The sequence below is a fragment of the Paraburkholderia sp. GAS32 genome (assembly GCF_050434225.1).
Classification (GTDB): Bacteria; Pseudomonadota; Gammaproteobacteria; order Burkholderiales; family Burkholderiaceae; genus Paraburkholderia; species Paraburkholderia madseniana.
Genome location: NZ_JBNPVS010000002.1, coordinates 346,030 through 403,700 on the forward strand (window position 1 = coordinate 346,030; position 57,671 = coordinate 403,700).

49 protein-coding genes (2 of these 49 only partly in view) are annotated in these 57,671 nt (G+C 61.8%); 40 read left to right on the top strand and 9 right to left on the bottom strand.

Translation table 11 applies throughout. From position 1 onward, the window contains the following. The 6 genes from P3T25_RS03545 to P3T25_RS03570 form a co-directional block, all read left to right on the top strand. Positions 1 to 696, top strand: the 3' portion of a protein-coding gene (locus P3T25_RS03545; RefSeq protein WP_266236770.1) for a thiamine pyrophosphate-dependent enzyme. Its footprint begins 1,014 nt before the window's first position; the window shows 696 of its 1,710 coding nt (coding positions 1,015–1,710); its start codon lies off the left edge, out of view; the stop codon is at positions 694 to 696. A 238-nt stretch (positions 697 to 934) separates the two neighbouring features. Then, positions 935 to 1,834, top strand: coding sequence for a LysR family transcriptional regulator (locus tag P3T25_RS03550; RefSeq protein WP_154559784.1), 900 nt, complete (start codon positions 935 to 937; stop codon positions 1,832 to 1,834). Between the two features lie 140 nt (positions 1,835 to 1,974). Next, positions 1,975 to 2,649 carry a histidine phosphatase family protein gene (locus P3T25_RS03555; RefSeq protein WP_429357499.1) on the top strand — a complete coding sequence of 225 codons (675 nt, stop codon included), beginning with the start codon at positions 1,975 to 1,977 and terminating at the stop codon, positions 2,647 to 2,649. Between the two features lie 22 nt (positions 2,650 to 2,671). Beyond that, positions 2,672 to 3,691 (top strand): phosphotransferase, encoded by a 1,020-nt coding sequence (locus P3T25_RS03560; RefSeq protein ID WP_429357500.1) that lies wholly within the window; start codon positions 2,672 to 2,674, stop codon positions 3,689 to 3,691. Between the two features lie 42 nt (positions 3,692 to 3,733). Continuing rightward, positions 3,734 to 4,498 (top strand): SDR family oxidoreductase, encoded by a 765-nt coding sequence (locus P3T25_RS03565; protein ID WP_266236764.1) that lies wholly within the window; start codon positions 3,734 to 3,736, stop codon positions 4,496 to 4,498. Positions 4,499 to 4,577: 79 nt separating this feature from the next. Further along, the gene (locus P3T25_RS03570; protein WP_429357501.1) at positions 4,578 to 5,822 is read left to right on the top strand and encodes an acyl-CoA dehydrogenase family protein; all 1,245 of its coding nucleotides are present in this window, start codon (positions 4,578 to 4,580) and stop codon (positions 5,820 to 5,822) included. Between the two features lie 51 nt (positions 5,823 to 5,873). Here P3T25_RS03570 and P3T25_RS03575 read toward each other — a convergent pair whose 3' ends face one another. Both P3T25_RS03575 and poxB read right to left on the bottom strand, forming a co-directional pair. Next, on the bottom strand, positions 5,874 to 7,148 hold the full coding sequence (locus P3T25_RS03575; RefSeq protein ID WP_429357502.1) for an MFS transporter: 1,275 nt from the start codon (positions 7,146 to 7,148) through the stop codon (positions 5,874 to 5,876). Positions 7,149 to 7,199: 51 nt separating this feature from the next. Beyond that, positions 7,200 to 8,921: a ubiquinone-dependent pyruvate dehydrogenase gene (gene poxB, locus P3T25_RS03580; RefSeq protein ID WP_429357503.1), complete on the bottom strand. Its 1,722-nt coding sequence runs from the start codon at positions 8,919 to 8,921 to the stop codon at positions 7,200 to 7,202. Positions 8,922 to 9,395: 474 nt separating this feature from the next. On the opposite strand from poxB, the gene P3T25_RS03585 reads away from it, so the two are divergent. The 6 genes from P3T25_RS03585 (at position 9,396) to P3T25_RS03610 (ending at position 15,253) form a co-directional block, all read left to right on the top strand. Beyond that, positions 9,396 to 10,022, top strand: coding sequence for a hydrolase (locus P3T25_RS03585; RefSeq protein WP_266236756.1), 627 nt, complete (start codon positions 9,396 to 9,398; stop codon positions 10,020 to 10,022). 91 nt (positions 10,023 to 10,113) lie between these two features. Next, a complete protein-coding gene (locus P3T25_RS03590) occupies positions 10,114 to 11,991 on the top strand; it encodes an amidohydrolase (RefSeq protein WP_266236754.1) in 1,878 nt (625 codons plus the stop codon). Between the two features lie 13 nt (positions 11,992 to 12,004). Next, on the top strand, positions 12,005 to 12,403 hold the full coding sequence (locus P3T25_RS03595; RefSeq protein WP_154559793.1) for a DoxX family protein: 399 nt from the start codon (positions 12,005 to 12,007) through the stop codon (positions 12,401 to 12,403). Between the two features lie 45 nt (positions 12,404 to 12,448). Next, positions 12,449 to 12,685 carry a DUF1427 family protein gene (locus P3T25_RS03600; protein ID WP_154559794.1) on the top strand — a complete coding sequence of 79 codons (237 nt, stop codon included), beginning with the start codon at positions 12,449 to 12,451 and terminating at the stop codon, positions 12,683 to 12,685. Positions 12,686 to 12,842: 157 nt separating this feature from the next. After that, positions 12,843 to 13,787 carry a VOC family protein gene (locus P3T25_RS03605; protein ID WP_154559795.1) on the top strand — a complete coding sequence of 315 codons (945 nt, stop codon included), beginning with the start codon at positions 12,843 to 12,845 and terminating at the stop codon, positions 13,785 to 13,787. After that, entirely contained in the window at positions 13,784 to 15,253 is a 1,470-nt protein-coding gene (locus P3T25_RS03610; protein ID WP_429357504.1) for an alginate export family protein, read from the top strand. Before P3T25_RS03605 ends, P3T25_RS03610 begins: the two co-directional genes overlap by 4 nt. Positions 15,254 to 15,301: 48 nt before the next feature. Here P3T25_RS03610 and P3T25_RS03615 read toward each other — a convergent pair whose 3' ends face one another. Beyond that, complete coding sequence (locus tag P3T25_RS03615) at positions 15,302 to 15,694, bottom strand: DUF3331 domain-containing protein (protein WP_429357505.1); 393 nt, start codon at positions 15,692 to 15,694, stop codon at positions 15,302 to 15,304. Between the two features lie 129 nt (positions 15,695 to 15,823). After that, positions 15,824 to 17,920 (bottom strand): PAS domain-containing sensor histidine kinase, encoded by a 2,097-nt coding sequence (locus P3T25_RS03620; protein WP_429357506.1) that lies wholly within the window; start codon positions 17,918 to 17,920, stop codon positions 15,824 to 15,826. Between P3T25_RS03620 and P3T25_RS03625 the strand changes: the two genes are divergently transcribed. Beyond that, positions 17,903 to 18,040, top strand: coding sequence for a hypothetical protein (locus P3T25_RS03625; RefSeq protein WP_429357507.1), 138 nt, complete (start codon positions 17,903 to 17,905; stop codon positions 18,038 to 18,040). The two genes, P3T25_RS03620 and P3T25_RS03625, sit on opposite strands and share 18 nt — an antisense overlap. A 427-nt stretch (positions 18,041 to 18,467) precedes the next feature. Here P3T25_RS03625 and P3T25_RS03630 read toward each other — a convergent pair whose 3' ends face one another. Beyond that, positions 18,468 to 21,206: a LuxR C-terminal-related transcriptional regulator gene (locus P3T25_RS03630; RefSeq protein ID WP_266236739.1), complete on the bottom strand. Its 2,739-nt coding sequence runs from the start codon at positions 21,204 to 21,206 to the stop codon at positions 18,468 to 18,470. Between the two features lie 447 nt (positions 21,207 to 21,653). Between P3T25_RS03630 and P3T25_RS03635 the strand changes: the two genes are divergently transcribed. The 3 genes from P3T25_RS03635 (at position 21,654) to P3T25_RS03645 (ending at position 24,402) form a co-directional block, all read left to right on the top strand. After that, on the top strand, positions 21,654 to 23,036 hold the full coding sequence (locus tag P3T25_RS03635; RefSeq protein WP_266236737.1) for a sensor histidine kinase: 1,383 nt from the start codon (positions 21,654 to 21,656) through the stop codon (positions 23,034 to 23,036). A 347-nt stretch (positions 23,037 to 23,383) separates the two neighbouring features. Then, complete coding sequence (locus P3T25_RS03640) at positions 23,384 to 23,992, top strand: response regulator transcription factor (protein ID WP_429357508.1); 609 nt, start codon at positions 23,384 to 23,386, stop codon at positions 23,990 to 23,992. 44 nt (positions 23,993 to 24,036) lie between these two features. Next, the gene (locus P3T25_RS03645; protein ID WP_154566806.1) at positions 24,037 to 24,402 is read left to right on the top strand and encodes a response regulator; all 366 of its coding nucleotides are present in this window, start codon (positions 24,037 to 24,039) and stop codon (positions 24,400 to 24,402) included. A gap of 21 nt (positions 24,403 to 24,423) precedes the next feature. Here P3T25_RS03645 and P3T25_RS03650 read toward each other — a convergent pair whose 3' ends face one another. Then, the gene (locus P3T25_RS03650) at positions 24,424 to 25,101 is read right to left on the bottom strand and encodes a TetR/AcrR family transcriptional regulator (protein WP_154566805.1); all 678 of its coding nucleotides are present in this window, start codon (positions 25,099 to 25,101) and stop codon (positions 24,424 to 24,426) included. A gap of 63 nt (positions 25,102 to 25,164) precedes the next feature. Here P3T25_RS03650 and P3T25_RS03655 point away from each other — a divergent pair, with 63 nt between their 5' ends. After that, positions 25,165 to 27,297 carry an alpha/beta hydrolase fold domain-containing protein gene (locus P3T25_RS03655; protein WP_154566804.1) on the top strand — a complete coding sequence of 711 codons (2,133 nt, stop codon included), beginning with the start codon at positions 25,165 to 25,167 and terminating at the stop codon, positions 27,295 to 27,297. Positions 27,298 to 27,362: 65 nt separating this feature from the next. Further along, positions 27,363 to 29,063: a long-chain-fatty-acid--CoA ligase gene (locus P3T25_RS03660; protein ID WP_429357509.1), complete on the top strand. Its 1,701-nt coding sequence runs from the start codon at positions 27,363 to 27,365 to the stop codon at positions 29,061 to 29,063. Between the two features lie 188 nt (positions 29,064 to 29,251). On the opposite strand, the gene P3T25_RS03665 is transcribed toward P3T25_RS03660, so the two are convergent. Beyond that, complete coding sequence (locus P3T25_RS03665) at positions 29,252 to 30,016, bottom strand: ParA family protein (protein ID WP_429357510.1); 765 nt, start codon at positions 30,014 to 30,016, stop codon at positions 29,252 to 29,254. 265 nt (positions 30,017 to 30,281) lie between these two features. On the opposite strand from P3T25_RS03665, the gene P3T25_RS03670 reads away from it, so the two are divergent. The 6 genes from P3T25_RS03670 (at position 30,282) to P3T25_RS03695 (ending at position 36,906) form a co-directional block, all read left to right on the top strand. Further along, a complete protein-coding gene (locus P3T25_RS03670) occupies positions 30,282 to 31,925 on the top strand; it encodes a fatty acid--CoA ligase (RefSeq protein ID WP_429357511.1) in 1,644 nt (547 codons plus the stop codon). Between the two features lie 22 nt (positions 31,926 to 31,947). After that, positions 31,948 to 32,418, top strand: coding sequence for a MaoC family dehydratase (locus P3T25_RS03675; protein WP_154566798.1), 471 nt, complete (start codon positions 31,948 to 31,950; stop codon positions 32,416 to 32,418). 46 nt (positions 32,419 to 32,464) lie between these two features. After that, complete coding sequence (locus tag P3T25_RS03680; protein ID WP_266236721.1) at positions 32,465 to 34,171, top strand: alpha/beta fold hydrolase; 1,707 nt, start codon at positions 32,465 to 32,467, stop codon at positions 34,169 to 34,171. 105 nt (positions 34,172 to 34,276) lie between these two features. Continuing rightward, the gene (locus tag P3T25_RS03685; protein WP_154566811.1) at positions 34,277 to 34,699 is read left to right on the top strand and encodes a phasin family protein; all 423 of its coding nucleotides are present in this window, start codon (positions 34,277 to 34,279) and stop codon (positions 34,697 to 34,699) included. An 87-nt stretch (positions 34,700 to 34,786) separates the two neighbouring features. Continuing rightward, positions 34,787 to 35,620 carry a poly(3-hydroxyalkanoate) depolymerase gene (gene phaZ / locus P3T25_RS03690; RefSeq protein ID WP_266236719.1) on the top strand — a complete coding sequence of 278 codons (834 nt, stop codon included), beginning with the start codon at positions 34,787 to 34,789 and terminating at the stop codon, positions 35,618 to 35,620. Next, positions 35,617 to 36,906, top strand: coding sequence for a DUF445 domain-containing protein (locus tag P3T25_RS03695; protein WP_429357512.1), 1,290 nt, complete (start codon positions 35,617 to 35,619; stop codon positions 36,904 to 36,906). The genes phaZ and P3T25_RS03695 overlap by 4 nt, the downstream gene beginning before the upstream one ends. Positions 36,907 to 36,914: 8 nt before the next feature. Here P3T25_RS03695 and P3T25_RS03700 read toward each other — a convergent pair whose 3' ends face one another. Then, positions 36,915 to 39,644: a LuxR C-terminal-related transcriptional regulator gene (locus tag P3T25_RS03700; protein WP_429357513.1), complete on the bottom strand. Its 2,730-nt coding sequence runs from the start codon at positions 39,642 to 39,644 to the stop codon at positions 36,915 to 36,917. Between the two features lie 149 nt (positions 39,645 to 39,793). Between P3T25_RS03700 and P3T25_RS03705 the strand changes: the two genes are divergently transcribed. The 12 genes from P3T25_RS03705 to ldcA all read left to right on the top strand — a co-directional run bounded on the left by P3T25_RS03705 (position 39,794) and on the right by ldcA (position 53,510). After that, complete coding sequence (locus P3T25_RS03705; RefSeq protein ID WP_200654255.1) at positions 39,794 to 41,050, top strand: acyl-CoA dehydrogenase family protein; 1,257 nt, start codon at positions 39,794 to 39,796, stop codon at positions 41,048 to 41,050. 51 nt (positions 41,051 to 41,101) lie between these two features. Continuing rightward, on the top strand, positions 41,102 to 42,217 hold the full coding sequence (locus P3T25_RS03710; protein WP_266236713.1) for a saccharopine dehydrogenase family protein: 1,116 nt from the start codon (positions 41,102 to 41,104) through the stop codon (positions 42,215 to 42,217). 78 nt (positions 42,218 to 42,295) lie between these two features. Next, entirely contained in the window at positions 42,296 to 43,537 is a 1,242-nt protein-coding gene (locus tag P3T25_RS03715) for a thiolase family protein (RefSeq protein WP_154566788.1), read from the top strand. Between the two features lie 98 nt (positions 43,538 to 43,635). After that, positions 43,636 to 45,240: an AMP-binding protein gene (locus tag P3T25_RS03720; RefSeq protein WP_429357514.1), complete on the top strand. Its 1,605-nt coding sequence runs from the start codon at positions 43,636 to 43,638 to the stop codon at positions 45,238 to 45,240. A 42-nt stretch (positions 45,241 to 45,282) separates the two neighbouring features. Beyond that, positions 45,283 to 46,032: an electron transfer flavoprotein subunit beta/FixA family protein gene (locus P3T25_RS03725; protein WP_429357515.1), complete on the top strand. Its 750-nt coding sequence runs from the start codon at positions 45,283 to 45,285 to the stop codon at positions 46,030 to 46,032. A 15-nt stretch (positions 46,033 to 46,047) separates the two neighbouring features. Further along, positions 46,048 to 46,995: an electron transfer flavoprotein subunit alpha/FixB family protein gene (locus P3T25_RS03730; protein ID WP_266257797.1), complete on the top strand. Its 948-nt coding sequence runs from the start codon at positions 46,048 to 46,050 to the stop codon at positions 46,993 to 46,995. Positions 46,996 to 47,009: 14 nt separating this feature from the next. Then, entirely contained in the window at positions 47,010 to 48,800 is a 1,791-nt protein-coding gene (locus tag P3T25_RS03735; protein ID WP_429357516.1) for an acyl-CoA dehydrogenase C-terminal domain-containing protein, read from the top strand. A 218-nt stretch (positions 48,801 to 49,018) separates the two neighbouring features. Continuing rightward, positions 49,019 to 49,642, top strand: a complete 624-nt coding sequence (locus tag P3T25_RS03740) for an OmpW/AlkL family protein (RefSeq protein WP_429357517.1) — start codon at positions 49,019 to 49,021, stop codon at positions 49,640 to 49,642. A gap of 438 nt (positions 49,643 to 50,080) precedes the next feature. Next, positions 50,081 to 50,680 carry a 2'-5' RNA ligase family protein gene (locus P3T25_RS03745; protein ID WP_154566188.1) on the top strand — a complete coding sequence of 200 codons (600 nt, stop codon included), beginning with the start codon at positions 50,081 to 50,083 and terminating at the stop codon, positions 50,678 to 50,680. A gap of 584 nt (positions 50,681 to 51,264) precedes the next feature. Next, the gene (locus P3T25_RS03750; RefSeq protein WP_154566189.1) at positions 51,265 to 51,666 is read left to right on the top strand and encodes a DnaJ family domain-containing protein; all 402 of its coding nucleotides are present in this window, start codon (positions 51,265 to 51,267) and stop codon (positions 51,664 to 51,666) included. Positions 51,667 to 51,824: 158 nt separating this feature from the next. Next, positions 51,825 to 52,556 (top strand): tRNA adenosine(34) deaminase TadA, encoded by a 732-nt coding sequence (tadA, locus tag P3T25_RS03755; RefSeq protein WP_429357518.1) that lies wholly within the window; start codon positions 51,825 to 51,827, stop codon positions 52,554 to 52,556. A 27-nt stretch (positions 52,557 to 52,583) separates the two neighbouring features. Continuing rightward, positions 52,584 to 53,510, top strand: a complete 927-nt coding sequence (gene ldcA, locus P3T25_RS03760; RefSeq protein WP_429357519.1) for a muramoyltetrapeptide carboxypeptidase — start codon at positions 52,584 to 52,586, stop codon at positions 53,508 to 53,510. Between the two features lie 66 nt (positions 53,511 to 53,576). Here ldcA and P3T25_RS03765 read toward each other — a convergent pair whose 3' ends face one another. Further along, positions 53,577 to 53,780, bottom strand: coding sequence for a hypothetical protein (locus P3T25_RS03765; protein WP_154566191.1), 204 nt, complete (start codon positions 53,778 to 53,780; stop codon positions 53,577 to 53,579). Between the two features lie 45 nt (positions 53,781 to 53,825). Between P3T25_RS03765 and P3T25_RS03770 the strand changes: the two genes are divergently transcribed. The 4 genes from P3T25_RS03770 to puuE all read left to right on the top strand — a co-directional run. Further along, positions 53,826 to 54,566 carry a GntR family transcriptional regulator gene (locus P3T25_RS03770; RefSeq protein ID WP_054035315.1) on the top strand — a complete coding sequence of 247 codons (741 nt, stop codon included), beginning with the start codon at positions 53,826 to 53,828 and terminating at the stop codon, positions 54,564 to 54,566. A 336-nt stretch (positions 54,567 to 54,902) separates the two neighbouring features. Continuing rightward, entirely contained in the window at positions 54,903 to 56,384 is a 1,482-nt protein-coding gene (locus P3T25_RS03775) for an NCS1 family nucleobase:cation symporter-1 (RefSeq protein WP_429357520.1), read from the top strand. A 24-nt stretch (positions 56,385 to 56,408) separates the two neighbouring features. Further along, positions 56,409 to 57,275: an aspartate/glutamate racemase family protein gene (locus P3T25_RS03780; RefSeq protein ID WP_154566194.1), complete on the top strand. Its 867-nt coding sequence runs from the start codon at positions 56,409 to 56,411 to the stop codon at positions 57,273 to 57,275. A gap of 253 nt (positions 57,276 to 57,528) precedes the next feature. Beyond that, positions 57,529 to 57,671, top strand: the 5' end (the start) of a protein-coding gene (gene puuE, locus P3T25_RS03785; protein WP_429357521.1) for an allantoinase PuuE. The gene runs 808 nt beyond the window's last position; only the first 143 of its 951 coding nucleotides appear in the window; the start codon lies at positions 57,529 to 57,531; its stop codon lies beyond the right edge, outside the window.

Genomic DNA, 57,671 nt, shown 5'->3' on the forward strand with positions numbered 1-57,671 from the left:
CGCGCAGTGGAAACTCACCGGTCGAAGGCCGTTGCGTCCAACCGCGGAACGATTCCGCCCATCTACCTGACCGAGTTGATCAACCGGTACGCAGCGAGCGATGCACTCTTCTGCGCCGACGATGGGACGCCCACGGTCTGGCTTTACCGGCATATCGACACGAACGGAAAACGCCGGGTGTTTTCGAGTCTGCTCCACGGCACGATGGCGGCGGCCCTGCCGATGTCGATGGGCCTGCAGAAGTGCCAGCCTGGACGCCAGGTGATCTCCATGTCCGGCGACGGCGGTCTCGCCATGCTGTTCGGTGAACTCATGACGCTCGTGCAGGAGAAGCTGCCCGTCAAGGTGGTGGTGTTCGACAACGGCAAGCTGGGATTTATCGACATCGAGCAGAAGTCCGAAGGCATGCTCCCGCTCTATACGGGCCTGCAAAACCCGGACTTCGGCAAGGTCGCCGAGGCGATCGGCTTGTGGGGGCGCACGGTGTCGAAAGCCGATGAACTCGAAGAGGCCGTCATCGCATGGTTGAACGAGCCCGGCCCGGCGCTTCTGAACGTCAAGGTCGACACGATGACACTCGTGATGCCGCCGAAGATCGAGTGGGGCGCTGCGTACGGCATGGTTTTGTATTCAGCGAAAGCCATGCTGCAGGGGCAGTCCGCAGATGTGTTCGCCATGATCCGCGAAAATTTATAGGACTTGCTGGAGCAGAGGGGCGGTGGGCGAGTTGATCACCGCCTTTGCGATCGCGCTGAACCGAAGGATCAGCGTGCGCGAAGCGTCCTCATGCCCCTGTTTGGCTGTCTCGCCATGGCAGGAGTAGACTCGCCGGGGTTGCTCCGTGATACCACGCCGATCGTCGCCTTGCGCCGACAAGTGCGCGTGAACAGGAGGAGTCGAAAATACAGTTCGAGTGGCGTCGGGGAATTTGAAAATGCGTCTGTCAAAGGTTGATCTGAATCTCTTCGTTGTCTTCGAAGCCGTCTACAGAACACGAAACCTGACGCGCGCAGCGGAGATGCTGTTCATCACCCAGCCTGCTGTCAGCAATGCGTTGGCGCGGATGCGCAAAACATTCGACGATCAGCTGTTTGTGAGTACGTCGGCCGGCATGATGCCGACTCCCGTTTCGGAAAACATCATCGGCCAGGTTCGCGAGGCACTGCAACTGCTCGACTCGAGTACTCACGTCGGAGGACGCTTTGACCCCGCCTCGTCCGAGCGTACGTTCCGGCTCAGCATGACCGACCTCACGGAGGCGCTCCTTCTGCCCGCGCTGGAGGAGGTGCTGCAGCGACTGGCGCCCGGCATTCGTATCGAGAGCTACTTCACGACGCGTAAGGACGTTCCGGAAGCGCTAGCCAGCGGTGCGGTCAATCTCGCAATCGACGCCCCGCTGATTGACGATCCCTACCTCGAACAGGAGCCGCTGGGCCGCGACCGGTATGCATGCATGCTGCGTCACGACCATCCGTTTACGAAGAAGAAGCTGACGATCGACGACTACCTCAGCTTCGGCCATATCCACGTATCCAGCCGCCCCCAGGGATCGGGTCTCGTCGATGCGGAACTGACCAAGCTAGGCGTCAGGCGATCGATTCAGACGCGGGTTCAACACTATCTGGTCGCCCCGTTGATCGCGATGCGAACCGATCTCGTCCTCACGGCCCCCCTCGTGCTCCTCAAGCGCTATGACGCGCGAATCCTGGCGCTGCCGTTCGATCTTCCGGATCTCCAGTCTCATGGCTACTGGCATCGAAGCGTGACCGGGGACCCGGCTCATCGTTGGCTGCGCGAGCAGGTTGGCCGGCTCATGCTGGAAATGAACCAGTAGCTCGGACCCACGGGGCATGTGGCACATTCGGGGCATACATGCCCGGTGTCACGAGAATTTATAGCCGACTATCACAACAATCAATTTCCTGAATGATACGGCGCTGGGTATTCTGCTAGCCATGTTGAAGCGAGGCTGGCATGGCAGAACTCTATCTTGTACGGCATGGTCAGGCGTCTTTCGGCGCTGAAAACTATGACGAGCTATCCCCCTCCGGTCGTACCCAATCAAGTTGGCTCGGCGAGTACTTCGCGCAGGCGGATTTGCGGTTCGATCGCGTTGTCATTGGCACGATGCAGCGACATCGGCAAACCGCCGACGCCATTCTCGCCGCCATGGGCGGCCCGCAAATCGAGCTCGCGCAAGACGCTGGTCTGAACGAATACGATTTCGAGGCATTGTTCGCGGCCGTCGGCGATGAGGGCTTGCCGTCAGGTTTGTCGGCCACCACTTCAAAAAAGGACTTCTACAAAGGGCTTCGACACGTGCTGCAGCTCTGGGCCGATGACCGCTTGCCGGGCCGAGTTCCAGAGACATGGCAGCAATTCCAGACGCGTGTCCAGCGTGCGCGCAGCGATATCCAGCGGGCTGGCGGCAGGCGCGTTCTGGTGGTGAGTTCGGGTGGTCCGATCGCAGTCACTGCCCAGCAGGTTCTGCAGACACCCGCCGCGACCGCGATTGCACTGAACCTGCAGATTCGAAACAGCAGCGTTTGCCAATATGTCTTTAACGACAACGCGATGTCGCTGGTCAGTTTCAATTCAGTGCCGCATCTCGAACATGCCGAGAGGCGTGAATTTGTCACCTACGGCTGACCTCAATCCGGATTCCTGCTAGATGAACTACCCCAGCCTCCAATTCGACATCGAAAATCTCACACGTTATCTGACGGCGCACGTGCCCGGGTTTCAAGGGCCGTTGTCCGTCGAGAAATTTTCCGGCGGACAATCCAATCCGACGTTTCTCCTGAAGGCCCAAAGTGGAAGCTACGTGCTGAGGCGTCAACCTCCCGGCGACCTGCTCAAGGCGGCTCATGCGGTTGATCGTGAATTTCGCGTGATATCGGCGCTTGGCCAGACACCGGTCCCTGTCGCCCGTGCTTATCACCTCTGCGAGGACCGTGACGTCGTCGGTAGCCTGTTTTACGTCATGAGCTACGAAGACGGGCGAATCTTCTGGAACCCGGCGCTGCCCGACGTACCCGTCGAAGAGCGCGGCGCTATCTACGACGCACTGCTCGGCACAATGGCCGCTCTCCACGACGTGGATATCGACGAAGCCGGATTGTCCGACTACGGCCGCCCGGGCAACTATTTCGAGCGTCAGATCGACGTCTGGACCAGGCAATATCGCGCTGCGCAGACCGATACATTGGAGGCAATGGAGTCGCTGATCGAATGGCTGCCTGCGCACTGTCCGGCGGAAACGGGAAAGCCTTCGCTCGTGCACGGCGATTTCCGTATCGACAACATCATCTTCATGCGCGATGCGCCTCAAGTCCGTGCCGTTCTCGATTGGGAACTCTCCACGCTTGGCAATCCGCTGGCTGACATCGCGTACTTCTGCATGTGTTTGCGGCTTCCGCCCGGCAGCCATATCGCCGGACTCGCAGGCCTGAATCGAGGCGCGTTGGGCGTGCCGGACGAGGCGTCGATTGTTGAGCGATATTGCGCGCTCCGGGGAATTTCGTCGATTGAGAACTGGAATTTTTACCTGGCGTTCAGCTTCTTCCGGCTCGCCGCTATCGCACAGGGCGTGAAGAAGCGGGCCTTGAGCGGCAACGCATCGAATGAAAAAGCGCGGCAGGTGGGGGAGATGGCCGGGGCGCTTGCGAAGATGGGCATTGACCTGATCTGAAGACAGGCAGGAAATCGGAACGTAGAAATAGGGAGACTGATTGTGGCTACGAATTTGTTTGACCTGAAAGGAAAGATTGCTCTGGTGACGGGCGCGAGCCGGGGCATCGGTGAGGAGATCGCGAAACTGCTCGCCGAGCAGGGCGCCCACGTGATTGTGTCGAGCCGCAAGCTGGAAGATTGTGAATCCGTTGCAAGCGAGATCAAAGAAGCGGGCGGGAGCGCCGAAGCGTACCCGTGCCACGTCGGGCGTATCGAGGACATTCTCGCGATCTTCCAGCATATTCGGGCACGGCATGGCCGTCTGGACATTCTCGTCAACAACGCGGCGACCAATCCGTATTTTGGCCACATTCTCGATACCGATCTGTCGTCCTTCGAAAAGACAGTGGAAGTCAATCTGCGCGGTTACTTCTTCATGTCCGTCGAGGCGGGCAAGTTGATGCGGGAGAACGGCGGTGGTGCGATCGTCAACACGGCTTCGGTCAATGCCTTGCAGCCTGGCGACAGGCAGGGCATCTACTCGATCACCAAGGCCGCCGTTGTCAACATGACGCGGGCCTTCGCGAAGGAGTGCGGGCCGTTGGGGATTCGGGTGAATGCGCTGCTCCCCGGACTGACCAAAACCCGCTTTGCAGGGGCGCTGTTCGCAGATCAGGCCACGTACGAGAGCTGGGTGTCGCAGATTCCGCTGCGACGCCATGCGGAACCTCGAGAGATGGCGGGTACCGTGCTGTACCTGGTGTCCGACGCTGCGAGCTATACCAATGGAGAGTGTGTCGTCGTCGACGGTGGACTGACGATCTAGTCACGTGGTCGAGGCACGGTATTGACCGCGCGGTTTGCCGATGCATCGACTCCAGTAATCAGATTATGGAAGAGTAAAAATGGACTTTGCATACAGCCCGAAAGTCGAAGCGCTGCGCACCCAGGTGCGTGCGTTCATGGACACGCACATCGTTCCGCGCATCCGGCAATGGCACGATGAAGTGAGTGCCGGTCAATATCCGGTTTCCTTTATGGAGACCTTGAAGGACAAGGCGCGTGAAGAGGGTCTCTGGAACCTGTTCCTGCCGCATCTGCGCGATGACGAGCCCGGTACCTGCCTGTCCAATCTCGAGTACGCGCCTCTCGCTGAGATCATGGGGCGGGTGTCGTGGGCGTCCGAGGTGTTCAACTGCAATGCGCCGGACACGGGCAATATGGAACTGCTCCATATGTTTGCCACGCCCGCTCAGCGCGAGAAGTGGCTCAAGCCCCTTCTCGACGGCAAGATCCGTTCGGCGTTCGCGATGACGGAACCGGCGGTGGCCTCTTCGGACGCGACCAATATCACCACGTCGATTCGTCGTGACGGGGACGACTATGTCATCGACGGCCGCAAGTGGTTCATCACGAATGCAGCCCATCCGAATTGCCAGATCTTCATCGTGATGGGCAAAACGGATCCGGACGCGCCGAGCCACAGTCAGCAGAGCATGATTCTCGTGCCTCGCGATACACCCGGCGTCAAGGTGATCCGCAATATCCCGGTGGTCAATCACGTGGCGCCGGAAGGCCACTGCGAGATCGAGTTCAAAGGCGTGCGCGTGCCGCGATCGAATCTCCTCGGTGAAGAGGGCAGCGGCTTTGCATTGGCGCAGGCGCGTCTTGGGCCGGGACGGATTCACCACTGCATGCGCTCGATCGGCGCCGCGGAACTGGCGCTCGAGTTGATGGTGGAGCGGGCCCAGGCGCGCACGGCATTCGGCAAGACGCTGTTCGAACACGGGACAGTCGCCGAGTGGATCGCGAAGTCCAGAATCGAAATCGATCAGGCGAGGCTGTTCGTTCTCAAGGCCGCGTGGATGATCGACAACGTGGGTGCGAAGGATGCGCGCAAGGAGATCTCGATGATCAAGGCGCTCGTGCCGAGTGTTCACACCGCCGTTTGCGAGCGGGCGATGCAGGTGTTCGGCGCGATGGGGTTGAGCCCCGACACGCCATTGGCCGATAGCTGGACGTGGGGCCGCGCATTGCGCTTCGCGGATGGCCCAGACGAGGTTCACCTGCAGAGCATTGCACGGATGGAACTTAAGGCGCAGCCCTATGCGCCGGGGAAGGATAATCCTTACCTGACGCCGTCGGTGTAACGGATAGCGCCAGGTTCAAGGCTCGATCTTGCTGAAGAACCTGGCCCGTCCTCATGCGTTCGCGCGTCCGCGCGGTCCGGTCTCGCGCATGAATATAGCGAGCAGCATGGCCAGCACGATGCCACCGAGCAGCCACGAACCGGCTGCCCGGAACGTAGACAGGTTCATTGTGCCGCCGTTCGCATGATGGGCGAGCAGCTTGCCGTACACCGGCGTGAGCAACGCGCTGAACGTGAACACCAGGAAATTGATCGCGCCGCTGGCGCTGCCTTTCACGTTGTCGGGATTGACTTCCTTGATCACCGTGTAGGGCAGCATCGCCGCACCGGAGCCGATGCCGAGCAGCAGGCCGAGCACGTAAGGCGGCGCCACGCCGGCCGGCAGATAGAAAATGCCAGTGGCCGACACAAGCATCAGCAGCGCGCCGCCGATCAACACCGGCTTGCGGCGGCCCAGACGGTCGGACAGGTAGCCTAGCAGCGGGCAGCCGATTACCCAGCCTAGCGGCACCATGCTCGCGCGATTGACGGCCTCTCCATAGCTGACGTCGAGACCGTTGTGCAGGAATGGAATGCCCCAGATCATGTCGCCAATCGTAGTCGGCAGGAACAGCAGGCCGGCGCAGAAACCGCAAAGGTAGGACTGCGGATTCGTGAGCACCTGCTTGTACGGCGCGAACATCTTCATCCACGAGCCCTGGCTGGCCGGGCTGTCGTCATGGCCTGCCGGCGTCACGAATAGCACCAGTACCGCGATCACAAAGATCACGAGGCCGGACAGCCACCAGAACTGCTGCCATGTGATGAGGCCGTGAATGAGCGGCGCAACGGCGAACTGACCCGCGGATCCGCCCAGCATGCCGAAGCATTGAGTGAACCCTACCGCCGTCGCAAGAGAGCGGGGAGGAAAGCCGTGCGTGGCGAGATACACCGCGCCGATAAAGCCACACGCCGAACCCGCGCCTTGCAGCAGGCGGCCGACCTGCGCGGCCTCCACGCTGCCCAGGCCGAACAGGACCGCCCCCACAGCAACGAGAACGATGCCGGCCGGAATGACCGCCTTGCCGCCGAGCCGATCGAGTAGTGCACCGCAAAGGATCGAGAACAGCGCATAGGTGTAGTAGTACAGGCCGACGAGCGCGCCCACGCCCAGTGCATCGCGCGCGAATGCCGCGCTCAACTCGGGCACCATCACGCCCGGCGCGGAACGCAGCATGTACTGCATGAAGTAGAACGCGGCACAGAAAAGCCAGGCGATGACGAAACCCATGTGGATGGGTTCGCGCTCGGATGGAGCTTCTACAGTGCCGATGATTTTGCTGGACATGGTTCGATTCCCATTGCGTGGATAACGGTCCCTATACGCTTGCGGACTGCACTACCGGAACAGATTGACCTTTGCGAGGTCGATGAGCTGCTGGCCTCGACCGTCCATGACGGCGCGAAGCATGAACAGCCCGAAGTGGTAAGCATGGTCGGCGGTGGTCGTGGGAGGCATCACGAGCTCCTGACGTGCGCTTACTACGTCGACGAGCGCCGGACCCGGATGGGCGAACGCTTCGCTTAGCGCGCCTTCCAGCTCTGCAGGGTGCTCGACGCGTATGCCTTTGATTCCGATCGCGTTGGCCATCGCAGCGAAGTTCGGATTTTTCAGGTCGCAGCCCGTATCGACGAAGCCACTGGCCTTCATCTCCATTTCCACGAAGCCCAGCGTTCCGTTGTTGAGCACGACGACTTTGACCGGCAAGCCTGCCTGAATCAGCGTGAGAAATTCACCCATCATCATGGTGAAGCCGCCGTCGCCCGACATTGAGATCACCTGCCGGTCCCTGAAAGCGGCCTGCGCGCCGATCGAGTGCAGGAGCGAGTTGGCCATCGAGCCATGATTGAACGAACCGACCAGTCGCCGTTTGCCGTTCATCTTCAGATATCGGGCTGTCCATGCGATGGGGGTGCCGACGTCGCAGGAGAAGATGGCATCCTCGTTGGCGAGTTCGCTGACGAGCCGGGTCACGTATTGCGGATGAATGATGCTGCTGCCCGGTTCCTGCTCAGCCAGCGAATCCAGATTCGCGCGCGCCTTGCGATAGTCGTCGAGCGCACGATTCAGGAAGCTGCTGTCCGTATTCTCCCGAATCATTGGAAGAAGTTCGCTGAGCGTATCCTTGACCGTTCCCAATACGCCAAGCTTGATCGGGCATCGATTGCCGAGGGCTTCTGCCCTTGTATCGACTTGCGCGATCGTCACCCCCTCCGGATAGAACTGTCGATAAGGAAAGTCGGTGCCTAACATCAGGAGCATGTCGCAGCTCTTCATCGCGGAGTACCCGGAGGAGAACCCGACAAGACCTGTCATTCCCACATCGAACGGGTTGTCGTATTCGATGTACTCCTTTCCTCGCAGCGAGTGCACGATCGGCGCTTGCAACTTGCGGGCGAGCTCTACGACTTCCGCGTGCGAATCCTTGCAACCCGCTCCACACAGCAACGTCACGCGCGACGACTGGTTCAACAGAAGGGCGAGTTCCGCGATGTCGGCGTCCGCCGGGCGAATCATTGGAGCGGACGGTGCGCTCCAGTTCGGCACAGGTTTTGTGAGCGGCCCAAGTGCCACGTTGCCAGGTATGACGACAACAGCGACGCCTTTACGCGCAACGGCCGTCCGGATCGCACGGCCCAGAATTTGCGGCAGCTGGTCGGGGTGGGTGACGAGTTCGACGTAGTGACTACATTCCTTGAACAGCACTTCGGGATGGGTCGACTGAAAATAGTCGATGCCGATTTCCGAACTTGGAATGTGCGCGGCGATAGCGAGAACAGGAACGCCGCTGCGTTGGCAGTCGAACAAGCCGTTGATCAGGTGCAGGTTCCCCGGGCCGCAGCTCCCGCAACAGACTGCGAGTTGCCCCGTGAGATGCGCTTCGGCGCCGGCGGCGAAAGCCGCGCTTTCCTCATGCCGCATGTGAACCCATTCAATGGAACCTTCCCGGCGCAGGGAATCCGTGAAGCCATTCAGCGAATCTCCCACCACGCCGAACACACGCTTCACACCCGCATTGACCAGTGCACCAACCATGTAGTCGGCAGCTATCGTTGCCATTTCACATCTCCATAGATTAAGAATTTGCGGCCCATCGGATGCTTATCGGGGAGGCAAAAGAAGCGCATTCCGCGTGAGTGCGTCGTCCTTTGGCGCAGGACGAATGAAGACCTGTTCGCCATGCGATGTGTCCGATAGTAGTTGGCCGGTCTTAAGGCGACCATTACATAAATCTGGAACATCGTGGCGAGGCAATTCGTGCTCCGCGTCGGTCGAGCAATGAGGTCAGGCATCCGAACTTGTCGTGGACCACCGCGCTACATAAATATGTAATGTCCCGGCAAGGTGCGAAGTTATACCTTGTCGTCGTGCCATTGCGGCATCGTGAAACTCACGCTCAAGCTTCGCCGGGAAGCCGCTCGCATCCGCCTTGCCGATGCAACATCGACTCGACCCATCCACTAACCGGACGCTGACACGGTGGCCTTCGTGCAACCGTGCGGGTCCTCGCATTCTCGTAAATTGGAGCTACTCATGGCCCATGAATTGTTGACGCCCGACACGTGCGCGCTCGCGCTTATCGACCATCAGCCGCAGATGTTCTTCGGCACGCACTCGCACGAGCGCACCACCATCCTTCACAACATTCAGATCCTCGCGAAGACCGCGAAGCTCTTCAAGGTGCCGACTGTTCTGACGACGGTCGCCGCCGATACCTTCAGTGGCCAACTGCTGCCGGAAGTGCAGTCGGTGTTTCCGCAGATCAAACCGATCGACCGCACGTCTATGAATTCGTGGGAAGACAAGGGCTTTCGCGACGCGATCAAGGCGACGGGCCGCAAGAAGATCGTGATCGCGGGCCTGTGGACGGAAGTGTGCGTCGCTTTCCCGACCGTGCAGATGCTCGCCGAGGGCTTCGAAATCTACGTGCCGACGGACGCCTGCGGCGACATCACCGGGGAAGCCCATGAGCGTGCCGTGCAGCGCGTCATCCAGGCGGGCGCGGTGCCGCTAACCTCGGTGCAGTTCATGTGCGAACTGCAACGTGACTGGGCGCGCGGCGAAACGTACGAAGGCTGCATGGAGATTTTCAAGGCGCATACCTCGTATGGCATCGGCGTGCGCTACGCGAAGCAAATTCTTGGCGGGCACGCGAGCTAGGCGGACTGATTGCCTCTCGCCATTTTTTCACGCGCGACGCGTTTGTCGTCGCGCGTGAAACGCGTCTGACCAAACATCACGGAGAGCGACGATGACCGCATCGATTCAGCCCAGCCGCATTGCGGACCTGGTGATCTATAACGGCAAGATTGCGACGCAGGACGACAAGCGTTCGTTCGTGACGGCGCTCGCCATCGCGAAGGGCGAGATCGTTGCGAGCGGCAGCGACCACGACATGATGCAATGGGCGAACGAGTCCACGCGCCGCATCGATCTGAAGGGACGCGCGGTCGTTCCCGGTCTCAACGATTCGCATCTTCACATCATTCGCGGCGGTTTGAATTTCAATCTCGAACTGCGCTGGGATGGTGTGCCCTCGCTGCGCGACGCGCTCGAGATGCTGCGCGCGCAGGTTGCGCGCACGCCCGCGCCGCAATGGGTGCGTGTTATCGGCGGATGGAACGAATTCCAGTTCGCGGAGAAGCGGGGCCCGACGCTTGAAGAGATCAACGCGATCGCGCCAGATACGCCCGTCTTCATCCTGCATCTCTACGACAACGCGCTACTGAACGCTGCCGCGCTGCGTGCGGTCGGCTATGACCGTGATACGCCGAATCCGCCGGGCGGCGAGATCCAGCACGACCGCCGCGGCAATCCGACCGGCATGCTGATTGCGCGTCCGAACGCGGGCTTGCTGTACGCGACGCTCGCAAAAGGGCCGAAGCTGCCGTTCGACGACCAGTTGAATTCGTCGCGTCAGTTCATGCGCGAACTCAACCGCCTTGGCGTGACGAGCGCGATCGACGCAGGTGGTGGCTACCAGTCTTATCCCGACGACTACGCCGTCATCATGGAACTCGCGAAGCGTAACGAGCTGACCGTGCGAATCGCGTACAACCTGTTCACGCAGAACGCGAAAAAGGAAATCGAAGATTTCGCGAGGTGGGTCAAGGTCACCAAACCGGGTGACGGCGACGATTTCCTGAAGATGAACGGCGCAGGCGAGATGCTCGTGTTCTCCGGCGCGGACTTCGAAGATTTTCTGGAGCCGCGTCCGGACCTGCCGGACGTGATGGAAAGCGAACTCGAAGCCGTCGTGCGGCTGCTCGTGCAAAATCGCTGGCCGTTCCGGCTGCACGCAACTTACGACGAATCGATCGAACGTTTCCTCAACGTCTTCGAGCGTGTCAACCAGGATACGCCGTTCGGCGGCCTGCGCTGGTTTTTCGACCACTGCGAAACGATTTCGGCGCGCAACATCGACCGCATTGCCGCACTGGGCGGCGGCATCGCCGTCCAGCACCGGATGGCGTATCAGGGCGAATACTTCATTTCCCGCTATGGCGCCGAAGCCGCCGCGCATACGCCGCCTGTGCGCAAGATGCTCGCGGCCGGGCTGCCGGTCGGCGCGGGGACGGACGCGACGCGCGTCGCGAGCTTCAATCCGTTCGTTTCGCTGTACTGGCTTGTTTCGGGGCGCACGGTGGGCGGCACGCTGATGTACGCCGCGCAGGACCGGCTGGATCGCATGGAGGCACTGCGCCGCTATACGGTGGGTAGCGCATGGTTCTCGAATGAAGAGACGAAGAAGGGCGCGCTCGTGCCTGGCCAGCTTGCCGATTTCGTGGTGCTGAGCGACGACTATTTCACGATGGAAGAAGACGGCATCAGGCATCTGAGCTCGGTGCTGACGGCGGTCAATGGGCGGATTGTCTACGCGGCCGAAGAGTTCGAAACGTTCGACCCGCCGGCGCTGCCCGTTAGCCCCACGTGGTCGCCCGTCGCGGAGTACGGCGGCTATGCGCGCTATCGTCCCGCGGCGCCGCTCGTGCAGTCGTGCAACGACGCGTGCGTGAACCTGTGCGGCGTGCATCGTCACGCGCATGCGTGGGCATGGCGCAGCAATGTGCCCGCTGGCGACGCGAACGCGTTCTGGGGCGCGCTCGGCTGCAGTTGTTTCGCGTTCTAGGAGCAGGCAGGCGATGAAGCGTTTTCTCACTCCCGATGTGGCGCTGCTGTTTCTGCGCGTCACCGCGAGCGTGCTCGTGCTGCTCGTGCATGGACTGCCGAAGGCAATCCACTACGCGAGTCAGTTCGAGGCGATCGAAGACCCGTTGCATCTCGGCAAGACGCTGACGCTAGGCTGCGCGATCTTCGCGGAGGTCGTGTGCCCGCTGCTGATGATCGCGGGCATCGCGACGCGGCTTGCCGCGCTGCCGATCATGCTCGTCTGCGTGGTCGCGCTGAGCCTCGTGCATCGCGAATGGACGCTGGCCCAGGCGCAATTCGCGTGGATGCTGCTGATCATGTTCGGAACCATCGCGATCGGCGGTGCGGGACGCTACCGGATTGCGCTGCGGCCCCAGTCCGGGCAGCGGTAAGCCTGAGCGCACGGCGCGTTTGCCGCGGCGCGTGAGGAGTGAACCATGTCATATCTGATTGCATTGGGTGCGGGCCTCGTGGTCGGCCTGCTGTATTTCCTTGTGCGCGTGCAATCGCCCGCGCCTCCGCTGATTGCGCTTGCGGGGTTGCTTGGCATTGTGATTGGCGAGCATGCGATTCCGTTCGTGCAGGCGCGCATACGCACGCCCGATGCGCAAACGCAAGGTGCACCGCCTGTCGCCAGCACCAAGCCGACTCCGCTATGCAACGAGGATCGATAGGCGCGGCAGGCGGCGCACAACCGGATGTTGCGCACGCTGCCGCTCGTCGCGTTGTGCGTGCTCGCTGTGCTGGTGCGCAGGACGGGCACGCCAAAGGTCGGAATCTGATTGTGCCGCACAACGCTGCGGCATCCCTTACCAGCCAGGAGTGTTTTTTATGAGTACCGTCAAGACGGTTCGAGTGTTGCGGGCCGCTGTCGTTTCGATTGTGTCTGTCACGGCGCTCGGCATGGCGCTGAGCGGCTCGCCGGCTTTCGCCGAGGCCGATCATCAGAACATAGGCAAGAGCCTGCCGGTCGTGTCGGTCGGTCCGCAATACGATACGACGCATGTTTATGTGGCGAGCCAGGACATCGACGCGTTCGTCGACAGTTTTATCGCGACGTTCGGCGGCACCGCTTCGCCGCGCGCCGTGTTCACGGTCACGCCGACGCCGAGCAAGACCGCTTCGCAATACGTGCGCACGCCTGTCGGCATGCTGTCGGTGTTTGCATTCCAGACGCCGATACCGTATCCGTTCGGCAGCGAGCGCACGGGCTATCTCGTCACCGACATGGACAAGGCCGTTCGTGCCGCGCACGCTGCGGGCGCGGACGTGATCGTGGATACGTTCGACGATCCGATCGGCAAGGACGCGGTAATCCAGTGGCCGGGCGGCCTGAACATGCAACTGTATTGGCATACGAAGGCGCCTTCGTATGATCCGCTGGAGACGGTCCCCGACAATCGCGTCTATGCGTCCGCGCAATCCGCGGATAACTTCATCAAGCGCTTTGTACGCTTTTCGCACGGCAAGGTCGTGTCCGACAACCGTCACGCGGACGGTGGCGAAATCGGCCGGCCCGGCGAGACGATCCGGCGCGTACGCATCACGTCCGGCTTCGGCACCATGCTCGTGTTCGTGACCGACGGCAAGCTGCCTTATCCGTTCGGCCGCGAAGTCACCGGCTATCTGGTCGCCGATCTCGACGCGACGCTCGCGAAGGCGCAGGGCGTCGGCGTGAAGGTGTTGTCGCCGGCGAACAGGACAGTTGAAGGGCGTACGGCGATGGTCGAGTTTCCCGGCGGCTACGTCGCCGAGATTCACGAGCTGGCGAAATGATGCAGCGTCGCTCACTGAGGCACGCGGCGTCGAAGGCGGCTGCCTGCGCCGTGCTCGCGGTGTGCGGATGGGCAGAGGGCGTGAACGCGTTCGCCGCCGATAACGCAGCGGATGCGGTTGCAGGCGTGGCCGCTGCGCCTCAATGCACCGCGAAGCGGCCGTCGGCGCTATCGTTCAACCGCTGGCAGGAAGACTGGTCGGCGCTGGCCAATCCGTGCGTGCCGCGCGAGCCGTTCGATGCGCTCAAGTACATCTCGCCCGGCAGCGATCCGTCGACCTATCTGTCGCTCGGCGCGACTCTGCGTGAACGCTTCGAACTGAACAACGCGCCACTCTTCGGGCTCGGCGCCGCGCGGCCCGACAGCTACGTCATCCAGCGCGCCGAAGTGCATGCCGATGCGCGCATCGGCATGCATGTGCAGGCGTTTTTCCAACTCGAGGATGCCCGGCCCTTCGGCAAGGATGCTGTTTCGCCCGTCGACAAGAATCCGCTCGACATCGAGCAGGCGTTCGTCGCGCTCGTCTATGGCGTAGGCAGCGGCACGTTCAAGGCGCGCGTCGGCCGGCAGGAGATGGCGTTCGACTTGCAGCGGTTCGTCTCGGTGCGCGACGGGCCGAACGTGCGTCAGGCGTTCGATGCGCTGTGGGCCGACTATGAAATCGACAAGTGGCGCTTCATCGGCTATATGACGCAGCCCGTGCAGAATCGCGACGTCACGGCCTTCGACGACGTGTCGAACCGGCATCTCACGTTCAGTGGTGTGCGCGTGGAACGTGCGAACACGGGGCCAGGCGATCTGTCAGCGTACTGGTCGCGCTACAACCGCGACAACGCACGCTTTCTCGATGCGGCAGGCACCGAGCATCGCGATGTATTCGACGTGCGTTATGCGGGCAAGGTCACGCCGTTCGATTGGGATGTCGAATCGATGGTGCAGACGGGGCACGTCGGCAAGGACACCATCGGCGCGTGGGCATTCGGGTTGCTGGGCGGCTATACGCTCGCAACGGTGGCGGGCTCGCCGCGGTTCGGTTTGCAGATCGACGGCGCATCGGGCGACCGGCATCCGGGCGATGGACGCGTCGAAACCTTCAATCCGTTGTTTCCGAACGGCTACTATTTCACGCTGGCGGGCTACACCGGCTACAGCAACCTGATTCACGTGAAGCCGTCGATCACCCTCAAGGTATCGCCGAAGCTCACGTTACTGACGGCACTCGGTTTCCAGTGGCGCGCGACGACGGGCGATGCGATCTACGGTCAGGGGATGGCCGTGGTGCCCGGCACGGCGGGAAAGGGAACCCGCTGGACGGGCATGTATGCGCAGATTCGCGCCGACTGGCTCGTCAGCCCGAACGTCGCGCTCGCGCTGGAAGCGGTGCATTTCGAAGTCGGCGATTCGATCCGTGCGCTAGGGGCGCGCAACGCGGACTATGTGGGCGTCGAAGCGAAGTTCGGATGGTGACCGATGACAGGAGCGGGCCCGCTCAACGCTTCGACTGGATCTGAACCGTCAGAAGCCTTCTTCCAGAGAGACGGCTTCGAGGACCGTGGCCAGAATCATCGCTTCGATGTTTCGGGGTGCGGGTTGAACCCGCTTGGGTCGATAGACTGCGTTGCCTCTTGTAATGGCCAGGCCACTCAGGGCGCAAACCCCGGCTTTCTTCGCAACACAGCGCCGCCAATGCTGTTCGCCGTAGCAGCAGGACGTCGCGTCGCTCCACGCGAGCGTTGCCGAGGTCCGCCCGCTGCGCTCCAGCACCCGGATGACGCATTTGCGGAAGTCGCTTTCGCTGCCGTGCGGGCGGAAGCAACTGGACACAACAGGCGCCTGTGTTTCGCTTTCGTTCGATAGGAGCGCCATTGTTGACTGCCACGTTCTGTCCGTTTCAAAGGGAGCTTGCATGATGCGGTTCCTCGATTCTCGTTAGAGCTAACCCTCGACCTTGACTGGATGATAGGTAGCAGACTGGCGGGCCGCTATTACATGATTGTGGGGGGCGTTCCTCATTCGCCCTCCAGCACCATGCCCCGCTCAGTGACTGGCCGCTCCACTGATCTCGACGTCCGGATACGCGGCGTCGTCGCTCAGGGCTGGCAGAACGACGCTAAAGGTTGACCCGTAGCCTTGATTATTGGCGGCAGTAAGACGACCCTCATGCGCTTCGATAATGGAGCGCGACACTGCAAGCCCGATACCCATTCCCGTGCTCTTGGTCGTGACGAATGCGTCGAATATGCTGTCGCCACCCACGATGCCCACACCGTTATCGGCCACCTCGAGTAGCACGGACCCGTCGCGAAGCGCCTTTGCGGTAATGAGAATCTTCGGTGTGCGCCCCGAGTTTTCCGTGGCCTCTATTCCGTTCGTGATCAGATTGATCAGGACCTGCTGAATCTGTATCTGGTCGACGAACACCGGCGGCAGGCCATCGGGCAAATCGAGGTCGATGTCGGCGGTTTGCCGGGTTTCGTCTTCCCGTAGCAGCCGCACGGATTCGAGGACCATGTCTTTCACGTTACGCTTGCGCTTCTGGAATGATTGGCTCTTGAACAGCGCACGGATGCTTTTCATCGTCTCGTCGGCGGAATGGGCATCTCGAACGACGCTTTCCGCGGAAGTCCTGGCTTCGCTCAAATTGGGCGGGGACGCTGCGAGCCACCGATTGCAAGCCTGCGCATTGGCGATAACGGACGTGAGGGGTTGATTGAGCTCGTGCGCGATGGAGGCGGAGAGTTCGGCGACCGTGGCAATCTGGGTTGCCCGCGCAAGTTCAGCCTGAGTGTGCCTGAGCCGGTCTTCTGCACGCTTGCGTTCGTCAATATCAAGACTGAGTCCATACCATTGAACAATGTTGCCGTCGGCGTCCCTCATTGCTTCACCCGTGTGCTGGTACCACCGGTAAATCCCGTCTTTTCGGCGAAGCCGGGCGGTGTGGCAGTACGGTTCGCCAGTCTCGACCGAGTGTGTCCACGCTTGAATCATGGTGTTCAGGTCGTCAGGATGGCAGGTCTTCTGATAGCCGGCGCCCGCGAGCTGCGAAAGATCCAGACCAACGAATTCGACGATTTTCCGATTGATGTAAGTGAGCCCCCCTTGTGGGTCATTGCTCCAGAGCATGGCGGGAATGGTCTCGATCAGTTCGTGTAGCTGGTGCTCCCGCTGTTCGAGCGCGGCTTCCGTTTGTTTGAGATCGTCGATGTCCGTACATACGCCGAACCAGTGCAGGATCTGTCCGCTTTCGTCGCGAAACGGTTCGCCGCGAGCGAGATACCAGCGCAGTGTCCCATCGGCGCCTGCAACCTGGTACGTGTCCTGATACGACACACCTTCGTAGACAGCTTGCCGCCAGCGCGAGCGGACACGAAGACGGTCTGCTTCCGGGATGAGACGAAGCAACATTTCTCCGTCGAATTCTTGCTCGGTCTTTCCCATGAAGGCGAGCATTTGCCGACTCCATCTGTCGACTTTTCCTTCCGGCGTGGCTCGCCAGATCATCGCGGGCAATACGTCGACGAGTCTTCGCAAATTAAGCTCTTCCGTGCGAAGAACCTCCTGAGCCAGCTGCCGCTCGTGGATATCCGTCGAAAGTCCATACCAACTCACGATATCGCCGTTGGCATCGCGCATGGGCGTGCCTTTGCATTGAAACCAGCGATATGTGTTGTCGGCCGCGCGCAACCGATGGACCGAGTCGTAGGGCCTCCCGCTAGCGAGGGAATCTTCCCAGACCTCAAGGGTTGATGGAGCGTCGTCCGGGTGCACCAGGTCAAGCCAGCCGCGCGCTCTCAGCTCTTCGAACCGTAGGCCGGTGTAATCCTCAGTGCGCCTGTTCATATATTCCAGGCGGCCATGAGCGTCCGTCCGCCAGAGCAGGCTGGGAACATTCTCGGTCAGCCAGTTCAGTTGCGCTTCCCGTTCACGGATCAACTCTCTCGACTCGCTTGCCGTCAGCGCCTGTCGAACCTTGTGATCGAAATCATCATCCTTCGAGTGGGCCGTTGAGTCTGGCCGTTGGATGTGCCGGGGGCGTCGGGAGACCAGTTCGGCACAAAGCCATACCGCGCCGATTGCGACGGCGCAACGGCCGATCGAGCCGGAGGATAGAGAAGGGTGACCGGCAGTCAACATCGTTCCGGCGATCCCAAGCGAGACGAAACCCGCGGCGAGACGCCCAAAGCTGCGGTCGAAAAAGTGCGCGACCAGAACAACCAGTACGAGGCCGAGGCAGCCCGTGACCGGTTCGAGTAACCCTGCCACGCCTGACGCGCCGGCTATGGCAACGCTGAGGGCGGCAACCCGGGACGAGCGTGGAATCAACACGGTAAGCATGTCAACCTCGGAGTTCGTCGACGTATTGGATAGTGGTACTCCACATTTTCACATCAATGCCGGGATTTTCCAGCGAAAAGCTCACTAGCTTGCAAAGTGAGCGGAGAGGGTTGATGGTTATTTCGTGTCGTACCGCGAGGTCTGATCGTGCGCACCGTTGTGGCACGAATCGAGTACGAGGCAATGGAGATAGGTCATACCATTGCGGACGGGTGCCTTTTCAGGAACTGCCAGTCAGGCAGATCAGGAAAAAGAGAAGGGAAAAAAGTTTAATTTAAGACTTCGCATCGGATGGCGCCATTACATATTCATGTCGCTAACTCATGTTGCTAACTTCAGCATGCGGCTAGTCTGAACCCACAAGACCGAGGTCCCGCGCACGCGCAACAGCTTGAGCGCGCTTATCGACACCGAGTTTCACGAAGACGCTTTTCAGATGAGATTTGACGGTTTCAGCGCCAATTCCGAGCACATTCGCGATTTCCTTGTTCGACTGTCCGCGCGCAATCAGGTCGACGATTTCGCGCTCCCTTGAACTCAGCGACCCGCGCTCGGTATCGCGTCGACGGTGGCCGCCTGGCTGATAGAGAATCCGCGCGCCGTCGAGCAGATGATCGACGTAGACGATCAGTTCGTTCGAGTGCTCCGTCTGCTCCACGTCTTCACGAACGGCGTCCAGCAGCGATCCGATGTCCGGCCCCACGTCGAGAATGGACTGGTACACGCCCGCGGGCGCGGCGACCTTTAGGACTTCGCGAAAGATCCCGATCGCACGGGCACATTCGTTTGCTGCCAGCCAGACCAGTGCAAGCACGGTTCGCAGGCGTATCGCCTGGAAATCTGCATGTTGTCGTTCGGCGCTCTGCAGCGCGGCGCCCAGCACCGCGGCGGCTTCTTCGGTCCGCTGTTGGGCCGCGGCAACAGCGGCCGCTCCGAATGCACGATAGTTCTCGATCTCGAGCGAGATGGAACGCGAAGGATGGGCGTTGGATCCCGCCATCTGATCGAGTTGCGCGACGCACGCAGCCGCTTCGACCATCCTGCCTTCCGCAAGATATAGCCGTGTGCGTTCAACGAGGGCAGCGGCGGTCATGCGGTCCCATTGACGTTCGCAACTCAACGCCTGAGCCCGGTCGAGCAATGCGTACGCCTGCGTCACGTCCGAACGCGCGGCGGCGATCCGGATAAGGAGGCGGTAGGCAATCAACACGCTATCGAGCAGGACCGCAATGTCAATGACCGGCATCAACCCGGCAACCAGTGTTTCAGCTTTGTCCAGCCGGCCTTGTTCGTACCAGATCTGGCCGATCATCGGTGCGCATAGCGCCACCGAGATCGAATCGGGACCGGCATGGCGTTCGGCCAGTTGCATCGATTCCGTGAAATACCGTTCGGCAAGCCCGAAGTGCAACTGTTGCATTTCCGCATGTCCCAGCAGGCACAGCCGGTAGACCGAAGAGTACAGATTGCGCTGATTTTCTTCGGCGGAGTAGGACATCCACGGCGTTGCATAAAGCGCTTCGAGATTGCCGGCCTTCCAATGGGCGAAGCGCACGACGTTGGATGCCACATTGGTGGTCCAGATATCGGTGGTCGGCCCCTCGATGCATGGTTCAGCGATAACGAGCGCGCGCTCGGGATCGTCCTGCAGGCCCGCGACGACCGAGCGGATCGCCTGGCATTCCCGCCGGATTTCTTTGGCTTCGGCGCCAGTGTCGGACGCGAGATCATGTTCGACTACATCCAGCATCGCGAGCGCCTCTTCGAAATGCATGGCGAGCGCCATGCCCCAGGCGATGGCCAGTGTGACCTTCACCTGCGCCCCGGCCAGACCGGCGGGAAAGCGGCGCTGCAAGTCGAGTAGCGTGAGCAGGTCGCCTTTCTTGACCAGCGCCATCGCGCACCGCTCCATCAGACGAATCGCGTTATCCGTGCTGCCCGCGGCGATCGCGTGTTTGACTGCCTCCGTCCACAGTTCCTGATCGGCATACCACGCGCACGCGCGGCAATGCAGTTCCGCCACCTCGTCGGCGTGCTGTGTCTCGAGCTGGGCACGCAAGTATTCGCCCATCAGAGGGTGATAGCGGAACCATTGCCCGTTGTCGTCGAGCGCCTGCAACAGCAACTGCGCCCCGGCGGTTTCGTCCAGCATAGGCTGGCTCGCGCGCAGGCCCGTTACAGCCTCGCAGAGCGGCGCGCTCAACCGGTCGAGTATCGACGTGCGCAGCATGAACCTGACCATGTCGGGGGACAGGCGCTCGAACATGTACTCGATATAGGCGGCGAACGGCCGCGACGTACCGGATGGCGCATCACGCTCCCGAACCGCCTCGCCATCCTTGCGCGATAGCATGGACATCTGGATGCGCAGCGCCGCAGCCCAGCCCTCCGTGCCCGCAAAGAGCGTCTGGATGTACGAAGCGTTCAGCGTGCCGGGCAATGTGCGTTCGACAAAGCGCCTCGTTTCGTCGAAGTCGAAACGCAACACCGACCCGTCGATTTCCAGCAGTTCGTCGCCTGCTCTCAGCCTCGCGAGCGGCAGCGGCGGATCGGTGCGACTGCAGAGGACCACGTGCACATGAGGCGGCGCCTTTTCGATCAGGAACGACATCGCGTCGTGTATGGCTGGCAGGCTCACCTGGTGATAGTCGTCCAGAAACAGGACGACATCATCATCGACTTCGACAAGCTCATTGACCAGTGTGGAAACGACGGCGTGTAACGGGACGAACGCGGCGTCGGCAGTCAGACTGATCGCCGCGGCGCCGACCTTGTCGCAGGCATGCCGCAACGCGTGCGCCAGATAGTTGAGGAAGCGCGCGGGTTCATCGTCTTCTGTGTCGAGCGACAGCCACGCCACTAATGCACCGTTCGCGCGCAACCGGTCGAGCCAGCTGAGCGCCAGCGAAGTTTTGCCGAATCCGGCGGGCGCCTTGATCACGGTGAGACGTTTGTTCGCGGCGCGCTCGGCGAGGCCAGCGAGCCGAGGACGCGCGATGAGATCCACCGGCACGCGTGGCGGAACGATCTTCGTTGCCAGGAAAAGGTGCAGTCCGCTCGCGGATGTCTCTCCAGTCACACGCATGTTTCAGTCACCCATTGTATTGAGCCAGCCAATTGTTGGGAGGCGTGCTTGCCGCCACCCCCCGTTTATAGAAGCGCATCCCCCGGGTCGGGGGAGGGGGAACTCTCCCCAATCTGGGGGATGGTAGGTCGCGTCGCGCCAGGCGACCATACGTGTACCGGATTGAGATTGAAGCGTGCCCCAGGCCAGGGGCAACGCGCCTGCCGATCACTGCCAGGCGGCTCATTGGCGCCTCGCCAGGATCGACTCATTTTTCGCCCCATGATACGCCGCGTCGAATCCCGTTGCAGGTGTCCGGCAGGCACCGGTCGGCGCGCAGCCGTATAGGTCACATAAGCCGCTGCCCCGGCGCTCCTTGTCTTTCGAAATCGTGCGTCCGTTATTGATGGGTGTCTATCCGTGTTAGCCAATGTTCCAAGAATCAGCGATTACTTGCGGGAAAAAACCGTGTCGATCGCAGCCGATCTGACGCATGTCGTCGAACGCACGCTGGCGATACTGACGCAGATGGACGGATACAGGTTGCTCGCACCGGTGGCGCAACGGGACGTTCGCGAATCGGTCGCGCTGTCGACCAAAGTCTGGTTCGAGACGCTGTTGTCGGGTGAGTTCCCTTCTGCGCAGGACATGGACTTGTTTCGGGAAATCAGTCAGCGACGTGAGCATCAACGTGTGCCGCTGCAGAGCCATTTGCAGGCATTGCGTCTGGGGTTGCGGGAAATCTGGAGCGCCTATATCGCGCTCGGCGAGTTGGACGAGCGTATTGCCAAAGAACTTCTGGCCGACGTCTCGCTGTATCTGCTGGACCACTTCGATTTCATTGCGCAGACCATTGTGCGGGCCTATCTGGGCGAGCAATACCGGCAGCCACGGTGGGCGGAACTCGCCGTTGCCATCGAGGAAGGCGCGCGCCGCTCCGAAAGCGTGCGGCATCATCTCGTTGCACTCATCGAGCAGCTATTGGCCGAGCCAGACCTGCTCTCGAGGCTCGACGTCGAGCAGGTTCGGGAGCACCGCGGTACCGAAGGAGCCGGCGCGCAGGTGATGAAGTTCTTCGGCCTCGATGTCGACATCGACGACGGCGCGGAATTGTCGAAGGCCTTGCGCGACGCGCAGGAGAGGCTGGCGCAGGCATCGCGGCTCGCGGCCGTGGCTGAACTCTCTGCCTCCATTGCCCACGAACTCAACCAGCCGCTCCAGGCCATCGTGGCGCATGGGCACGCCTGCGTGCGATGGCTCGCTGCAACGCCGCCCAGGCTCGACAAAGCCAGATACTCGGCCGAGCAGGTTGTGCACGACGCGAATGCCGCGGCAGACGTGGTAAGCCGCATTCGCGCTCTTTTCAGGCACACGGCTCCGCAAAAGGTCGATCTCGATGTCAACAAGCTGATTCTTCAGGTATGCACGCTGATGGCCGACGACATCCAGCACAACGCGGTTTCGCTCGAGACAATCCTCGGCGAAGACGTGTCGAAGATCAGCGCGGACGCGGTTCAGATTCAGCAGGTGATCGTCAACCTCGTGCGCAACGCAATTGAAGCGTTAGCGGCAACGGAGGAGCGACCGAGGCTGCTGGTGATCCGCTCACGTCGCGATGCCGGCAATGTGGTGGTCGATGTGGAAGATCACGGTGCAGGGCAGGTGAACTTCGAGAAGATTTTCGAGCCGTTCTTTACCACGAAAAAAACAGGCATGGGTATGGGTTTGGCAATCTGCAAGTCGATCGTGGAAGCACATGCGGGCCGGATTGGGGCCGTGCGCAATGTGTCCCGCGGCGTGACCTTCAGCTTCAGCCTTCCGATAGAGAGATCGAACGCAACCTCACGTTGACGATAGCCGAGGGTATCCTCAGCCGCCTCCGCCAATCAGCGTGATCGGCTTTGGCCTCGCTTTGGTCTTGCTTCGGCCTCGCTTCGGTCTGAAAGCAACGCGCTGTAGCCAGACATCTTCCCAGCCTACTGCTTCATATCGGGCCGTGATATTACATATTTATGTAATGCAGAACACGGCTTCCTATCCTTCCGGGCGACGATTCCGGCGGCTATAATTTTTTGTCGGCAGGACCACGTAAGAACAACATTCAACGAGATTGTCGTGGACCGTCCGTGCCGACGTCAGGCTGGGTTTTCACCCGGCAACGGAGAAGGCGCATGAAATCCGCAAGTGAGGTGGTGTATGTGGTCGACGACGACAAGCGGGTGCGAGAAGCACTCACCTCGCTGCTGCGCGCAAACGGAAGAGATGCCCGCGCATTCGATTCCGGCACGGAGTTTCTGGAAACACCGCGTCAAAATAGTGTTTCATGTCTGATTCTGGATTTGCGAATGCCTGACATGAGTGGGCTGGAAGTTCAGAAGCTCGTCAGTGACTCGCAGATTCCCGTCATTTTCATTACCGGCAAGGGCGATGTGCCTTCCACGGTCCTCGCCATGAAGGGTGGGGCGGTTGACTTCCTCACTAAGCCTCTCGATGAAGACGAGTTGATGCGCGTGGTTGCTGCGGCGCTCGCAAGGGCGCACGTTCTTCGCAAGGAGGCGGACGATGCGGCGATGCTACATGCGCTTTATCAAACGCTCACGCCTCGTGAGCAGGAACTCCTGCCGCTGCTTGCCAGTGGCCTGCTCAACAAGCAGGCGGCGGCAGTACTTGGGATTACCGAATACACGGTGCAGGTCCATCGCGGCCACATCATGAGAAAGATGCGAGCGGATTCGTTTGCCACGCTGGTCAGGCAGGCGGGCAAACTGCAGCTCGAAACGTCGCCCATAACCACTTTCTGCGCCTGACGCCAACGCCAATTCGGTGTTGGACTCGATGACCGGAGAAAAAAATGTCCACGCCTCCGGTTCGAACCGTGGCCGTGATTGATGATGACCGACGCGTTCTGACGTCTCTGGCGAACCTGCTGGCCTCCGGCGGGTACGGAACACGGGCCTACGAATCCGCTCTGGATTTTTTTGCCGACGGCTACGCGGGTCTGGTATGCGTCATTACCGATCTGGGCATGCGGCCCGTTGACGGCATTCAGGTGCTCGATAGAACGGTTCATTCAGGCGCAGCCACGCCGGTCATCATTATCACGGGCAAGCCGAGCGAGCAAACGGAAGACTACTATCTGCGCAGAGGCGCACTAGGTTTCTTCCGCAAACCTGTTGATGGAAATGCGTTGCTGGACATGCTGGATAGCATTGCTTAATAACGGCGCTGGCACTCGCCGTCAAATCCCCCCCAACAGGGACCGCGTTTCTTCCGACGGCTCTGCGGTGAGTATGTTTTCAAAGCTGTCCATCAAGTTGGCCACGGCGTATTGCGGCGACCAAAGCCCTCCCGAATCGCCACTGTCCCGGCTCGCTTCCCACGCTGCCAGCGAGGCATTGCCGTAGATGCCCACGAGCGACAGTCTGTGATCGACGATTGCCGGCGGAATATCGGCAAGCAGGTTCCGGAGCAGGGCGTTGCAACGCTGATAACCCAGATTCCACTTGTTTTCCAGCGCTTCCCGCAAGAACGCGCGGTCGTTCAACTGCAAGTTGGCGATCATGCGGATATACGTCGCCTGACCCGTACGATCCGCCAGCTCAAGCATCGGAAAGAGCAGCGCACCTAATACCGCACGTACGTTTATCCCTTCCTCCGCCTCCAGTCTGTCGAGCCGCGCCTGACGGTCTTCGTCTATCAGGCGCGCACCGTCGACGACCAGCTCACGCGCCAGTTCAAGTTTGTTGCCGAAGTAGTAGCGCAACGAGGCGCTGTTGCGCTGCCCTGCGGCGGAGATGATGTCCTGCACGGACACCCCATCCAATCCGCGCAGCGCGAACAGGCGTTGGGCTTCCTCTTTTAAGCGAGTTCGTGTCTCCGCCCCATCCGAGCGAAGGGTTTTCCCTGGCGTCGTCATTACTTTACCGTGTCGGGTTAATTAACTACACTGCAATAACTAACTCGGTAGGAGAAACTTAGCATGAAAGTCATAGTTGTTGGAGGAGGCATTGGTGGACTCACGACCGCTCTGGCGTTGCTGCGCCACGGTATCGAGCCGATTGTACTGGAGCGCGCCCCGCAATTGACGGAGGTCGGCGCGGGCGTCCAGATCGCTGCGAACGGCACGATTGTGCTGCGGGAACTGGGGCTTGAGCCGGCGCTGGCGAGCATCGCGACCGTGCCGGCGCGTTTTGACTACCTCGAACTGTCGACAGGGCGTCTCCTGTACGTGGCTCCTTTGGGCAAAGAGGCCGAGGCACGCTACGGCGCGCTGCTCTACAACGTTCACCGCGCCGACCTGATCGACCTGCTCGCGAAGGCCGTGCCGCCCAATGTGATCCGGCTGGGCGCAGAGGTTGCGTCGGTGTCCCAGGACGACGAAGGCGCCTACGTCACGCTGCAAAATGGCGAAGTGATTCGTGGCGACGCCGTGATCGGCGCGGATGGCATTCACTCTGCCGTTCGGACGGCCCTCCGGGGATCCGAGGAGAAGCAGTTCGCCAACATCCTGATGTGGCGCTCGCTCATTCCCGCTGACCGGCTCGCGGGCCTGAGGTTGCCGGTGGCGGGGAACAACTGGTTCGGCGTGGGCAGGAATATCGTTTCGTACTGGGTGCGCAAGGACCTCTACAGCATTCTTGCGTCGGTGCCGGCAACCGAAGTGAGCCGCGAATCGTGGACGCAGTCGGGGGACGTAGCGCAACTGCGGCGCTCGTTCGAGGGTTCTGAGCCGACCGTCCAGAAGATGCTGGAAGCGGTGGATTCAACGTTCATCACGGGGATGTACCACCGGGACCCGATCGAACACTGGAGTACCGGACGCATCGCACTGCTCGGCGACGCTGCGCATGCAATGGTGCCGTACCTGGCGCAAGGCGCCTGCCAGGCGATCGAAGACGCATGGGTCCTCGCCACCTGTCTCAAGAACCATGGCCCGGACGGCATTCAGGACGCGCTGCTGGAATACGAACGGCGCCGCCAGCCGCGTACGACGCGGATTCAGGCGGGCGCGCGCTTTGTCGTCGACTGGGCACACGAGCCCGACGAGGCGCGTGTGCGCCAGCGTAACGGACGCCTGAAGGGACTCTCGCGTATCGATCCGCTGGCAGAGGCGTCGTGGTCGTTCGCCTGGGGGCACAACATCCTCGAGGCCGTCAAGTTGCCGCCGGGCGAGGTCGTAGGTTTGAGCGCGGCACGCGAAGGAAAGCGGATGGCGCGCCCCGAGAGTCAGCGTGCTTTCGATCTCTGGAAGGGCGTGTTCAAGCCGGATGACATTGCGCGTGGCGACCGGGGGCAGCGTGCAGCCTACGAACGGTTCCTGCTGGAGCAGTTCCCTGCGCAGGCAAGCACCGAAGTGACGGACGTCGATCTTCACGGGGTGAGCGCGTTGCGCGTGGTTGCAGCGGGAGCAGGGCACAAGGCGACCGTCTTGCACTTCCACGGCGGCGGGTACGTGCTGGGTTCGGGGAAGAGCTCGGTTGAATACGCAAGCCGTCTCTCACGCGCGCTGAACGGTCCGTGCTACACGGTCGACTATCGCCTCGCGCCCGAGCATCCGTATCCGGCGGCATTCGATGACGCATTCAGCGCCTATCGCGGTTTGCTCGCTGCGGGTGTCGATCCGTCGACGGTGTTCCTGAGCGGCGAATCGTCCGGGGGCGGCCTCGCCCTGGCGCTGGCTGCTGCGCTGCGTCGTGCGGGGCTGCCATTGCCGGGCGGCGTCATTGCAATCTGCCCGCTCACTGACCTCACGCTTGGCGGCCCCTCCGTCATGGCGAATTCCGGAGACGACCCGGCCGCGAATCGCGAGACGCTTTCCAATCTTGTCGCGTCTTACTTCCAGGGTCACGAGCCGACCGATCCGATGGTGTCGCCGTTGTTCGCGGATCTCGCAGACCTTCCGCCGGTGTTTCTTTCGGCGGTGGAGGGCGAGGTACTGGAAAGCGACACGACTCGTTTCGCAGAGCGGGCAAAGGCAGCCGGCGCGAACGTGACCTTGAAGATGGTGAGCGATTCGGTTCACGTCTTCACGCTCTTCCCATTCTTGCCCGAAACCGCCGAGACGCTCGAAGAAATTGGCCAGTGGAGTCGCGAGCTCGCGATTTGCGCGTGACGCCAGCACCCGGTTTCAAGTCGCTTTGCCCTATCACCGCATTTGGTTTCATGCCCGGAGTAGACATGACGGCAACATCAACGCGTCGGCGGGTCGACGTGCCGCGGCAACTATCCGCGCCGCAGACATCGCTGTACACGAATCTCGAAGTTTCCGCGGACCGCCATCCGGAAAAGGCCGCAATCCTTTACTACGACAGCACCGTCAGCTACCGGCAGTTGCGGCACGAAGTCGATGCGATGGCCGGATTCCTGCAGCAGCACTGCGGCATCGCCCGGGGCGAGCGCGTCGTCCTGTACATGCAGAACAGTCCGCAGTTCGTCATCGCCTTCTATGCGGTGCTGCGCGCGGATGCGGTAGTCGTGCCCGTCAATCCGATGAACCGGACGTCGGAACTGCAACACATACTTGAAGATAGCGGGGCTAGGGTCGCCTTTGTGGGCGTTGAACTCATGGAGCACGTGCGGCCGCTGTCGGGCCGTCACGTGGACCATGTGATCTCTGCACGTTATGCCGACTATCTTCGCGACCAGACCGATCTGCCGCTGCCCGACGTTCTGACATCGTCCGTAGCGCAGCCTCATGCAGATTCTGTGAACGGACATGCCGCTCTAATCGGCTGGAACGACGCGCTTGCTCGTGCGTGCGTTCCGCGCGGCCACGAATCCAGGCCCGAAGATCTGGCGGTCATTCCGTACACGTCCGGCACGACCGGTCGCCCCAAGGGGTGCATCCATACTCATCGTAGCGTGATGCATTCAACGGTCTCGTGCGCTGAATGGCCGAGCCTCGCGAACGAGAGCGTAATGCTGTGCTCCGTGCCCTTGTTTCACGTCACCGGCATGCAGAACTGCATGAACATGCCGATATACATCGGCGCCACGATGGCGATCATGACCCGCTGGGACGCGAAATGTGCCGCGCACGTGATCGAACGCCACCGCGTAAGCACATGGGTCACGGTTCCCACGATGCTCATCGACCTGCTGAACCTGCCGGACGTCGGCAGGTTCGATCTGAGCTCCATTGCGTACCTGAGCGGCGGCGGTGCCGCGATGCCGCAGGCTATCGCGCAGGAGATAGAGAAGCGTTGGGGCATCCCGTACGTGGAAGGGTACGGCCTCACCGAGACCATGGCAGCGACTCACATCAATCCGCCGAAGCACAGCAAGCAACAGTGCATGGGCGTGCCGGTCTTCAATACCGATTCACTCGTCGTCGATCCCGAGACGCTCGAGCCTCTCGGTGAAGGAGAAACAGGCGAGATTCTCGTCAGCGGGCCTCAAGTGTTCGACGGGTATTGGAAGTCGCCGGAAGCCACGCAAGAGGCATTTGTTCTGATCGATGGGAAGCGCTACTTGCGCACGGGAGATCTCGGCTATGTAGATCGGGACGGATACTTCTTCATCGTCGACCGGCTCAAACGCATGATCAACGCCTCCGGCTACAAAGTCTGGCCGGCCGAGGTCGAGGCAATGTTGTTCGAGCATCCGGCCGTACAGGAAGCGTGTGTCATCGCGACTCACGATCCGCGTCGAGGCGAGTCGGTCAAGGCGGTCATCGTGCTTCGAAACGGCGAGCACGTGACGGAAGAAGAAATGGTGCCGTGGGCCCGTGAGCGCATGGCGTCCTACAAGGTTCCGCGTGTCATTCAGTTTGCCGCCAGCTTGCCCCGTACGGCGAGCGGAAAGATCCAGTGGAGACTGCTGCAGGAAGAGGAAACGCGGAGTCGAAACGCTCAATCCGAAGGCCGCCGGTTGGATTGATATGTTGCCTGCCGAAGCGAGCGATGAGTAGTCGCAGCAGGGCAGGTTAGGCCTACCGGTGACACCAAAGGATGAAGTGTTGGTTGAGCTGGCAGGTTGATCAGATCATCTCGGCCCATTGAGTCACGCAAGGGCCTGTCATCAGCATGAACAGGCCCTAAGCTTCCTGCGGGACGAAGAGTTCCTTTTTACCCAACCAGCTCGCGATGCAACGCCATGAACTCCAGAGCAAGCTTATGCCGGGGATCGAGGTGAACCATCGGTTTGGCGTGCTGATGCGATTCGCGAATCCTCACGGAAGAAGACAGCCGGGACTCCAACACCGGCAAACCCTCGCTTACCAGTTCCTCAACCAGTTGGAGAGGCAGGCTCGCGCGAGGCTGAAACTGGTTGATCACAATCCCTTCGACTTCCAGATCGGAATTATGGTCCTGCTGAATTTCCTTAACGTTGTCGAGCAGCGTATAGAGGGCGCGACGAGAAAAATCGTCGCAGTCGAACGGAATCAGGCAGCGCTCGACCGCAATCAGTGCGGAGCGGGTGTAAAAATTCAGGGCCGGCGGCGTGTCGATATAAATCGCGTCGTACTCATCCAGTTCATTCAGGGCATCGCGTAGCTTGTAGATTTTGTAGCGAGATTCGAGCTTGCCGTGCAAAGCGTCAAGCTCCGGGTGAGAGGGCATCACATCGAGGTTCTCGAACGGCGTGGGATGGATGAAGGTCGAGACCGGTGTCGGCTTGAAGCTGAAACTCAGGGCCGTTTCGAAGAAGTCCGCCACGCTCGGCTTGAGCCCGCTCGCCTGCTCGCCGAGAAGGTATTGGCTGGAATTGCCCTGAGGATCGAGATCGATGACCAGGGTGCGCATGCCCTCGCTGGCGCTGATCGCCGCCAGGTTGCATACGATGGTCGATTTACCCACGCCACCCTTCTGATTGAAGACGACACGCCGCATCTGGTTTGCCCCTTTTTGCGAGAACTGGCGAAAACTTGCGAAAGACACAGCTTACCCTGGCGGAACGCCCCTTAGCCCGGCCTCAACGGCCGTCCCCGCGCCGCGGCCCTTGCTCCGCGGCCACTTCCTGACAGTTCCCCTGTTCGGGGGATGGCTCCCCCTTGCCAAAAACTCGATGATGGCTTCACTCGGGATGCCACCGTGCGCGACAAGCACCGACTGACCTGTGTCAGCCCGATCCATTTCTCGACTTGAGGAGACGTAGATGCAGGACGCCGTGCAGGGATCGACGCCATCCCCTTATGCCTATCCGCTGCTGATCAAGCAACTGCTGCATACGCCGTTCGTTCAGGCGCCGGATCAGGAAATCGTGTACCGCGGCCAGTTGCGGATGACCTATACCACGCTGAGAGAACGCATTGCGCGGCTCGCCAATGGCCTTCACGAGCTCGGCGTACGGCACGGCAGCACCGTGGCCGTGATGGACTGGGACAGTCACCGCTATCTGGAATCGTATTTTGCGGTTCCGATGATGGGCGCCGTGCTTCAGACGGTCAACGTGAGGTTGTCGGAGGCGGAAATCGCCTACACGATCAACCACGCTGGCGCAGAGGTGCTGTTCGTTCACACCGATTTCCTGCCCGTGGTCGAAGCGATCAAGGATCAGCTTGAAACGGTCCGCACCTTCGTGTGGATCGACGAGCCGGGCAGTGAAGCGAGCGCGCACACCATTGCATTCGCCACGGAATACGAGGCGATGCTCGCCGCGAGCGCGACGAGCTACGATTTCCCCGACTTCGACGAGAACACCCGGGCCACCACCTTCTACACGACGGGAACCACCGGCCTGCCCAAGGGCGTGTACTTCTCGCACCGCCAGCTGGTTCTGCACACCATCACCTTGATGGGGGCGCTGTCGAGCCCGGTATCGGGACAGCGCTTTCATCGCGGCGACGTCTATATGCCGCTCACGCCGATGTTCCATGTGCACGCATGGGGCATGCCCTACATCGCGACGGTGATGGGCGTGAAGCAGGTCTATCCGGGTCGCTATGTGCCCGATCGTCTCGTGCAACTGATCCGCGAAGAAGGCGTCACGTTTTCGCACTGCGTCAGCACGATCCTGCACATGCTGCTTTCGTGCGATGACGCGAAGCACGCGGACTTCAGCAAGTGGAAGGTGATCATCGGTGGCGGCGCGTTGCCGCACGGTCTCGCGCGCGCCGCGCTGGACCGGGGCATCGACGTCTTTACCGGCTATGGCATGTCCGAGACCGGTCCCGTGTTGAGCCTCGCGCAACTTCCGCCTAACACCGGGCCGCTCGATCTTGAAGAAGAAGTACGCCTGCGTTGCAAGACTGGTTTCCCCGTTCCGCTCGTCGACTTGCGCATCGTCAACGAGGACATGGAAGACATCGTGCACGACGGCCGGGCCTACGGCGAGATCGTTGTGCGTGCGCCGTGGCTGACGCAGGGTTACCTGAACAATCCGGATGCGTCCGTGCAGCTCTGGACCGGCGGCTACCTGCATACGCAGGACATCGCGAACATCGACTCAACCGGCAACATCCAGATCACCGACCGTATCAAGGACGTCATCAAATCGGGCGGCGAGTGGATCTCTTCGCTCGAAGTCGAAAGCCTGATTTCGCTGCACCCGGATGTCTCGGAAGTCGCGGTGATCGGGATCAAGGACGAGAAATGGGGCGAACGGCCGGTTGCGCTAGTAGTGCGCAAGCCGGGTGCCGCGGTCACCGAAGAGGACGTCAAGGCACACGTCATGGGCTTCACCAAAACCGGACGGATCTCGAAGTACGCGGTGCCGCAGATCGTCAAGTTCGTCGACGCGCTGCAGAAGACGAGCGTCGGCAAGATGAACAAGAAGTGGTTGCGCGAGCAATTCGCCTGACCCGTCGCAAGGAGCAAACACGATGAGCATCAAAGGATATAGCGTCGCCACGATCGACGACTTCGTTGGCCGCGAATTGGGCGTGTCAGACTGGGTTGTCGTCGATCAGGCGCGTATCGACGCCTTCGCGGCATGCACGGGCGACAGGCAGTGGATTCACGTGGATCCCGAGCGCGCGAAACGCGAAAGCCCGTTCGGCGGCACGATCGCGCACGGCTATCTGACGCTGTCGCTGCTGGCGTCGCTCGCGATCGAGATCGGACTCATTCCTGAGGACGCATCGGCTGGGCTGAACTACGGGCTGGACAAGGTGCGCTTCATGACACCGGTGAAAGCGGGAGCGCGGGTGCGAAACCGCGTGACGCTGATTTCGGTGGAAAAGAAGGGCGGCGGCCGGATCATCGTGAAGACGATGAACGAACTGCAGATCGAGGGCGAGGAGAAGCCGGCGCTCATCGCCGAGACATTGGCGATGCTGGTCTCGCAAGCGTAAGCAGCACTGTTGACGAAACGGATAGAGATGTTTGAGGAGCAGCAAGATGGCGGCAAATGACGAAAGCAAGGCACGCAGCGAGCAGACGAACGACCTTGCGGCGTCTGCCGCGGAAGGCATGCTCGGACCGAATCCGTTCGTGGGACTGCGGCCGCGAGACATTATGGCAACGGCGCAGCAGATCGGCGCCCAGGCGCTGCGGCAACCCGCGTTGCTCATGGAGCAGGAGGCGGCGCTGGTCCGCGACCTGATCGCGGTGCTTGGCGGCAGCGCGGACAGTACGCCGCCGCAGGGCGACAAGCGCTTCACCGACCCGGCGTGGCAGACGAATTCGCTTTACCGCATGACGCTGCAAACTTACGTGGCGTGGCGCAACGCGTTGACAGGCTTTGTCGACCGCTCCGCGCTCGACCCGAAGAGCAAGGAACGCGCGCAGTTCGTGCTGTCGCTCTTCACCGACGCGCTGTCGCCGACGAACACGCTGCTCGGCAATCCCGCCGCACTCAAGAAAATCATCGATTCGGGCGGCGCCAGCCTGCTTGGCGGCATGCGCAATCTCGTGACGGATATGCTGCAGAACCAGGGGATGCCCGCGCAAGTCGACAGGTCGGCGTTCAAGGTGGGTGAAAACCTCGGCACGTCGCAGGGCGCGGTGGTCTTTCGCAACGAGGTGCTCGAGCTGATCCAGTACGCACCGGCGACGGAGCAGGTGTACGCCCGCCCGCAACTGATCGTGCCGCCCCAGATCAACAAGTTCTACGTGTTCGACCTGTCCGAAGGCAAGAGCATCGTCGACTATCTGGTGAAGAGCGAGTTCCAGGTGTTCATGGTGAGCTGGCGCAATCCCACCGCTGCGCAGAGTCACTGGGACCTCGATACCTATGTGACGGCGCTCCTCGAAGCGATCACGGCCGTGCGCGACATTACCGGCAGCGACGACGTCAACCTGCACGGCGCCTGCTCGGGTGCGATGACGATTTCGGCGCTCCTTGGCCACCTCGCAAGCCGCGGCGACACGAGCGTCAATGCCGCCACGCTGATGGTCGCGGTGCTGGACAACACGGCTGATTCGCAGCTCGGTCTCTTTGCAACGCCGGAAGCCATTGCGGCCGCAAAGCAGAACAGTACATCGAAGGGCGTGCTCGCCGGCGAAGAAATGGGGCGCGTGTTCGCGTGGATGCGACCCAACGATCTCGTCTGGAACTACTGGGTCAATAACTATCTGCTCGGCAAAGCGCCGCCCGCTTTCGACATCCTGTATTGGAACAACGATGCGACCCGGCTGCCTGCGGCGATGCATGGGCAACTGCTCGATATCTTCACGGGCAATCTGTTCAGCAAGCCTCGCGCGTTGACGGTTCTGGGTACGCCGATCGATCTGTCCGAAGTGACGTGCGACAAATACGTCGTTGCCGGCATGACCGATCACATCACGCCGTGGAAGGGCGTGTACAACACGGCGCGCACGTTCGGCGGCAAGACGCGTTTCGTGCTGAGTTCGAGCGGTCATATCCAGAGCCTGATCAACCCGCCGGGCAATCCGAAAGCGAAGTTCTTTCTCAATACCGATTTGCCCGCCAATGCCGACGCATGGCTTGCCAGTGCTCAGGCTGAAAAGGACTCGTGGTGGGCCGACTGGCGCACGTGGCTCGCCGATCATTCCGGCGAGCGGCGTGCCACCCCGACGACAGTAGGCAACAAGCAGCATCCCGCGGGCGTGAAGGCGCCGGGAACGTATGTCATGGAAGCCTAAGGCACTTAAGGCACCAAGGCACACGCACCGGCGCACTCATTGAGCGCACTTTTGAGCGCACCGCAGTCAACATTTTCTTAACGTAGTTTCAATGGAGTATCGATGATGGATTCAACCAATTTCAACAGCATTTTCGCCGAGTATAAAAAGGTCGTTGGACAGTTCAAGCTGCCCGGCATCGACGTAGGCGCACTCCTCGAGTCGCGCCGCAAGGACGTCGAGGCGATCGTCGAAGCCAACACGACCGCGCTGGCAGGCGTGCAGTCGCTCGCTCAGAAGCAGTCGGAGATCCTCCGCACGACGCTGACCGAAGTGCAGTCGCTCGTCAGCCGCGTTGCCCAGTCGGGCAGCCAGCCGGCGGCCAACACGGGTGAAGTGGTGCAGCAGGCCTTGAACAAGGCGCTGGTGGACATGCAGGAACTCGCTGACACCGCATACCGTGCGCAGGCGGACAGCGTCGCCGTGGTTACCAAGCGCGTCGCCGAGCACGTCGAGGAACTGAAAACGCTCCTTCAGCCGAAGAAGTAATGCCGAAGAAGTCATACGACAGCGCCCATGCGGCATGCCGACGCGTCGAATGAAGCGTCCTTTCAGAAGATGATCCGGAAACAAAAAATGCACACGAACCCCGAGTCTCTTTGCAGCATGGAAATCCAGATGATCGATCTGGACGGTCAGACACTGCGTGTCGCAACCTGGCGCGGCAGCGATGCTTCGCCGCCGCTCCTTATCTTCAACGGCATCGGCGCCAACCTCGAACTGGTGGAGCCGTTTGTCACGGCGCTCGAAGACGTGAGCGTCATCATCTTCGACGTGCCCGGCGTCGGCGGCTCGCCTGCGCCAGTCGTGCCGTATCGCTTTTCGACGTTGTCCGTGTTGGCGGACAAGCTGCTGACGCGGCTCGGTTACGAGGGGGCCGTCGATGTGCTCGGTGTATCGTGGGGCGGCGCGCTGGCGCAGCAGTTCGCGCATCTGTACCCGGGGCGCTGCCGCAGGTTGATTCTCGCGGCAACCTCGCCCGGCGTCATCATGGTGCCGGGCAAACTGTCGGTATTGTCGAAGCTGATCGGGCCGCGCCGCTATACGGATCCCACCTACCTGCAACAAGTAGGCGCGGAGATCTACGGGGGCGCTTACCGGCGCGATCCGTCGTTGCTGAAGGCGCATAGCCGGCACATTCAGCCACCGCGTGGCCGCGGCTACCTCTATCAACTACTGGCGGCTACGGGCTGGAGCAGTTTGCCGTGGCTCGGTGCGTTGCGCCAGACGACACTGGTCATGCACGGCAACGACGACCCGATTGTGCCGCTCACCAACGCGAAGATTCTCGCAGCCCGTATCCCCGATGCGACGCTCTATGTGATCGACGACGGCCACCTGTTTCTCATCTCGCGCGCGCCTGAAGTCGCGCCGGTGGTGCGCAGGTTTCTCCGGCAGGGGGCGAGTTGAGTTTCTTTGCGCGCGATAGCGATAGCGCGCGGCCGGTCATTGCGAATGCACACGAAGACCGCAAGGCAAGTGGCCTGACGCGCATGCGGCGAACGGCGACCTGCCTGCTCGTCTGCATGATTGCGTTGCTGTTCGCGTGTGTTGCCTGGCAGGCTGACCATGCATGGCTTGCGTGGCCGCGTGCGTTTGCGGAGGCCGGCACGGTCGGCGCGATCGCGGACTGGTACGCAGTCGTTGCGCTGTTCCGTCGTCCTTTGGGTCTGCGGATCCCGCATACAGCGATCATTCCGCAAAATCAGCAGCGCATCGCCGAGAGCCTTGGCAAGTTCGTCGAGGAAAATTTTCTGACGCCGGAACTCATCGTCGACAGGCTGAGCGGCCACGATACCGCCCAGGCGCTTGCCCGGTGGCTCGCGCAGCCGGCGAACAGCCGCGGGGTGGCCGATATCGTTGCGGATGCCGTGGCAGGATTGCTCGAAGGTATTGACGAAGCGGATGCGCAGTGGTTTTTCGACCGTCTGGTGATACCGCAGTTGCGCACGCTCGATGTATCCCGCGTAGCCGGCGACGTCATCAAAGTACTGACTGAAAGCGAGCGGCATCAGCCGTGGCTGGTTCGCGGACTCGAAGTGCTGGAGAAATGGCTCACTGCGAACGTCGGCATGATCAAGGCCAAATTCAGCGAGGCCTCGAGATACACGCCCGCGCAGCTTGACACGTATATCGTCAGTAAATTTGTCGAAGGCATCGTTGCGCTCCTCCGTGAGGTGGCGGCGAATCCGGATCATGAACTGCGCCACCAGTTCGATGAGGCCCTGCAGGGGCTGAGCGTGCAATTGCAAACATCGGCTGTGCACCGTCGTTTCGGCAAGTCGTTGATGCGCGACTGCATCCGTTATTTCAGGCATGCAGACCACTATCGCGTGCTGCTGGAGCGTTTGCGCATGCGTGTGATCGCCGATCTCAGTCGCGAGCAATCGGCCGTGCGCGACGCCATGACGAGCATGCTGGCTTCGCTCGGCAAGCGGATCGGCCGTGAACCCGCGGTTCAACACAAACTGAACGCATGGTGGCTCGCGCTCGCTCGCGAACTCGTCGTGCGTTATGGGCGCCAGCTCTCCGCGCTGATCACCGAGGTTGTAAAAGGCTGGAACGCAGATGAAGTGAGCCGGAAGATCGAGGCGGAAATCGGCCGCGACCTTCAGTATGTCCGGATCAACGGCACATTCGTGGGCGGCATGGTCGGCGTGCTGATTCACGCCGCCACGCTTGTCGTCATGAGGTAAGACGTGCGCTAGCCGGCCGCAACCAGACCCAGTGCCTGCGCGCGCGCAACGGCGTGTGCGCGCTTGTCGACATCCAGTTTCACGAAGACGTTCTTGACATGAGTCTTGACGGTTTCCGGCGCAATCCCCAAGGTGCGCGCGATCTCCTTGTTCGACTGTCCCTGGGCAATCAGCTCGACGATGCTGCGCTCCCGCGCGCTCAACGGCTCGCGCTCCATGTCGCGCCTCGGCGTGACAGGCTCGTACAGCGCGCGCCAGCCGTCTAGCAGGCGATCGATGTAAGCGACGATCTCCTTCGTCTGCGGGGTGGAACGCGTGTCGTCGCGAACCGCCTGCAGAAGCGGCCCGATTTCGGGCCCTTGATCGAGAATCGAGCGGTAGATGCCGCTATTGGCGCTCAGCACCTCGCGAAAGATTTCGACAGCGCGAGGCTGGTTGTTCGCACGCAACCAGACGAGCGCGATCACGGTGCGCAAGCGCAGCGCGAGATAGTCGCCGTGCCGGCTTTCGACGCTTTGCAAAGCGGATGTCAACGACTCAAGGGCTTCTTCTGTCCGGTTCTGGGCCATTGCCACCCAGGCCACCGCGATCGCGCGGTAGGTTTCGATCTCCGGCGAGACTGCATGCTCCGCGGCGCAATGGGAGTCTGCTAGCTGATCCAGTTGCACGACACATGCTGACGCTTCCGTTACCCTGCCTTCAGCAAGATAGAGCCGCCCGCGCTCGACGAGAACGCCGGCAATCATCCGGTCCCAGCGGCGTGCGTAACCCAGAGTCTGCGCCTGATCGAGCAGCGCATAGGCCCGCTCGGCGTCGGAACGCGCGATAGCGATCCGGACCAGCACGCGGTAGGCGATCAAGGTGCTATCGAGCAGGACCGCCAGGTCGATCACCGGCATGAGATCGACCAGTAACGCTTCCGCCTCGTCGAGCCGTCCCTGCTCGTACCAGATCTGCGCAATCATGGGCGCACACAACGCGGCCGAGATGGATTTCGGACCGGCATGGCGCTCGGCGAGCTGGATCGACTCGGTGAAATAGCGCTCAGCCAGCGCGAAGTGCATCTGCTGCATTTCCGAGTGGCCGAGCAGGCATAGCCGGTAGACCGAGGCGAACACGTTGCGCTGATCTTCCTCGAGGGAATAGGGGATCCACGGTGTCGCGTACAGCGCTTTCAGGTTGCCCGCTTTCCAGTGCCCAAAGCGCACAACGTTGGAGACGACGTTGGTGGTCCAACTGTCTGTCGACGGCCGTTCGAGACACGCCTGTGCGATCACAAGCGCGCGCGGCGAGTCGTCCTGAAGCGCTGCCACCACCGAGCGGATCGCCTGGCACTCCCAGCGGATGTTGTCGGCGGCGTCGCTCGAACCGGTACCCGTGTCGCGCTCGATCTCATCGAGTATCGCGAGCGCTTCGTCGAAACGCATCGCCAGCGCCATCCCCCACGCGATCGCGAGCGTGATCGTGACCTGCCCGCGCATCAGATGCGCCGGGAACTGCCGTTGCCAGCCGAGCAGCGTGAGCAGGTCGCCCTTCGTGACGAGTGCCATCGCGCAGTGAGCCATCAGGGAGACGGCGTCTTCCGTATCGCCCGCGGCGATCGCGTGCTTGACCGCGTCTGTCCAGCGCGCCTCTTTGGCGTACCACTGACACGCACGACGATGCAAGTGCACCACCTGATCGGGATGCTGGGTTTCGAGCCGCCGATGCAGGTACTCGCCCATGAGATGGTGATAGCGGAACCAGCGTCCGTCGATATCGAGCGGTTCGAGCAGCAACTGGCGTGCGGAGATCGTATCCAGCATTCCTTGTGCCGCCGCCATGCCGGTCACCGCTTCGCATAGCGATGCCGTCAGGCGGTCGAGTATCGACGTGCGCTGCATGAACTCGACCATCTCGGCCGGCAAACGCTTGAGCATGTCTTCAAGGTAAGCGGCGAACGGCCGGGAGGCGCCCGACGGCGCGCTCATGTCCCAATCCGGTTTGCCTTCGTCACGCGATAGCACCGAGGTAGAAATGCGCAGCGCCGCAGCCCAGCCTTCCGTGCTCGCGAACAGCGACTTGACGCGGGCAGCGCGCAACTCGCCTGGGCATTCGTGTTCGACAAAGCTGCGCGTTTCGTCGAAGTTGAAACGCAGTGTCGACGCGTCGATTTCCAGCAGGTCGTTGCCCGCTCTCAGGTTGGCGAGCGGCAGCGGCGGATCGGTACGCGTACAGATCACAACATGCACGTTCGACGGTGCATTCACGATGAAGTACGACATGGCCTCGTGAATGGCGGGCAGGCTAATCAGGTGATAGTCGTCGACGAACAGATAGACCTCGTCGTCGACGTCGACGAGTTCGTTGATCAGCGTCGACACGACTGAGTGCGCCGGCACGAGTGACGCCTCGGTTGTCAGGCTGACCGCGGACACGCCGACGCTTGTGCACGCGTTGCGCAATGCCTGCGCCAGATGATGGAAGAAGCACGCGGGCTCGTCGTCCTCCGTATCGAGCGAGAGCCATGCGACATAGGCGCCGCTTGCATTCAGCCCGTTGAGCCACGTGAGCGCAAGCGACGTCTTGCCAAAACCGGCGGGCGCCTTGATGACCGTGAGCCGTTTGTATTCCGCCTTGCCGGCGAGAGAGACGAGGCGCGGCCGGTCTATCAATCCGCTGGGCAGGCGCGGCGGAAACACCTTGGTTGCGAGAAAGAGAGGCGGCCTGATCGGGGACGGCGCTTCTATCACGTGCATTAATTGCTCCGGGCGTTCGGGTTGACCCTGGCTGCCATTCCCCCTCCATGCAATCGCGTTCCCCTGTAAGGGGGATGTTGCATAGCGTCGCGCCGGGACACCATGGATTCCATAGAAATCATACGCCCAACCACCTCGAAGGAGGAGACATGTCAACCGCAACGAATCACATTGCAGCGCACAAACTCGGTCCGCTCGGCGCGCAGCCCGAACTCTCCGAGATGAACCAGATGGTCCAGCAGAGCGTGCATCGCTACGCAGAAGAAGTCATGCGTCCGATCGGCGTCAAGCTCGATCGCATGACGCCCGAGGAGGTGATCGCCAAGGGCTCGCCCTATTGGGAAGCGCGCGAGAAGTTTGTCGGGCTGGGCTTCGGTGTCGACGGACTGCTCGAGCTCGAACCCGCCGAACGGGCGACGACGATGAGCATCCTGTTCGAAGAACTCGGCTGGGGCGATTCGGGACTCGCGATCACCTACGGCGCAGGCTTGCTGCCCGCACTGATGAGCGCGGTGTCCGGCAACCCGTTCTGCCGCGCGCTCGCACCGGACGAGAAGCTTGGTTGCTGGGCCATCACGGAACCCGATCACGGCTCCGACATGCTCGATGCGAACGGCATGATCTTTCATCCGCAGGGCTCGTACGGCCGCCCTAACTGCGTGGCGACGCTGCGCGGCGACGAGGTGATCATCAACGGGCAGAAGTCGGCGTGGGTGTCGAACGGTATCGCCGCCGACGTCTGCATTCTCTATTGCGCGGCGGACAGCGGCAACGGCGCCGACACGAAACGCGGCGCGGTAGTGATCGTGCCGCTCGACGCCAAAGGTGTCTCGCGCGGCAAGCCGCTCGACAAGATCGGCCAGCGCGCGCTCAACCAGGGCGAACTGTTCTTCGAGAACGTCACGTTGTCGAAGGAGCACCTTCTCGCCGGCCCCGACCAGTACGTCGACGCGGTCTACGCGATCCACACGTTCGCCAACGCGATCATGGCCAACGTGTTTGCCGGCACTGCGCGCGCCGCGTTCGAACTCGCGCTCGCTTATGCGCATGAACGCAAGCAGGGTGGTTTGCCGATCATCCGCCATCAGTCGGTCGCGTCGCGGCTCTTTCATATGTTCCGCAAGGTCGAGGCCGCCCGCGCGCTCGCGCAGCGTGTCGTGCACTACAACTTCACCGCGGCGCAACCTTCGCTGCACGCGGCAATGACGGCGAAGGTCACCGCGACGCAGACCGCGTTCGAAGTCGCCAACGACGCGCTGCAGATCTTCTGCGGCAACGGGCTCACCCGCGAGTATCCGATCGAAAAGATCTGGCGCGACGCACGCGCTTCGATGATCGAAGACGGCTGCAACGAAGTGCTGGCGATCAAGGGTGGCTACTACCTGATCGACCCCGAGCTGCTTTGAACGGCACGGCGCGTCCACGCAATCCGATGACAACCTGAAGGAGACGACGACATGGCAACGACATACGAAGTGGTCCTCTATGGAGCGAGTGGCTACACGGGCAAGCTCACGGCATGGAAGCTCGCGGAGCGCGGCATTCCGTTCATTGCCGCCGGGCGCAGCAAGGAACGGCTGGAAGAAGAACTTGCGAAGGTGCCCGAACTCGCCGGACACGACTATCAGTGCGTGGCGGTTCAGCACGAAACAGACGCGCTCACCGAATTCTTCAAGGGCAAGAAGGTGGTGATCAATATCGTCGGGCCGTTCATGCAGCTCGGGCGCCCGGTTGTCGAAGCGAGTCTCGCGGCCGGTTGCAACTACTTCGACACCACCGGCGAAACCGACTGGATGTCGCTGTTGAAGCGCACGTATGGCGAGTCCTTCGCGGCCCGCGGTCTGGCGCTGTGTCCCGGCAATTCGTACATGTGGGCCGAAGGCAATCTCGCGGCGGAGATCGCGCTGGAAACCCCGGGCATCGACACGCTCGACGTGCTCTATCTCGGCGACTCGGAAGTGAGCGTCGCGTCGACGATGTCGTTTCTGCGGATGTGCACGCAGCCGCAGTTCTACCTGCGCAACAAGCAACTGGTGCAGTGGCCATGGGCAACGCCGTATCAGGTTCATGTGCCGGGTGAGCACATGTTGCTGAATGCGTTGCCATGGAGCGGTGGCGGCGAGCCGGTCTGGTACCAGGACGACCCGCGCGTGCGCAACTGCCAGACGCTCGTGTCGTTCAGAAATCAGGAACGCTTTCTTGCGGTGGTCGGCCTGCTGAAGAAATTCGAGGAAGAGTGCCGCCACCTCGATCCCGCCAAACAGGAAGAGGTCACCAATGAATGGGGCAAGGCCGTGACGCAGGTCGAACCCCCGCGTGAAAACCCGGACGTGAATCGCTGCACGTTGTCGTGCCAGGGGCGCGGCAATACGAATTCCGTCAGCGTGATTCTGCGTGGCAATTCGCCCTATGCGCAAACCGGCGTGCTCGGTGCGGAGGCGGCGCGACGCGTACTGCGCGGGCAATTGCACGCAGTGGGTTTCGTTTCGCCGGCGAAGGCGTTCGGCGCGCGCAACCTGATCGCCGCGCAGGCCGAGGAAGGTTACCTCGCCTATGAGGTCAAGAGCGTTTGACGACGAATCGGACGGCTCGCGCGCGCGGCTGGTGGCTTATGACGCGCGGCGTGCGCCTCCTCGCGGTGGAGAATTGATATGGGTAACGAAGTGTATATCGCGGGCGTCGGCATGACGCCCTTCGGCAAGCATCTGGAAACCAGCGTGAAGCAGCTCACGCGCGCGGCAGTGGAAGACGCGCTCGCGGACGCAGGCTGTGACAAGGCGCAGTTGCAGGGCGCGTTTTTCGGCAACTCCACGCAGGGGCACATGGAAGGCCAGCACATGATTCGCGGCCAGCTTGCGCTGCGGGCGATGGGCATCGACAAGGTCGCGGTGATCAACGTCGAGAACGCCTGCGCGAGCGCCAGCACCGCGTTTCACCTTGCGGTGAACTACGTGAAAGCCGGTGCTGCCGACATCGTGCTCGCGGTGGGCGCCGAGAAGATGTTCTCCACGGACAAGGCGCGCACCTTCAGCGCCTTCGACGGTGCGTGGGACGTGCATGACACCGAGAACGGCAAGCGTCGGCTGCTCGAGATGGGCGAGGGCATCGAGCCACCGGCGGGCAGCGTCTCGACAAAACCGTACAGCGTGTTCATGGATATCTACGCGTCGATGGGCCGGATGCACATGCGCGAATACGGCACGACCCAGCGGCAGTTCGCCGCCGTGTCGGCCAAGAACCACGGGCATTCGGTTCACAACCCGCTCGCGCAGTACCGGCAGGCTTATTCGATCGACGAGATTCTCGGCGCACCGCCGATCACCTATCCGCTCACCCTCCCGATGTGTTCGCCCGTCAGCGATGGCGCGGCCGCGGCGATCGTGTGCAGCGAGGCCGGCCTCGCGCTGTTAGGTGGGCGGCGCTCGCGCGCCATTCGTGTGCTGGCGTCCGTGCTGCAAACGGGCAGTGACCGGCCGGCCACGGCACTCGACCGGCATCTGGTCCGGCAGGGCTCGTTGCTCGCGTATGAGCAGGCGGGCGTCGCGCCGCAGGATGTCTCGGTCGCCGAGGTCCACGACGCGACGGCGATCGGCGAAATCATCCAGTCCGAAGTGCTCGGATTGTGCGAGCCGGGCATGGGCGGGGTGGCCGCGGAACGAGGCGAGACGACGATAGGCGGGCGGATTCCGATCAATCCGTCGGGCGGGCTCGAATCGAAGGGGCATCCGATCGGTGCGACAGGACTCGGCCAGATTTATGAACTGGTGACCCAGTTACGCGGTGAGACGGGCGCCCGCCAGGTCGAGGGCGCGCGCATCGCGATCGCGGAGAACGGCGGCGGACTGTGCGGCGTGGAAGAGGCCGTTGCCAGCATCACGATTCTTGGACGCTGAGGCTGCATCGTGAAAACGCGCGTGAAGCCGCACGTGAAGCCGCGACAGATTTCGTGCACGCGCAAGACCGAACCGCATCTGCAAGGAGAGAGGGCGTCATGAGCACCACACCCGAAACCACGTTGGCCGCGTTGCTCGCCAACCGCGTCGAGACCATGCCGGATCTCGACGTGCTGACCATCGAAGGCGCCGGCGTGCGGCGCGACGAGGTGCGCACATACCGGCAACTGTGGGAGAACGGCCAGCGGCTCGCACAGGTGTTGATCGATCAGGGCCTGCAACCCGGCGAGCACTTCGCGCTGCTGATGGCCAATCACGCGGAGTTTATCGACGCGATGGTCGCGGCGTCGATTTCGGGCACGGTGTTCGTGCCGATTGATCCGCGCGCACGCGGCGAGAAGCTCGCCTTCATGCTCGACAGCCCAGGATGCCGCGGCGTTATCGCCGCTGACTATGCGCTCGACAACCTGCTTGCCGTGCGCGCATCGCTCCCGCAACTGTCCTGGGTGATCGGGCTTGAAACTGACGAGGGCGCGAAGCCGCTCGCTGATATCCCGGGCGTGTCGTCATACCGCGCGTTGCTGCCGGAGCAGGTGCCCGAATTGCCGATCGTGGCCCGCGATCCCGACAGCGCAATGCAGTTGATCTTCACGTCCGGCACTACGGGCGATCCGAAGGGCATCGTCATGACGCACCGCCGCTATTGCGGCACCTCGGCGGCGGTGTCGGCGCTGTTTGGCTACGTGCCGGGCGACCGGCCGTATTCGGGACTGTCGCTCACGCATGCCAACGCGCAGATCGTGACGCTGGGCGCTTCGCTCACCGCCGGTATGCGCGCCGTGCTGTCGCGCCGTTTTACGAAGTCGCGTCTGTGGGACATCACCCGCAAGTACCGCTGTACGACGTTCACGCTGCTCGGTGGCATGACCACGGCGGTCTACAGCGAGCCGAACAAACCCGATGACGCGGACAACCCCGTGCGCTTCGTGATATCCGCGGGGATGCCCGCGGCGATCTGGAAGGCCTTCGAACAGCGCTTCGGCGTGCAGATCGTCGAGTTCTACGGCGCGGCAGAAGGCGGGATCACGGTCAAGCCGCTCGGGGTCGGCCCGGTGGGCAGTATCGGCAAGCCGGCGCCGATTCTCAGGCACCGCATTGTCGACGACGACGGCGACGACTGCGCGCCCGGCGTGCCCGGCGAACTGCTGTTCCGTCCGGCGGACGGCTCGCCGTTCAAGGTCGAATACTTCGGCAATCCGGAAGCGTCGGCGAAGAAGTGCAGGGACGGCTGGCTGTATATGGGCGACGTCGTACGCGAAGACGAGAACGGTTGGCTCTTCTTCGAATACCGCAAAGGCGGCGGTATTCGCCACAACGGCGAGTTCATCAATCCGGCGCCGATCGAGAAGGTGATCGCCGAATCGGGTCTGGTCGAAGACGTCTACGTGTACGGCGTGAAGGCCGCGTCGGGCGCGCCCGGCGAGAAGGATGTGGTCGCGGCCGTGGTGCTCAAGGACGCGGCCCGTTTCGACCCGCAGCAGATATTCCGCGCATGCCGCGCGAAGCTGGAAGCGAGTTCGGTCATCTCCTGGTTGCAGGTGGTGCCCGAGATACCGAAGACAGCGTCGGAAAAACCGCTTGAACGCTATCTGGTCGACATGTTCGACGGCCAGCGTAACAGCGTGTTTGCCGAGACGCCGTGACGGTGCGCGGCAAACCCTAAGCAATTTCAAATGGAGTAGGCAATGAAAGTACTTGTTCCTGTTAAACGCGTCGTCGACGCGAATGTGAGGGTTCGCGTAAAGGCCGACGGCAGCGCTGTCGACATCGCCAACGTGAAGCTCTCGATGAACCCATTCGACGAAATCAGTGTTGAAGAGGCCGTGCGCCTCAAGGAAGCCGGCGTCGTGAGCGAAGTGATCGCGGTTTCGTGTGGCGTACAGGCGTGCCAGGAAACGCTGCGCACCGCGCTGGCGACGGGGGCCGACCGCGCCATCCTCGTCGACACGGATGCGGAGTTGCAGCCGCTCGCGGTCGCGAAGTTGCTGAAGGCGCTAGTGGATAAGGAGCAGCCGCAACTGGTGCTGCTCGGCAAGCAGGCGATCGACGATGACTCGAACCAGGTCGGCCAGATGCTCGCGGCATTGCTCGGCTGGCCGCAGGCGACATTCGCCTCGAAGGTCGCGATCGAAGCGGGCAAGGCCACGGTCACGCGCGAGATCGACGGCGGCCTCGAAACGATCGAAGTCGATCTGCCGGCAGTCATTACCGCCGATCTCCGCTTGAACACGCCGCGCTACGCCACGCTGCCCAACATCATGAAGGCGAAGAAGAAGCCGCTCGATGTGGTGACGCCGGACGCGCTCGGTGTCGACGTCAAGCCGCGGCTCACCACGCTCGGGCTCGCGGAGCCCGCCAAACGCGAGGCAGGCATTCGCGTCGCCGATGCAGCCGAACTGATCGACAAGCTGCATAACGTCGCCCACGTTATCTAACACAAGGGGAGAAAAATGCCCGTACTCGTTATTGCAGAGCACGACAATCAGGCGCTCAAGACAGCGACCCTGAATGCCGTTACTGCCGCCGCCCGACTCGGCGACGACATTCATGTTCTCGTGGCCGGCTCGCAAAGCGCGGCAGTCGCCGAACAGGCGGCCCGCATTGCCGGCGTCACCCGAGTTCGTTTCGCCGACGCCGCGCATTACGGCCATGCGCTGGCCGAGAATCTGGCGGCGCTCGTCGTGAAGATTGCTGCTGACTATAGCCACGTGATCGCACCCGCAACCACGACCGCGAAGAACGTGATGCCGCGGGTGGCCGCGTTGCTCGACGTGGCGCAGATCTCTGAGATCAGTGCGGTCGAATCCGCCGATACGTTCGTACGCCCCATTTACGCGGGCAACGTGCTGGCAAAGGTGCGAAGCGCCGACCCGATCAAGGTGATTACCGTTCGCACGACGGCCTTCGCGGCCGCGCCCGCCGAAGGGGGCACAGCCGCGATCGAAGCGTTGGAGCCGGCCGCCGAGGTGCCAGGCTCGCGCTTCGTAAGTCATCAACTCACCCGTTCGGAACGCCCGGAACTGACGTCCGCGCAACGCGTGATCTCCGGCGGCCGCGGCATGGGCTCCGGCGAAAACTTCGCGCTGATCGATGACATTGCCAACAAGCTCAACGCGGCGGTTGGCGCGTCGCGCGCCGCAGTCGATGCCGGCTTCGCGCCCAACGATTATCAGGTGGGTCAGACCGGCAAGGTCATCGCCCCGCAGTTGTATATCGCGGTCGGCATCTCCGGCGCGATCCAGCATCTGGCCGGGATGAAGGACTCGAAGGTGATCGTCGCGATCAATAAGGACGAGGAGGCGCCGATCTTTCAGGTCGCCGATTACTGGATCGTGGGCGACCTCTTCAAGGTGTTGCCGGAGTTGTCCCGCGAACTGGACAAATTGCAACAGGGTTAATGCGGGAGTACATGATGAGCACTTATATTGCGCCGCTGCGCGACATGCGTTTCGTGATGACGGAACTGGCGGAGCTCGGCGAGTTGTCTTCGCTGCCGGGCTACGAGGAGGCGACGCCGGAACTCGCCGAGGCGGTACTCGAGGAGGCCGCAAGGCTTGCGACTGAAGTGCTTGCGCCGCTCAACAAGCCGGGCGACGAACAGGGCGCGCGGCTGACGCCTGATGGCGTGGTGGCTGCCGACGGTTTCTCGGCTGCCTACGGGCAGTTCGTTGCCGGCGGTTGGAGCGGCCTGAGCGGCGACCCCGAGTTCGGTGGCCAGGGGCTGCCCGAACTCCTGCAGGCAGCGACCGTGGAGATGTGGAACTCGTCCAACATGGCGTTCGCGCTGTGTCCGCTGTTGACCGCCGGCGCCACCGAGGCGTTGCGGCAGCATGGTTCCGATGAGTTGAAAGCACGCTATCTGCCGAAGATGGTCAGCGGCGAGTGGACCGGCACGATGAACCTGACCGAGCCGCAAGCCGGTTCGGACCTCGCCGCCGTGCGCTCCAAGGCCGTACCTGACGGGAATCACTATCGCCTCTCCGGCCAGAAGATCTTCATCACGTGGGGCGATCACGATATGACGGATAACGTGATTCACCTCGTGCTGGCGCGCACGCCCGACGCACCAGAAGGTGTGCGCGGCATCTCGCTGTTCCTCGTGCCGAAATTCCTCCTCAACGCCGATGGATCGCCGGGCTCGCGCAACGACGTGCACTGCGTGTCCCTCGAACACAAACTCGGCATTCACGCGAGTCCGACTTGCGTGATGAGCTTCGGCGATCAGGGCGGGGCGATTGGCTATCTGGTGGGGCAGGAGAACAAAGGCCTCGCGCATATGTTCACGATGATGAACGAGGCGCGGCAGAAGGTGGGTATCCAGGGACTCGCGATCGCGGAACGCGCTTATCAGCAGGCCCGTGAATACGCGAAGGAACGCGTTCAGGGACGGCTCGCGTCCAGCAAATCGGGTGGCGCCGTGGCCATCATCCATCACCCGGATGTGCGGCGCATGTTGATGACGATGAAGTCCCAGATCGAAGCGATGCGTGCCTTCGCGTACGTGATGGCCGCGGACATGGACCGCGCGCACCGTGACCCGGACGCCGGTGAGCGCGCACGTCGCCAGGTGCGTGTCGATCTTCTGATCCCCGTGTTGAAGGCGTGGTGCACGGAGCTGGGCGTCGAGATCGCGTCGACGGGCGTGCAGGTGCACGGCGGGATGGGTTACATCGAAGAGACGGGCGCATGCCAGTTTCTGCGCGACGCACGGATCGCGCCGATCTACGAGGGCACCACAGGCATTCAGGCGGCGGACCTTGCCGGTCGCAAGCTCGCGTCAGATCAGGGCGCGGGGATGGCCGATCTTGTTGCGGAGATACGTGAGGCCGCGCTGGAGCTCACGCGCAGCACGGATACGCAAGTGGCCTCCGTGGGCGCGGCACTCGCGGCCGGTGTGCAGGCGCTTGAAGATGCCACCGCCTGGATGCTGCAAGCATTGGCGACTCAGCCCGATGCCGCGCTTGCCAGTTCCGTCGACTATCTGATGCTCACCGGCTACGTGTGCGGCGGCTGGCAGATGGGGCGCGCAGCGCTCGTTGCGTCAGTGAAAATCGCAGCGAACGAGGATCCGGACTTTCATCACACCAAGCTCGCCACTGCGCGCTTCTACGCCGACAAAATCTTGCCCAAAGCGAATGCGCTTCTGGAAGCGATCCGCAGCGGGGCATCGGGCGGGTCGAGCCTCCCAATCGAGCAGTTCTGAGCGGCGATGCAAGAGGTGCTGCAAGAACAGGCGTCGATACAAAATTATTGATATGTAATGCGAAATAAAGTGGAGGGGATATGTTTAAAAAAATTGCGTGCCTTGCGTTAATACCAGGCGCGATATGTACCAGTAGCGCAATGGCGCAGAGCGCAGGCAGTCTCATAACCAGCGTGGGTGGAGTTTGGCTCGACTTTGCCCCGTCTTCCGCAACATCGTTGCAGAGCAGTTCGGCTCTGGGCACATTCACGTCAACGGGCACGGGTGGTCAGATACATAACACGTTCACCCTGGAGTTCTCGAACACGTATTTTGTCACGGACAATATTGCCGTTGACCTGGCGGCGGGCATACCGCCCAAGCTCCAGCTCTTTGCGCAGGGCAAGGCCGCGCCATTCGGTGCTGGCGGGCCATCGCTCAATCTGGGGAATCTGCGGCCGCTCGCTACCACCCGGTCGTGGTCACCGATTCTGTTTCTGAAGTATTTCTTTTTCGACGCGCAGGCGAAGCTGCGTCCGTTCGTCGGTGTCGGCGTGAACTATACCTGGTTCTCGCATACCAATCTCAATTCAACATTCGGTGGCGCGTTGCAGCAGATTGCAGGGCCGGGCGGACAGGTGACGGCATCGCTCAGTCCGTCATGGAATCCCGCGTTCGTCGCGGGCGCGTCTTACAACATCAGCAAGAACTGGTACGCGACTGCGTCGGTGACCTATCTGTCTCTCAAGACAAATGCGACGGTCAATGCCGTGGCTGCCAACGGTCAGACGGTGTTGTCCAACAAGACGCACATCACGGCGGATCCGGTGATCGTCTTTCTTGGACTTGGATACCGGTTTTAGCTGGCGGACGTTCCAGTTGCGGCTGCCCTGCGCGGTTCTCGGGACGAGCGCGCACAGGTGAGCTTTGCCAGCGGCGGTTTCGTTTCCGGCCGAGCCGGCGTCCGGGATGATTTGAAGGCACGGAAGAGGGCGCTGCGGCGCCTTTTTTTCGTGTGCCGGGCATGCTCAAAAGCCAGGGCATTTCGCTGCGTCGGCCAGTACTTCCTGCGTTTTGAGCGATTCCACGTTGTCATCGATACTGTATGAATGTACAGTATCGTGCGTGGGCGGCCAGTGGGCGCAAGTCCATTGGGCGTGAACAGGCGCGGGGACATGGGGTGTGCCGAACCTCGTCTCGCCCCGCCTCGTCGAGTCATGAAAATTTTCAGATGCGTGGCCAAGCCCGCATCGATGCGAGGAGATTCTTCGAAATGTCTGCGTCACCCATTCAGGCGCGCCATGCCTGAGCAACTCTGGCTGCCGGGGCTCGAGGCGCCACCTGTGCCGACAGACGGCCTGTTCTTCGCCGTCGTTCCAGATGCGCGCACGGCGGCGGGCATCTCGAAGCTGGCGCAGCAGCTCTGCTCAGAGACGCGCTCGAAGAGCAAACCTCTCGCGGCCAACCGCTTGCACGTCACGTTGCTGCACCTCGGGAATTTCGCGGGCGGCTTGCCGCCGGCGCGCGTCGATGCAGCCATGAACGCGGCCGCGTCGGTCAGCATGGAGCCTTTTAGCGTCGAGTTCGACAGTGCGCTCAGTTTTGCGGTGAAGCCGCGGCCGGGGCCGCTGGTGTTGGGTGGAGGCGAGGGCGTCGTTGGACTCCGCGCGCTTCACGATACGCTTGGACTGGCATTGCAGAACGCTGGATTTGAGGATCGTGCGGTCTCGCCGACTACGCCGTACGTCCCGCACGTGACCCTCGCTTACGGCATGCCCTGGATCGCAACTCGTCCTGTCGAAGCCGTCAGTTGGAACGTGCGGGAGTTTGCGCTGGTGCACAGCCTGCTCGGCCGCACCCGGCATGTCGTTCTGGCGCGTTGGTCATTGGCGGCTGGGTGAATGTGCGGGTTCGCGTCGGCCGTAGGGAGGCGGATGCGTTGCGGCGCAGGGGTGGGACGTTCATGATGAATCGCGAAGGCGTAGCGCCGGACTAGAACCGCACGCCGGTTGCGCAGCCGCCGGCAAAGCCGCCGCCGCTTCCACCCGCACCTCCGCAAAACACGCCGCAGCCTGATAGCGCGACCGACATGGCAATGGCCATCATTGTCGCGCGCAGATATCGTTTGCAAGCGCGCTTTCGAAGCCGCGCCGTCAATGCGCCAAGGCGCGGATCGCCGCGTGCGGCGCAAGCTGGAGGTGCTGTGTCGAAGTGGTGGTCGGTGATTCCGGATCGCATAACGTAAGTGGACTCCATGAATGGGGCAATGGCAGGGCCGAGTGGCCGTTTTCGCGGTGCATGCCGAAAGATATTCGTAAGTTTTTCCGGTGCGAAGCAGCGGCGCCGGCAACCCTCCACCCTAATTCACGCCATGCGCCCCTCAAATACGCAGAATCTGAAAACCAGGGGGATTCGTCGGTCAGACAGCCCGAATCGTCGCGCGCTCCCTGATAGAATGCTTGGGCCGCAACGTAGTGGACTGCAGATGAAATTGCTTGATGCGTTAGTCGAACAGCGTATTGCCGCCGCAGCCGCGCGCGGTGAGTTCGATGATTTGCCGGGCGCGGGCGCGCCGCTGCCTCTCGAGGACGATGCACTGGTTCCGGAGGAAGTGCGCGTCGCCAACCGGATTTTGAAGAATGCGGGCTTCGTGCCGCCGGCTGTCGAGCAGTTGCGCGCCTTGCGCGACCTGCAGGCGGAGCTGAACGCCGTGAGCGACCGGAGCACCCGCTGCCGTCTCCAGGCGCGCATGCTGGCGCTCGATATGGCGCTTGAATCGCTGCGCGGCGGCCCGCTGGTCCTGCCGCGCGAGTACTGCCGCCGTATTGCCGAGCGGCTGTCGGAGCGCGTCGGCAACCTCAATATGGCCGATGCGGGTTCGCAGTGAGCGAGCCGCTTGTCCGCTCCACCTCGGCAGGTCCGGGGTCTGTCGAGTCCGGCGAATCGGCTGAGGCGGCAACACTGCCGGCTGCCCAGACCGGGTCCGTTGATCCCGATGCTCCAGCGTCCGCGGCGAGTGATCCAACGCCAGCAGCGGCCGCCACAATGCTGATCGATACCCCAACACCTGACGAATCACCCGCAGCGGAATCACCCGCAGCGGAATCACCCACAGCGCCTGTGTCGGAGCGTGATCGTCGCTTTATGGCGCTCGCCCAGGCCGCTGCCGAAGAGGCCCGCGCAGCCGGCGAAGTGCCGGTTGGCGCGGTGCTCGTGCGGGGCGACGAAGTCATCGCCAAAGGATTCAACCATCCGATCGGGGCGCACGACCCGTCGGCACATGCGGAAATGATCGCCTTGCGCGCAGCCGCGCAAGCTGTCGAAAACTATCGTCTGCCGGGCTGCGAGCTCTATGTGACGCTGGAACCTTGCCTGATGTGCGCCGGTGCGATCATGCACGCGCGTATCGCACGCGTCGTGTTCGGGGCGCGCGATCCGAAAACCGGAGCGTGCGGCAGTGTCGTCGACGCATTCGCGAATCCGCAGTTGAACCACCACACCACGGTGACTGGCGGCGTGCTCGAAACCGAATGCGGTGCCGCGCTGAAATCGTTCTTTGCTGAGCGGCGGCGCGCTAGCCGGGAAGCACGCGCGGCGGCACGGGGCGAAGCGCACGCCGTTGCAAGCAGCGAAGCACACCCAGACGCGCACGCCGAAACGCACGTCGAAGTGCGCACCACAGCGTGCAGCGAGGCACACGCTGAAGTCCATCTCGGCGCAGGCATCGACGCGCACGCCGAAGCACGCAGCGAACCGGGGCCGGCTGAGCCGCTCTAAAACAACAACGTCCTACAGGTCTTGCCGATGACCGTCCATCGCACCATTGAGTTGATCGCACCGTCCGGGTATCCGCATGATTCCGAGGTGTTGCATCGCGCGTTGCATCGCTTGCATGCGCAGGGGCATCGGGTCGAAGGTGTGGAGGCGACAAGGCGCCGTTACCTGCGCTTTGCCGGCACCGACGGCGAGCGTGCAGCCGATCTGAACCGGCTGGCGGACCCCTCACGTGCGTTGCCCGACATCGTGCTGACCGTGCGTGGCGGCTACGGCGCAATGCGCATTCTGCACGGACTCGACTACGAAGGGCTGCAACGGCGGTTGACCGATCAGCCGGTCGCGCTGGTGGGGCATAGCGATTTCACCGCGGTGCAGCTTGCTTTGCTGGCACGCGCCGGCGTGAAAACTTTCGGCGGCCCGATGCTGATGAGCGACTTCGGCGCGGAAGATGTGAGCGAGTTCACCATGCAGCACTTCTGGTCCGCGCTGACCCGGCCGACCCTGACGGTGACGAGCAATGTGCCGCAAGCGCAGACTACCGACGTGACGGGCATGTTGTGGGGCGGCAATCTGGCGGTGGTGACATCGCTGATCGGCACGCCGTACATGCCGCCGGTGCAGGGCGGCATTCTGTTCCTCGAAGACGTCAACGAGCAGCCGTTCCGGCTCGAGCGGATGCTTTATCAATTGCACCTCTCGGGCATCCTCGCGCAGCAGCAGGCGCTTGTGCTCGGCGATTTTTCCGGCGGCAACCCGTACGAGTACGACAACGGCTACGATCTGCACGCAATGATCGAGCAGATGCGATCGGTGATCGGGATTCCGGTCATTACCGGTCTGCAATTCGGCCATATTCCCAACATGCTGACGCTGCCGGTCGGCGCTGACGCGCACCTCGTCGCCAACGCGCATGGGTTCAAACTGTCGTTATCGGGCTATCCGACACTTGCCTGAAACGACGTGGGATAGGGAAGCGGGCGTTTGCCCGCTTTCTTTTTGAGTCGCATACGCAACTAACGGTCATCTTTTCAGGGCAACTCGCAACAGAACGGCCCCATGGAGGTCCTTCACTTTGTTGACAAAACCCGTCTCCAATAGACGACCATCCCATACATTAATTAAACTGGTATTGAAGCTGAGTAAGGCCTGCGCTGGCTGTCCGCCAAGCCACAGCATGGTCAGGGCATCCAGATTGTCGAAATTAAAAGCAAAAATTGTTGACAATTTTTATGTCCATCCTATGATGACCAACATACCGAGACGCACATCATGTCCGACACAGATTCCGCCGCCGCGAATGGTCCGAAAGCCGAAACGATCGCCGAGCGCATCCGCGCCGCGATCCTCGAGCATCGGCTAGCGCCTGGCGCCAAGCTGACAGAAGCACAGTTATGCGAAGTATTCGGCGTGAAGCGCGGCCCGATCCGGCAGGCGCTCGCGCAGCTGGCGACCGACCACCTCGTCGACCTCGAACCGAATCGTGGTGCGTTTGTTGCCAGCCCGTCGCTGCAGGAAGTGCATGAAGTGTTCGAAATGCGCCGGATCATCGAACTGGCCGTGGTTGAAAAGATTTGCGGCGGTCACGGCCTGCGCCGTTTGAAGAGCATCGGCAGCATGATCGGCCGTGAACGCAAAGCGTTCGAAACACGTGATTTTCCGGCGTGGATTCGCCTGTCGGGCGAGTTCCATACCGAGTTGGCGGGGCTCACCGGCAACGCGGTGCTGTGCGACTGCCTGAACGGACTAGTGGCGCGCTCCACGCTGATTTCGGCACTGTACGAGTCGCTCGGACGCAGCCCTTGCTCGTTCGAGGACCATGAAGCGATTCTCGCCGCGCTCGACGCCGGCGATGCAAAAGAGGCGGCGGCACTGATGTCGCGCCATTTGCAAAGCGTCGAGTTGAAGATGCTGGAGCGCCCCGCACGTGGCGCGGCCGATCTGCATGAAGTGTTTGGCGCCCTTGGCGGCGCGTCGAAGGAAGCAGCTAGACCCAAGTCCGCGCCGGGCTGAGGCAGGCGGCCGGTGCGCGCCCGTTGCCGGTGCGCGCCGCACTGAATTGAACTGAACCGAATCAGGCGTTGCAAGGCGGCTCTGCGTGAGCGCTGCCGGCTTGCGCACGCGTGGCCGTCACGGGATGACAGCCTTGGAGTAGTAACGCATCGCCGGGAATTCGCGGCGACAGGCGGTGCGATAACCACAAGTACATCAAGTACGGAGACATCCGCGGCACGGTTAATCAATCGGCTCGAACCTCCCGTTTTCCGATCGGGGAGAAGAGGGCCGCTGGCATGGCCGATGCAACGTCCTTCGATTCGCTATCGATGGTCCCTATCCCAAGGAGGAATCATGGCTCAGTTCAGTGCAGCGCCCAGTAGTCCCGCAATTCCCACATACGCAGACGATGGCGCGCCCAGCGATCCGTCGACACCAGCAGGCTACAGCGAGAGGCTGTACAACGAAGATCTGGCGCCGCTGCGTCATCAAACCTGGGGTGCCTACAACATCTTCGCGTTCTGGATGTCGGACGTGCACAGCGTAGGCGGCTATGTGTTCGCGGGCAGTCTGTTCGCGCTTGGGCTGACGAGCTGGCAGGTGCTGATCGCGCTGCTGGTCGGCATTACGATTGTCAACCTGCTCTGCAACCTGATTGCCAAACCGAGTCAGGCGAACGGCGTGCCTTATCCGGTGGCCTGCCGCGCAACGTTCGGCGTGCTTGGTGCGAATATTCCTGCCGTGATTCGCGGCCTGATCGCGGTCGCATGGTATGGAATCCAAACTTATCTGGCTTCGAGTGCGCTGGTAATCGTGGTGCTGAAGTTCGTCCCGCAACTGTTGCCGTATGCGGACATGCATCACCATGGTTTCATGGGTCTCTCCACCTTGGGCTGGGCCGGTTTCATGTTGCTGTGGGTCCTGCAGGCGCTGGTGTTCTGGCACGGCATGGAGACCATCAAGAAGTTCATCGACTTCGCCGGCCCGGCGGTCTATGTGGTGATGTTCATTCTCGCGGGCTACATGGTGTATCGCGCAGGATGGCGAAACATCGGCATCAACCTGGGCGGTGTCAAATATCACGGTATGGAAGTGGTGCCGGTGATGATCACGGCGACCTCGCTGGTGGTGTCGTACTTCTCCGGACCGATGCTGAATTTCGGCGACTTTTCGCGCTACGCTAAAAGTTTTCGCAGCGTGCGGCGCGGCAATTTCTGGGGCTTGCCGGTCAACTTCCTCGCCTTCTCGCTGGTGACGGTGGTTACAACCGCGGCGACGCTGCCGGTGTTTGGCCAACTGATCACCGACCCGGTCGAAACGGTGGGCCGTATCGACTATCCGACTGCGGTGATTCTCGGTGCGTTGACTTTCACGATTGCAACGATCGGCATCAACATCGTCGCTAACTTTGTGTCGCCGGCCTTCGACTTCTCGAATGTCGCGCCGCGTCTGATCAGTTGGCGTGCGGGCGGCATGCTCGCGGCGGTGGCGTCGATTTTCATCACGCCGTGGAACCTGTTCAACAATCCGGCGGTGATTCACTACACGCTCGACGTACTGGGCAGTTTCATTGGACCGCTGTATGGTGTCCTGATCGTTGATTATTTCCTCGTGAAGCGTCAAAAGATCGTGCTGGATGATCTTTACTCGGTCTCGCCGAGCGGCTCGTACTGGTACAAAAATGGTGTCAACTACCGCGCCGTGGCTGCATTGTTGCCGGCTGCGGTCATCGCCGTGATCTGCGTGATGGTGCCGACGCTCGACGGGCTGGCCAATTTCTCGTGGTTCATCGGGGCTGGATTGGGTGCTGTGTTCTACCGCGTGCTGGCTCGCTGAGTCAGTGCCGCAACAGGAGTCGCTATGCGCATCAAACTGATCAATCCGAATACGACGCAACGCATGACCGAGGCGATGGGCCGCTGCGCACGCGATGTCGCCGCGCCCGGCACCGAAGTGATCGCGGTCAATCCGACGATGGGGCCGCCCTCGATCGAAGGCTATTACGACGAAGCGCTCGCAACGCCCGGTTTGCTGGCCGAGGTCATTGCCGGCGAACGTGAGGGCTGCGACGGGTACGTGATCGCCTGCTTCGGCGACCCCGGTTTATACGCGGCGCGCGAGTTGGCGCGCGGTCCGGTGATCGGCATCGCCGAGGCTGCGATGCACGCCGCAAGCGTGCTGGCGCCCGGGTTTTCGGTGGTGACCACGCTGGCGCGCACGTGCGGCATGGCGTGGCATCTTGCCGAGCGCTACGGCATGAAGCGCTTCTGCCGCAACGTCCGCGCGACCGATGTCGCTGTGCTCGATCTCGACAAGCCCGGCTCGGCGGCGCGCCGCATCATCCTCGACGAATGCCGGCGCGCGCTGGAGGAGGACGGTTCGGACGCGATCGTGCTCGGTTGCGCCGGCATGGCCGAATTGTGCGCGGAGATCGAAGATGCGCTGGGCGCGCCGGTGATCGAGGGCGTGACGGCGGCGGTCAAATGGACCGAGGCACTGGTCGCGCTGCGGCTGTCGACAGCCAAGCGGGGCGACTATGCGCGGCCGCTGGCCAAGCGTTACGACGGCGCACTGGAAGCCTTCAGTCCGACCGATGCGGACCCAAATCCGCAGCCGTCGCGCAGTTCGGCCGCAAGCGCCACGGAAAGTGCAAATTCGAGTGGTTTACTGCGGGTAAACACCACGGAACGCCCGGTGGGGCCGGCTTCGCACATACATCCAGTCTGACACGCACTATCTGCCCGGGTGTATGGGCGCACCCGGGTGTTTTCGCTACACTGGTCCCACTCGGCGCTGGTACCTGAATGCTGTTTTGCTGATGCTTCTGGTGCCGCTTTTTCAGGGCTGTTTCCGCCTGCGCCGGCCGGCCTGCTTGCAAGGCAAACGCACACACCCGCATGCAGAACGCACGCAATCCCACGTGCATGTCACGTGAGTGCCGCGCGAATTTTACGGTCCGTCTCCACGCTTTCGTCAAACCATGCCACTCGACTCGAACTATCCACGCGATCTGATCGGCTACGGCCGCCACCCGGTGCAGGCGAACTGGCCGGGTCGAGCGCGCGTCGCGGTGCAATTCGTCCTGAACTACGAAGAGGGCGGTGAGAACTGCGTGCTGCACGG

Bases quoted from the DNA above. Each gene is read 5' to 3' on its own strand.
- P3T25_RS03550 (WP_154559784.1), top strand. From the start codon at position 935: ATGCGTCTGTCAAAGGTTGATCTGAATCTCTTCGTTGTCTTCGAAGCC.
- P3T25_RS03555 (WP_429357499.1), top strand. From the start codon at position 1,975: ATGGCAGAACTCTATCTTGTACGGCATGGTCAGGCGTCTTTCGGCGCT.
- P3T25_RS03560 (WP_429357500.1), top strand. From the start codon at position 2,672: ATGAACTACCCCAGCCTCCAATTCGACATCGAAAATCTCACACGTTAT.
- P3T25_RS03570 (WP_429357501.1), top strand. From the start codon at position 4,578: ATGGACTTTGCATACAGCCCGAAAGTCGAAGCGCTGCGCACCCAGGTG.
- P3T25_RS03575 (WP_429357502.1), bottom strand. From the start codon at position 7,148: ATGTCCAGCAAAATCATCGGCACTGTAGAAGCTCCATCCGAGCGCGAA.
- poxB (WP_429357503.1), bottom strand. From the start codon at position 8,921: ATGGCAACGATAGCTGCCGACTACATGGTTGGTGCACTGGTCAATGCG.
- P3T25_RS03585 (WP_266236756.1), top strand. From the start codon at position 9,396: ATGGCCCATGAATTGTTGACGCCCGACACGTGCGCGCTCGCGCTTATC.
- P3T25_RS03590 (WP_266236754.1), top strand. From the start codon at position 10,114: ATGACCGCATCGATTCAGCCCAGCCGCATTGCGGACCTGGTGATCTAT.
- P3T25_RS03595 (WP_154559793.1), top strand. From the start codon at position 12,005: ATGAAGCGTTTTCTCACTCCCGATGTGGCGCTGCTGTTTCTGCGCGTC.
- P3T25_RS03600 (WP_154559794.1), top strand. From the start codon at position 12,449: ATGTCATATCTGATTGCATTGGGTGCGGGCCTCGTGGTCGGCCTGCTG.
- P3T25_RS03605 (WP_154559795.1), top strand. From the start codon at position 12,843: ATGAGTACCGTCAAGACGGTTCGAGTGTTGCGGGCCGCTGTCGTTTCG.
- P3T25_RS03610 (WP_429357504.1), top strand. From the start codon at position 13,784: ATGATGCAGCGTCGCTCACTGAGGCACGCGGCGTCGAAGGCGGCTGCC.
- P3T25_RS03615 (WP_429357505.1), bottom strand. From the start codon at position 15,694: ATGCAAGCTCCCTTTGAAACGGACAGAACGTGGCAGTCAACAATGGCG.
- P3T25_RS03620 (WP_429357506.1), bottom strand. From the start codon at position 17,920: ATGTTGACTGCCGGTCACCCTTCTCTATCCTCCGGCTCGATCGGCCGT.
- P3T25_RS03630 (WP_266236739.1), bottom strand. From the start codon at position 21,206: ATGCGTGTGACTGGAGAGACATCCGCGAGCGGACTGCACCTTTTCCTG.
- P3T25_RS03645 (WP_154566806.1), top strand. From the start codon at position 24,037: ATGTCCACGCCTCCGGTTCGAACCGTGGCCGTGATTGATGATGACCGA.
- P3T25_RS03650 (WP_154566805.1), bottom strand. From the start codon at position 25,101: ATGACGACGCCAGGGAAAACCCTTCGCTCGGATGGGGCGGAGACACGA.
- P3T25_RS03655 (WP_154566804.1), top strand. From the start codon at position 25,165: ATGAAAGTCATAGTTGTTGGAGGAGGCATTGGTGGACTCACGACCGCT.
- P3T25_RS03660 (WP_429357509.1), top strand. From the start codon at position 27,363: ATGACGGCAACATCAACGCGTCGGCGGGTCGACGTGCCGCGGCAACTA.
- P3T25_RS03665 (WP_429357510.1), bottom strand. From the start codon at position 30,016: ATGCGGCGTGTCGTCTTCAATCAGAAGGGTGGCGTGGGTAAATCGACC.
- P3T25_RS03670 (WP_429357511.1), top strand. From the start codon at position 30,282: ATGCAGGACGCCGTGCAGGGATCGACGCCATCCCCTTATGCCTATCCG.
- P3T25_RS03675 (WP_154566798.1), top strand. From the start codon at position 31,948: ATGAGCATCAAAGGATATAGCGTCGCCACGATCGACGACTTCGTTGGC.
- P3T25_RS03680 (WP_266236721.1), top strand. From the start codon at position 32,465: ATGGCGGCAAATGACGAAAGCAAGGCACGCAGCGAGCAGACGAACGAC.
- P3T25_RS03685 (WP_154566811.1), top strand. From the start codon at position 34,277: ATGGATTCAACCAATTTCAACAGCATTTTCGCCGAGTATAAAAAGGTC.
- phaZ (WP_266236719.1), top strand. From the start codon at position 34,787: ATGCACACGAACCCCGAGTCTCTTTGCAGCATGGAAATCCAGATGATC.
- P3T25_RS03700 (WP_429357513.1), bottom strand. From the start codon at position 39,644: ATGCACGTGATAGAAGCGCCGTCCCCGATCAGGCCGCCTCTCTTTCTC.
- P3T25_RS03705 (WP_200654255.1), top strand. From the start codon at position 39,794: ATGTCAACCGCAACGAATCACATTGCAGCGCACAAACTCGGTCCGCTC.
- P3T25_RS03710 (WP_266236713.1), top strand. From the start codon at position 41,102: ATGGCAACGACATACGAAGTGGTCCTCTATGGAGCGAGTGGCTACACG.
- P3T25_RS03715 (WP_154566788.1), top strand. From the start codon at position 42,296: ATGGGTAACGAAGTGTATATCGCGGGCGTCGGCATGACGCCCTTCGGC.
- P3T25_RS03720 (WP_429357514.1), top strand. From the start codon at position 43,636: ATGAGCACCACACCCGAAACCACGTTGGCCGCGTTGCTCGCCAACCGC.
- P3T25_RS03725 (WP_429357515.1), top strand. From the start codon at position 45,283: ATGAAAGTACTTGTTCCTGTTAAACGCGTCGTCGACGCGAATGTGAGG.
- P3T25_RS03730 (WP_266257797.1), top strand. From the start codon at position 46,048: ATGCCCGTACTCGTTATTGCAGAGCACGACAATCAGGCGCTCAAGACA.
- P3T25_RS03735 (WP_429357516.1), top strand. From the start codon at position 47,010: ATGAGCACTTATATTGCGCCGCTGCGCGACATGCGTTTCGTGATGACG.
- P3T25_RS03745 (WP_154566188.1), top strand. From the start codon at position 50,081: ATGCCTGAGCAACTCTGGCTGCCGGGGCTCGAGGCGCCACCTGTGCCG.
- P3T25_RS03750 (WP_154566189.1), top strand. From the start codon at position 51,265: ATGAAATTGCTTGATGCGTTAGTCGAACAGCGTATTGCCGCCGCAGCC.
- tadA (WP_429357518.1), top strand. From the start codon at position 51,825: ATGCTGATCGATACCCCAACACCTGACGAATCACCCGCAGCGGAATCA.
- ldcA (WP_429357519.1), top strand. From the start codon at position 52,584: ATGACCGTCCATCGCACCATTGAGTTGATCGCACCGTCCGGGTATCCG.
- P3T25_RS03770 (WP_054035315.1), top strand. From the start codon at position 53,826: ATGTCCGACACAGATTCCGCCGCCGCGAATGGTCCGAAAGCCGAAACG.
- P3T25_RS03775 (WP_429357520.1), top strand. From the start codon at position 54,903: ATGGCTCAGTTCAGTGCAGCGCCCAGTAGTCCCGCAATTCCCACATAC.
- P3T25_RS03780 (WP_154566194.1), top strand. From the start codon at position 56,409: ATGCGCATCAAACTGATCAATCCGAATACGACGCAACGCATGACCGAG.